57 protein-coding genes (2 of these 57 only partly in view) are annotated in these 56,399 nt (G+C 50.2%); 24 read left to right on the top strand and 33 right to left on the bottom strand.

Features of this window, described 5'->3' with window-relative positions; translation table 11 throughout:
• Window positions 1–65: the 5' portion of an AsmA family protein gene (locus tag SK36_RS21230; RefSeq protein ID WP_045448846.1), read on the bottom strand. The gene continues 1,645 nt to the left of window position 1, outside the view; 65 of the gene's 1,710 nt are visible here — the first part of the coding sequence; its start codon is at window positions 63–65; the stop codon falls past the left edge of the window.
• Window positions 66–186: 121 nt separating this feature from the next.
• Window positions 187–1,578, bottom strand: coding sequence for a xanthine/proton symporter XanP (gene xanP, locus SK36_RS21225; protein WP_045448845.1), 1,392 nt, complete (start codon window positions 1,576–1,578; stop codon window positions 187–189).
• Between the two features lie 225 nt (window positions 1,579–1,803).
• On the opposite strand from xanP, the gene gltS reads away from it, so the two are divergent.
• Window positions 1,804–3,009 (top strand): sodium/glutamate symporter, encoded by a 1,206-nt coding sequence (gene gltS, locus SK36_RS21220; protein ID WP_045448843.1) that lies wholly within the window; start codon window positions 1,804–1,806, stop codon window positions 3,007–3,009.
• Between the two features lie 48 nt (window positions 3,010–3,057).
• On the opposite strand, the gene recG is transcribed toward gltS, so the two are convergent.
• The 5 genes from recG to gmk are packed head-to-tail and all read right to left on the bottom strand — an operon-like array spanning window position 3,058 to window position 8,922.
• Entirely contained in the window at window positions 3,058–5,139 is a 2,082-nt protein-coding gene (recG, locus tag SK36_RS21215; protein WP_048223124.1) for an ATP-dependent DNA helicase RecG, read from the bottom strand.
• Window positions 5,140–5,144: 5 nt separating this feature from the next.
• Window positions 5,145–5,834 (bottom strand): tRNA (guanosine(18)-2'-O)-methyltransferase TrmH, encoded by a 690-nt coding sequence (trmH, locus tag SK36_RS21210; protein ID WP_045448840.1) that lies wholly within the window; start codon window positions 5,832–5,834, stop codon window positions 5,145–5,147.
• Between the two features lie 4 nt (window positions 5,835–5,838).
• A complete protein-coding gene (spoT, locus tag SK36_RS21205) occupies window positions 5,839–7,950 on the bottom strand; it encodes a bifunctional GTP diphosphokinase/guanosine-3',5'-bis pyrophosphate 3'-pyrophosphohydrolase (RefSeq protein ID WP_048223122.1) in 2,112 nt (703 codons plus the stop codon).
• 18 nt (window positions 7,951–7,968) lie between these two features.
• Window positions 7,969–8,244, bottom strand: coding sequence for a DNA-directed RNA polymerase subunit omega (gene rpoZ, locus SK36_RS21200; RefSeq protein ID WP_000135058.1), 276 nt, complete (start codon window positions 8,242–8,244; stop codon window positions 7,969–7,971).
• 54 nt (window positions 8,245–8,298) lie between these two features.
• Window positions 8,299–8,922 carry a guanylate kinase gene (gene gmk / locus SK36_RS21195; RefSeq protein ID WP_048223121.1) on the bottom strand — a complete coding sequence of 208 codons (624 nt, stop codon included), beginning with the start codon at window positions 8,920–8,922 and terminating at the stop codon, window positions 8,299–8,301.
• A 261-nt stretch (window positions 8,923–9,183) separates the two neighbouring features.
• On the opposite strand from gmk, the gene ligB reads away from it, so the two are divergent.
• Window positions 9,184–10,863 carry an NAD-dependent DNA ligase LigB gene (gene ligB / locus SK36_RS21190; RefSeq protein WP_048223120.1) on the top strand — a complete coding sequence of 560 codons (1,680 nt, stop codon included), beginning with the start codon at window positions 9,184–9,186 and terminating at the stop codon, window positions 10,861–10,863.
• Here ligB and SK36_RS21185 read toward each other — a convergent pair.
• Both SK36_RS21185 and SK36_RS21180 read right to left on the bottom strand, forming a co-directional pair.
• Entirely contained in the window at window positions 10,860–11,477 is a 618-nt protein-coding gene (locus tag SK36_RS21185) for a trimeric intracellular cation channel family protein (protein WP_003024049.1), read from the bottom strand. The two genes, ligB and SK36_RS21185, sit on opposite strands and share 4 nt — an antisense overlap.
• A gap of 255 nt (window positions 11,478–11,732) precedes the next feature.
• Window positions 11,733–12,596 (bottom strand): YicC/YloC family endoribonuclease, encoded by an 864-nt coding sequence (locus SK36_RS21180; protein WP_045448832.1) that lies wholly within the window; start codon window positions 12,594–12,596, stop codon window positions 11,733–11,735.
• A 125-nt stretch (window positions 12,597–12,721) separates the two neighbouring features.
• Here SK36_RS21180 and rph point away from each other — a divergent pair, with 125 nt between their 5' ends.
• Both rph and pyrE read left to right on the top strand, forming a co-directional pair.
• Window positions 12,722–13,438: a ribonuclease PH gene (gene rph / locus SK36_RS21175; protein WP_003024054.1), complete on the top strand. Its 717-nt coding sequence runs from the start codon at window positions 12,722–12,724 to the stop codon at window positions 13,436–13,438.
• Window positions 13,439–13,515: 77 nt separating this feature from the next.
• Entirely contained in the window at window positions 13,516–14,157 is a 642-nt protein-coding gene (gene pyrE / locus SK36_RS21170; RefSeq protein WP_045448830.1) for an orotate phosphoribosyltransferase, read from the top strand.
• Window positions 14,158–14,233: 76 nt separating this feature from the next.
• Here pyrE and slmA read toward each other — a convergent pair whose 3' ends face one another.
• The 3 genes from slmA to coaBC form a co-directional block, all read right to left on the bottom strand.
• Complete coding sequence (gene slmA / locus SK36_RS21165) at window positions 14,234–14,830, bottom strand: nucleoid occlusion factor SlmA (RefSeq protein WP_045448829.1); 597 nt, start codon at window positions 14,828–14,830, stop codon at window positions 14,234–14,236.
• A gap of 116 nt (window positions 14,831–14,946) precedes the next feature.
• Window positions 14,947–15,405: a dUTP diphosphatase gene (gene dut / locus SK36_RS21160; protein WP_045448827.1), complete on the bottom strand. Its 459-nt coding sequence runs from the start codon at window positions 15,403–15,405 to the stop codon at window positions 14,947–14,949.
• On the bottom strand, window positions 15,383–16,603 hold the full coding sequence (gene coaBC, locus SK36_RS21155) for a bifunctional phosphopantothenoylcysteine decarboxylase/phosphopantothenate--cysteine ligase CoaBC (protein ID WP_136345383.1): 1,221 nt from the start codon (window positions 16,601–16,603) through the stop codon (window positions 15,383–15,385). The genes dut and coaBC overlap by 23 nt, the downstream gene beginning before the upstream one ends.
• A 169-nt stretch (window positions 16,604–16,772) precedes the next feature.
• Between coaBC and radC the strand changes: the two genes are divergently transcribed.
• The 4 genes from radC to mutM all read left to right on the top strand — a co-directional run bounded on the left by radC (window position 16,773) and on the right by mutM (window position 19,046).
• Entirely contained in the window at window positions 16,773–17,438 is a 666-nt protein-coding gene (gene radC / locus SK36_RS21150; protein WP_045448824.1) for a RadC family protein, read from the top strand.
• A gap of 275 nt (window positions 17,439–17,713) precedes the next feature.
• Entirely contained in the window at window positions 17,714–17,950 is a 237-nt protein-coding gene (rpmB, locus tag SK36_RS21145) for a 50S ribosomal protein L28 (RefSeq protein WP_003024071.1), read from the top strand.
• 20 nt (window positions 17,951–17,970) lie between these two features.
• Complete coding sequence (gene rpmG / locus SK36_RS21140; RefSeq protein WP_003024094.1) at window positions 17,971–18,138, top strand: 50S ribosomal protein L33; 168 nt, start codon at window positions 17,971–17,973, stop codon at window positions 18,136–18,138.
• Between the two features lie 98 nt (window positions 18,139–18,236).
• Window positions 18,237–19,046, top strand: coding sequence for a bifunctional DNA-formamidopyrimidine glycosylase/DNA-(apurinic or apyrimidinic site) lyase (gene mutM, locus SK36_RS21135; RefSeq protein WP_048223118.1), 810 nt, complete (start codon window positions 18,237–18,239; stop codon window positions 19,044–19,046).
• Between the two features lie 28 nt (window positions 19,047–19,074).
• On the opposite strand, the gene coaD is transcribed toward mutM, so the two are convergent.
• Together coaD and waaA are read right to left on the bottom strand one after the other, a co-directional pair.
• Window positions 19,075–19,554 carry a pantetheine-phosphate adenylyltransferase gene (coaD, locus tag SK36_RS21130; RefSeq protein WP_045448820.1) on the bottom strand — a complete coding sequence of 160 codons (480 nt, stop codon included), beginning with the start codon at window positions 19,552–19,554 and terminating at the stop codon, window positions 19,075–19,077.
• An 8-nt stretch (window positions 19,555–19,562) separates the two neighbouring features.
• Window positions 19,563–20,840, bottom strand: a complete 1,278-nt coding sequence (gene waaA / locus SK36_RS21125; protein WP_048223116.1) for a lipid IV(A) 3-deoxy-D-manno-octulosonic acid transferase — start codon at window positions 20,838–20,840, stop codon at window positions 19,563–19,565.
• A gap of 423 nt (window positions 20,841–21,263) precedes the next feature.
• Here waaA and SK36_RS21120 point away from each other — a divergent pair, with 423 nt between their 5' ends.
• The 4 genes from SK36_RS21120 to SK36_RS21105 are packed head-to-tail and all read left to right on the top strand — an operon-like array spanning window position 21,264 to window position 25,270.
• A complete protein-coding gene (locus tag SK36_RS21120; protein WP_045448817.1) occupies window positions 21,264–22,379 on the top strand; it encodes a glycosyltransferase family 4 protein in 1,116 nt (371 codons plus the stop codon).
• Between the two features lie 2 nt (window positions 22,380–22,381).
• The gene (rfaP, locus tag SK36_RS21115) at window positions 22,382–23,179 is read left to right on the top strand and encodes a lipopolysaccharide core heptose(I) kinase RfaP (RefSeq protein ID WP_045448815.1); all 798 of its coding nucleotides are present in this window, start codon (window positions 22,382–22,384) and stop codon (window positions 23,177–23,179) included.
• Between the two features lie 30 nt (window positions 23,180–23,209).
• Complete coding sequence (locus SK36_RS21110; RefSeq protein WP_045448814.1) at window positions 23,210–24,229, top strand: glycosyltransferase family 8 protein; 1,020 nt, start codon at window positions 23,210–23,212, stop codon at window positions 24,227–24,229.
• A gap of 48 nt (window positions 24,230–24,277) precedes the next feature.
• Entirely contained in the window at window positions 24,278–25,270 is a 993-nt protein-coding gene (locus SK36_RS21105) for a glycosyltransferase family 8 protein (RefSeq protein WP_045448812.1), read from the top strand.
• Window positions 25,271–25,295: 25 nt separating this feature from the next.
• On the opposite strand, the gene SK36_RS21100 is transcribed toward SK36_RS21105, so the two are convergent.
• The 7 genes from SK36_RS21100 to rfaD are packed head-to-tail and all read right to left on the bottom strand — an operon-like array spanning window position 25,296 to window position 32,557.
• Complete coding sequence (locus tag SK36_RS21100; protein WP_045448810.1) at window positions 25,296–26,240, bottom strand: glycosyltransferase family 8 protein; 945 nt, start codon at window positions 26,238–26,240, stop codon at window positions 25,296–25,298.
• Complete coding sequence (gene rfaQ / locus SK36_RS21095) at window positions 26,241–27,296, bottom strand: lipopolysaccharide core heptosyltransferase RfaQ (protein WP_048223112.1); 1,056 nt, start codon at window positions 27,294–27,296, stop codon at window positions 26,241–26,243.
• Window positions 27,289–28,311, bottom strand: a complete 1,023-nt coding sequence (locus tag SK36_RS21090; RefSeq protein WP_048223110.1) for a glycosyltransferase family 2 protein — start codon at window positions 28,309–28,311, stop codon at window positions 27,289–27,291. The genes rfaQ and SK36_RS21090 overlap by 8 nt, the downstream gene beginning before the upstream one ends.
• Window positions 28,304–29,587, bottom strand: a complete 1,284-nt coding sequence (locus SK36_RS21085; protein WP_190284571.1) for an O-antigen ligase family protein — start codon at window positions 29,585–29,587, stop codon at window positions 28,304–28,306. Before SK36_RS21085 ends, SK36_RS21090 begins: the two co-directional genes overlap by 8 nt.
• Before the next feature lie 16 nt (window positions 29,588–29,603).
• A complete protein-coding gene (gene rfaC / locus SK36_RS21080) occupies window positions 29,604–30,572 on the bottom strand; it encodes a lipopolysaccharide heptosyltransferase RfaC (RefSeq protein WP_045448804.1) in 969 nt (322 codons plus the stop codon).
• A 3-nt stretch (window positions 30,573–30,575) separates the two neighbouring features.
• Window positions 30,576–31,622: an ADP-heptose--LPS heptosyltransferase RfaF gene (gene rfaF / locus SK36_RS21075; RefSeq protein WP_045448802.1), complete on the bottom strand. Its 1,047-nt coding sequence runs from the start codon at window positions 31,620–31,622 to the stop codon at window positions 30,576–30,578.
• Window positions 31,623–31,624: 2 nt separating this feature from the next.
• Entirely contained in the window at window positions 31,625–32,557 is a 933-nt protein-coding gene (rfaD, locus tag SK36_RS21070) for an ADP-glyceromanno-heptose 6-epimerase (protein ID WP_003827312.1), read from the bottom strand.
• Between the two features lie 215 nt (window positions 32,558–32,772).
• On the opposite strand from rfaD, the gene kbl reads away from it, so the two are divergent.
• From kbl to SK36_RS21055, 3 genes are all read left to right on the top strand, one after another.
• Complete coding sequence (gene kbl, locus SK36_RS21065) at window positions 32,773–33,969, top strand: glycine C-acetyltransferase (protein WP_045448800.1); 1,197 nt, start codon at window positions 32,773–32,775, stop codon at window positions 33,967–33,969.
• Window positions 33,970–33,978: 9 nt separating this feature from the next.
• Window positions 33,979–35,004, top strand: a complete 1,026-nt coding sequence (gene tdh / locus SK36_RS21060; protein WP_048223107.1) for an L-threonine 3-dehydrogenase — start codon at window positions 33,979–33,981, stop codon at window positions 35,002–35,004.
• A 193-nt stretch (window positions 35,005–35,197) separates the two neighbouring features.
• Window positions 35,198–36,235 carry a glycosyltransferase gene (locus SK36_RS21055; RefSeq protein ID WP_045448796.1) on the top strand — a complete coding sequence of 346 codons (1,038 nt, stop codon included), beginning with the start codon at window positions 35,198–35,200 and terminating at the stop codon, window positions 36,233–36,235.
• Here SK36_RS21055 and SK36_RS21050 read toward each other — a convergent pair whose 3' ends face one another.
• The 3 genes from SK36_RS21050 to gpmM are packed head-to-tail and all read right to left on the bottom strand — an operon-like array spanning window position 36,236 to window position 40,009.
• Window positions 36,236–37,168, bottom strand: a complete 933-nt coding sequence (locus SK36_RS21050; protein ID WP_048223104.1) for a divergent polysaccharide deacetylase family protein — start codon at window positions 37,166–37,168, stop codon at window positions 36,236–36,238.
• A 3-nt stretch (window positions 37,169–37,171) separates the two neighbouring features.
• Window positions 37,172–38,431 carry a murein hydrolase activator EnvC gene (envC, locus tag SK36_RS21045; RefSeq protein WP_231593101.1) on the bottom strand — a complete coding sequence of 420 codons (1,260 nt, stop codon included), beginning with the start codon at window positions 38,429–38,431 and terminating at the stop codon, window positions 37,172–37,174.
• A gap of 33 nt (window positions 38,432–38,464) precedes the next feature.
• Complete coding sequence (gene gpmM / locus SK36_RS21040) at window positions 38,465–40,009, bottom strand: 2,3-bisphosphoglycerate-independent phosphoglycerate mutase (RefSeq protein WP_048223099.1); 1,545 nt, start codon at window positions 40,007–40,009, stop codon at window positions 38,465–38,467.
• Window positions 40,010–40,255: 246 nt separating this feature from the next.
• Here gpmM and SK36_RS21035 point away from each other — a divergent pair, with 246 nt between their 5' ends.
• The 5 genes from SK36_RS21035 (at window position 40,256) to cysE (ending at window position 43,401) form a co-directional block, all read left to right on the top strand.
• On the top strand, window positions 40,256–40,687 hold the full coding sequence (locus SK36_RS21035) for a rhodanese-like domain-containing protein (protein WP_045448788.1): 432 nt from the start codon (window positions 40,256–40,258) through the stop codon (window positions 40,685–40,687).
• Window positions 40,688–40,715: 28 nt separating this feature from the next.
• Window positions 40,716–40,967, top strand: coding sequence for a glutaredoxin 3 (grxC, locus tag SK36_RS21030; protein WP_003024152.1), 252 nt, complete (start codon window positions 40,716–40,718; stop codon window positions 40,965–40,967).
• A gap of 47 nt (window positions 40,968–41,014) precedes the next feature.
• Window positions 41,015–41,482, top strand: coding sequence for a protein-export chaperone SecB (gene secB / locus SK36_RS21025; protein WP_003024155.1), 468 nt, complete (start codon window positions 41,015–41,017; stop codon window positions 41,480–41,482).
• Complete coding sequence (gpsA, locus tag SK36_RS21020) at window positions 41,482–42,501, top strand: NAD(P)H-dependent glycerol-3-phosphate dehydrogenase (protein WP_045448786.1); 1,020 nt, start codon at window positions 41,482–41,484, stop codon at window positions 42,499–42,501. The genes secB and gpsA overlap by 1 nt, the downstream gene beginning before the upstream one ends.
• A 78-nt stretch (window positions 42,502–42,579) precedes the next feature.
• Window positions 42,580–43,401, top strand: coding sequence for a serine O-acetyltransferase (cysE, locus tag SK36_RS21015; RefSeq protein ID WP_045448784.1), 822 nt, complete (start codon window positions 42,580–42,582; stop codon window positions 43,399–43,401).
• Between the two features lie 164 nt (window positions 43,402–43,565).
• Here cysE and trmL read toward each other — a convergent pair whose 3' ends face one another.
• The 5 genes from trmL to SK36_RS20990 form a co-directional block, all read right to left on the bottom strand.
• Entirely contained in the window at window positions 43,566–44,039 is a 474-nt protein-coding gene (gene trmL, locus SK36_RS21010) for a tRNA (uridine(34)/cytosine(34)/5-carboxymethylaminomethyluridine(34)-2'-O)-methyltransferase TrmL (RefSeq protein WP_045448782.1), read from the bottom strand.
• Between the two features lie 39 nt (window positions 44,040–44,078).
• On the bottom strand, window positions 44,079–45,266 hold the full coding sequence (lldD, locus tag SK36_RS21005; protein ID WP_048223096.1) for an FMN-dependent L-lactate dehydrogenase LldD: 1,188 nt from the start codon (window positions 45,264–45,266) through the stop codon (window positions 44,079–44,081).
• Complete coding sequence (lldR, locus tag SK36_RS21000; RefSeq protein WP_045448779.1) at window positions 45,263–46,039, bottom strand: transcriptional regulator LldR; 777 nt, start codon at window positions 46,037–46,039, stop codon at window positions 45,263–45,265. The genes lldD and lldR overlap by 4 nt, the downstream gene beginning before the upstream one ends.
• On the bottom strand, window positions 46,036–47,691 hold the full coding sequence (gene lldP / locus SK36_RS20995; protein WP_048223094.1) for an L-lactate permease: 1,656 nt from the start codon (window positions 47,689–47,691) through the stop codon (window positions 46,036–46,038). Before lldP ends, lldR begins: the two co-directional genes overlap by 4 nt.
• A 259-nt stretch (window positions 47,692–47,950) precedes the next feature.
• The gene (locus tag SK36_RS20990; RefSeq protein WP_048223092.1) at window positions 47,951–48,313 is read right to left on the bottom strand and encodes a YibL family ribosome-associated protein; all 363 of its coding nucleotides are present in this window, start codon (window positions 48,311–48,313) and stop codon (window positions 47,951–47,953) included.
• Window positions 48,314–48,604: 291 nt separating this feature from the next.
• Here SK36_RS20990 and SK36_RS20985 point away from each other — a divergent pair, with 291 nt between their 5' ends.
• Complete coding sequence (locus SK36_RS20985) at window positions 48,605–48,811, top strand: hypothetical protein (protein ID WP_045448774.1); 207 nt, start codon at window positions 48,605–48,607, stop codon at window positions 48,809–48,811.
• 11 nt (window positions 48,812–48,822) lie between these two features.
• Here SK36_RS20985 and mtlR read toward each other — a convergent pair whose 3' ends face one another.
• The 3 genes from mtlR to mtlA all read right to left on the bottom strand — a co-directional run bounded on the left by mtlR (window position 48,823) and on the right by mtlA (window position 52,615).
• Window positions 48,823–49,413 (bottom strand): mannitol operon repressor MtlR, encoded by a 591-nt coding sequence (mtlR, locus tag SK36_RS20980; protein WP_045448772.1) that lies wholly within the window; start codon window positions 49,411–49,413, stop codon window positions 48,823–48,825.
• Window positions 49,410–50,558, bottom strand: a complete 1,149-nt coding sequence (mtlD, locus tag SK36_RS20975; protein WP_048223089.1) for a mannitol-1-phosphate 5-dehydrogenase — start codon at window positions 50,556–50,558, stop codon at window positions 49,410–49,412. Before mtlD ends, mtlR begins: the two co-directional genes overlap by 4 nt.
• Before the next feature lie 143 nt (window positions 50,559–50,701).
• Window positions 50,702–52,615, bottom strand: a complete 1,914-nt coding sequence (gene mtlA, locus SK36_RS20970) for a PTS mannitol transporter subunit IICBA (protein WP_048223087.1) — start codon at window positions 52,613–52,615, stop codon at window positions 50,702–50,704.
• Window positions 52,616–53,146: 531 nt separating this feature from the next.
• Here mtlA and SK36_RS20965 point away from each other — a divergent pair.
• Together SK36_RS20965 and SK36_RS20960 are read left to right on the top strand one after the other, a co-directional pair.
• The gene (locus SK36_RS20965; protein WP_045448768.1) at window positions 53,147–53,509 is read left to right on the top strand and encodes a DUF3302 domain-containing protein; all 363 of its coding nucleotides are present in this window, start codon (window positions 53,147–53,149) and stop codon (window positions 53,507–53,509) included.
• Between the two features lie 2 nt (window positions 53,510–53,511).
• Entirely contained in the window at window positions 53,512–54,648 is a 1,137-nt protein-coding gene (locus tag SK36_RS20960) for an HlyD family secretion protein (protein ID WP_045448766.1), read from the top strand.
• A gap of 4 nt (window positions 54,649–54,652) precedes the next feature.
• Here SK36_RS20960 and SK36_RS20955 read toward each other — a convergent pair whose 3' ends face one another.
• On the bottom strand, window positions 54,653–55,870 hold the full coding sequence (locus tag SK36_RS20955) for an anaerobic sulfatase maturase (protein WP_048223084.1): 1,218 nt from the start codon (window positions 55,868–55,870) through the stop codon (window positions 54,653–54,655).
• A 156-nt stretch (window positions 55,871–56,026) separates the two neighbouring features.
• Here SK36_RS20955 and SK36_RS20950 point away from each other — a divergent pair, with 156 nt between their 5' ends.
• On the top strand, window positions 56,027–56,399 hold the start of the coding sequence (locus tag SK36_RS20950; protein WP_045448763.1) for a PTS transporter subunit EIIC. It continues 1,166 nt past the right edge of the window; 373 of the gene's 1,539 nt are visible here — the first part of the coding sequence; it begins with the start codon at window positions 56,027–56,029; the stop codon falls past the right edge of the window.

Here is a 56,399-nt window from a genome sequence, read left to right as displayed (position 1 = left end):
AGGCCGAGGATCACCACTGCAAAAGCGATCAGCACGTAAAGAAGCAGCTTTCCAATAAATTTCATGGTCTTCCATCCCGCGAAGTGCACATAGTCAAGTTATGCACGATTTATGCGCAATGCTCAAGGCGGGAATGGTGAAAGAGCGTTACAGCGGCGTTGATTCTGAATCAACGCCGCACTTCGCTTAGGCTTTCTCTGGCGGGAAAATCAGGTTCAGGACGATAGCGGTAATACCGCCAGCGGCAATGCCGGAGGAGAGTAAGTTTTTCACCCAGTCAGGAGCAAACTGCAGGATCAGCGGCTGCTGGGAGACGCCAAGACCGACCGCCAGCGACAACGCGATAATCAGAATGGCGCGGCGATTCAACGGCTCGCGTGAAACAATGCGTACCCCGGATGCTGCGATGGTACCAAACATGACCAGCGTAGCGCCGCCCAAAACGGGTTCTGGAATGTGCTGCACAAAACCACTTACCGCCGGGAACAGGCCCAGTGCGATCAGCATCAGCGCGACTACAAAGCCGACATAGCGGCTGGCGACGCCGGTTAACTGGATGACCCCGTTGTTCTGCCCGAAGCAGGAGTTCGGGAAGGTGTTGAATACGGCGGAGACAAATGAGTTCAGACCGTTAGCCAGTACGCCACCTTTCAGACGCTTCATATACAGCGGGCCGGAGACGGGTTGTTCGGAGACATCGGACGTGGCCGTAATATCACCGATGGTTTCCAGCGAAGTGATCATAAAGACCAGCATCAGCGGCAGCAGTAGGTTCCAGTCGATACCCAGACCATAGTACAGCGGTGTTGGCACCATGATGAGGTCCTGGCTTACCGGTGCGGTATTTTGCGGCAGCATGTCCATAAACCAGGCCAGCAGGTAGCCCGCGGCCATCGCAATCACCAGTGACGCAACGCGCAGGTATGGGTTGCGCTGGCGATTCAGAATGATAATGAGTGCCAGTACGACACCTGCCAGCATCAAATTCTTCGGTGCGCCAAAGGTGTTATCACTCATCGCCGCGTAGCCGCCACCAATCGATGTCAGGCCGACCTGAATCAGCGACAAGCCGATGATCATCACCACCACGCCTGAGACCAGCGGGGTAATAATACGGCGCGCCAGATGCAGTACACGAGAGATAACCATTTCAGTGCAGCTTGCCAGCATTAAAGTGCCAAACAGCGCAGCCATCATAGTAGGGACATCGGCACCACCGGTTTTCAGCGCCGTGCCGCCCATAATCAGCGGCGCAACAAAGTTAAAGCTGGTGCCCTGAATGGATAACAGCCCCGAGCCAACTGGCCCCCAGGCTTTAATCTGAATGATGGAAGCTACGCCGGATGCGAACAGCGACATACTGATAATGTGTTGAGTATCCTGAGCCGGTAAACCGAGCGCCTGGCAGATGAGCAGGGCAGGCGTGATAACCGCGACGAACATCGCCAGCAGGTGCTGACAGGCGGCAAACAGGGTCTGGGCTAGCGGAGGGCGATCTTCAAGACGGTAAATCAGTTCACTGTTGTGAGTCTGCGCAACCGGTTGCGCATTTGCTGACTCTACGGCGTTAACGGACATCAGAGGCAATCCCATGGTGGAAAAGCGGTGATTTTATCTGACCAGGGCGTAAAAGCAAACGTTTGCCAGTAACTATTGCTAATATTTAAAACGGATAAACAAACATTTTTATATAACTTTTCATCATTTTCTGCTTAAAATCCACCCCGATAACTCATTAAGAGCTAAAAATCGATCTGGAATGCATCGTGCGTGACTGTGCTAAACGCACTAATGGAGCTGTATATGTTTTACCTCGATACTTTATCAACACTGGTTGCTGCAACCCTGGTGTTGCTGCTGGGGCGCAAGCTCGTCCAGTCTGTTCCCTTCCTGAAGAAATACACCATTCCCGAACCTGTAGCGGGTGGATTGCTGGTGGCGATCGCGCTGTTGGTACTGAAAAAAAGTATGGGCTGGGAAGTCAATTTTGATATGACGCTGCGCGATCCGCTGATGCTGGCGTTCTTTGCGACTATCGGCCTGAACGCCAATATCGCCAGCCTGCGAGCCGGTGGGCGCGTGGTGGGAATATTTCTGATTGTGGTGGTAGGTTTGCTATTGATGCAGAACGCCATTGGTATTGGGATGGCAAGTCTGCTCGGCCTTGACCCGCTGATGGGGCTGATTGCCGGTTCGATAACGCTCTCTGGCGGCCACGGCACAGGAGCTGCGTGGAGCAAACTGTTTATTGAACGCTATGGTTTCACCAATGCCACCGAAGTGGCGATGGCGTGCGCAACGTTTGGCCTGGTGTTGGGCGGACTGATTGGTGGTCCGGTGGCGCGCTATCTGGTAAAGCACTCCACGACGCCGGACGGTATGCCGGACGATCAGGCGGTTCCGACCGCGTTTGAAAAACCGGATGTCGGGCGCATAATCACCTCTCTGGTGCTGATTGAAACCATCGCGCTGATTGCTATCTGTCTGACGGTCGGAAAAATCGTTGCGCAATTGCTGGTGGGAACGGTACTGGAACTTCCGACTTTTGTTTGCGTGCTGTTTGTGGGGGTGATCCTCAGCAATGGCCTGGCGTTAATGGGCTTTTATCGGGTATTTGAGCGTGCGGTTTCGGTGTTGGGTAACGTTAGCCTGTCGCTATTCCTCGCGATGGCGTTGATGAGCCTGAAACTGTGGGAGCTGGCTTCACTGGCACTGCCGATGCTGGCTATCCTCGTTGTACAAACCATTTTCATGGCGCTGTACGCTGTATTCGTGACCTGGCGCATGATGGGTAAGAACTATGATGCAGCGGTGCTGGCGGCAGGACACTGTGGTTTTGGCCTTGGCGCGACGCCGACGGCGATTGCTAATATGCAGGCGATTACTGAGCGTTTTGGTCCGTCGCATATGGCATTTTTGGTGGTGCCAATGGTGGGGGCGTTCTTTATCGATATTGTCAACGCGCTGGTGATTAAGCTGTATCTACTGTTGCCGATTTTTGCGCAATAAAGGCTGTGCGGCGGTGTGATAACCGCCGCCGCTATTGATCTTGATCTGTTATGCGTTGGAGTAGCGCTCTGTTTCCGGCATCCAGCGCTCTATCAGCGCCATCGCCTGTTGTGGATAACGTTCATGAATGTGACGGGCAATGCGCTGAACTTCCGGAATAATCGCCTGATCGCGCAGCAAATCCGCCACTTTGAATTCTGCAGTTCCGGTCTGACGCGTTCCTAACAATTCGCCCGGGCCGCGGATCTCCAAATCTTTTTGCGCAATAACGAATCCGTCGTTGCTGTCCCGCAACACTTGCAGACGCTTCTGAGCAGTTTTTGAAAGCGGCGATTTGTAGAGCAGCACACAGTGAGAGGCCACCGCGCCACGGCCTACGCGGCCACGAAGCTGGTGCAACTGGGCCAGGCCTAAGCGCTCCGGGTTTTCGATAATCATCAGGCTGGCGTTTGGCACGTCCACGCCAACTTCAATCACCGTGGTGGCGACCAGCAGATGCAGTTCACCCTGTTTGAAGGCGGCCATCACCGATTGTTTCTCTGCAGGTTTCATTCGCCCATGTACCAGGCCAATATTGAGTTCTGGCAGGCCGAGTTTAAGTTCTTCCCACGTGGCTTCCGCAGCCTGTGCTTCCAGTAAATCAGACTCTTCAATGAGCGTGCAGACCCAGTATGCCTGACGCCCTTCGTGAGTGCAGGCGTTACGCACGCGGTCAATAATGTCGCTGCGACGGGTATCCGGGATGGCGACAGTAGTGACTGGTGTACGGCCCGGAGGCAGTTCGTCAATCACCGAGGTATCGAGATCGGCATAGGCGGTCATTGCCAGCGTACGGGGGATCGGGGTAGCGGTCATGATCAACTGGTGCGGGTGAAAACCCTGCTGTTGACCTTTTTCCCACAGCGCCAGACGCTGGTGAACGCCAAAGCGGTGTTGTTCGTCGATGATAACCAGCGCCAGACCGTTGAACTGCACCTGCTCCTGGAAAATCGCATGAGTGCCGACAATCATCTGCACCTGTCCGCTGGCGATAGCTTCCTGTTGCGCAAGACGCGCTTTACCTTTCTGCTTACCCGCCAGCCAGCCCACCTCAACACCCAATGGCGCAAACCAGTTACGGAAGTTATTCGCGTGCTGTTCGGCCAGAAGTTCGGTTGGTGCCATGAGCGCTACCTGCTTGCCATGTGCGATAGCCCTTAGCGCCGCGAGTGCGGCGACAAGAGTTTTACCGGAACCGACATCGCCCTGAACCAGACGCATCATCGGGACATCCAGCGCCATGTCGCGTTCGATCTCAGCCACTACGCGAGCCTGTGCGCCGGTAGGTTTAAATGGCAGCGCGGCCAGTAGCTGGTTTTTCAGGGTATCATTGGCACTGAGAGGCTGAGCATGAAAGCGCTGAGCGCCTGCGCGTAATGCCAGCATGCTGAGGTTATGCGCTAGTAGCTCTTCAAGGATCAGACGTCGCTGCGCCGGGTGTTGCCCCGTTTCAAGGTCGCTGAGCTGTAGTGATGGCGGCGGGCGGTGCAGCGTGCGTAAAGCTTCTGGCAGGCTCATCAAACCCTGTAATAAATCTGGCGGCAGCAGTTCGGCAATGGCACAGGTATCAAGCAAATCCAGAGCCTGATCGGTCAGTTTGCGCAGTGTTGCCTGTTTTACACCTTCAGTGGTCGGATAAACAGGCGTGAGTGTTTCCTGGAGTTCCGGTGTGCTGAGATCTCCCTGCACGCGATATTCCGGGTGGATCATCTCTGCGCCGTATTTCCCGCGCCTGGCTTCGCCATAGGCCAGCACCCGTCTTCCTGTCGCAAGGCTGTTTTTCATTGCTGCGCTGAAGTTGAAAAAGCGCATTGTCAGAATGCCGGAGCCATCGCTTATCTGGCAGGTCATCATTCGGCGGCCGCCAAAGGTGATGTTGCAGTTCAGCACTTCGCCTTCTACGGTCGCATATACGCCAGGCAGCAGTTCGCCAATTGGATACAGATGCGTGCGGTCTTCGTAGCGCAGGGGAAGGTGTAAGAGAAGATCCTGCACGGTGTGCAGGCCGATTTTCGCCAGTTTACTGCTTTGCGCTGCGCCAACGCCCGTCAGAGAGTTGAGTGGAATAGCATCCAGTAAACGGCCTTTCATCGCGTTTATCTCGCAGATTGCATAGTGGCCCACCACGTTGCATCGGCTTCAATTTCGCCCTGCGAATTGACGTGGGGATAGGGAAGACCTTTGCGCTTAGCAACGTTTGCCAGCACCGGATAGCCGCCTTCAAACAGCAACCGCTGCTGTTCATCTTCCGGCAGCATGCTGTTCTCTCGCAGGTACATCCCGGCGTTTTGTCGCTGGCGCTGTGCTTCGTACAGAATAAGCGCGGAGGCGACTGAGACATTCAGCGACTGTACCATGCCGGTCATAGGAATGATGATGTCCTGATCCGCCAGAGCCAGCGCTTCCTGAGTAATACCGGTTTTCTCCTGACCCATCAGGATGCAGGTAGGACGCGTGTAATCAATCTCGCGGAAATCGACGGCTTTATCAGAGAGGTGCGTCGCCAGAACCTGCATGCCCTGGCTTTTTAAATGCGTTACCGCATCGCCAATCGTGCGGTGGGTCTTAACCTGTACCCAACTGTTGCTGCCTGCAGCAGAAGAGGCCATGGTGCGCATACGGCTCCCTGGCCAGACAGCGTGAACTTCATGTACGCCGACTGCATCTGCGGTTCGAATGATCGCAGAAACGTTATGAGGTTTATGGACCTGCTCCATGCAGACGGTCAGATCAGGCTGACGCCTGGCGAGCATCTCGCAGATTCGAGCATAACGTTGTTTATTCATAAAACTAGTTTCGGTTACGGGTGACTTTTATCACGTCCGGCATAACACGGATTTTGCGCATGATATTTGCCAGGTGCACACGATCGCGTGCGGTCAGGCGAATAAAGGCGCTGTAGACGCGACCATCTTTCTCTTCGGTATTCAGACTCTGAATATTAGAGGTGGTTGTGTTGATTGCCGCCGTCAGGTTAGCCAGTGCACCCTGGTGGTTAAACATGTCCACCTTAATTTCGGTGATGAATTCCTGCTCTGTCTCTTTATCCCATTCCACCGCCATAAACTTCTCTGGCTCTTTCTGGTAGCCACGGATGTTACGGCAGGATTCATGGTGGATAACCAGACCTTTACCCGGGCTGACGTGGGCAATGATCGGATCGCCAGGAATCGGGCGACAGCATTTCGCGAAGGTAATCAGCACGCCATCTGCGCCTTTAATTGGCAGATGCCCATGACCGGATTGTGCGGGAGCGTTCGCCGGTACTTCACCTTGCTGAAGGTTTTTTGCCACCACAACGCTCATGGCGTTCCCCAGTCCGATTTCCGCTAACAGATCGTCAAGCGTGGCGAGCTTCATACGCTCAAGCTCACGCTGGATACTTTCTTGCGGGATCTCAGCCAGCTTACGGCTACCGCCTAAGGCATGGTTGAGCAGACGACGCCCAAGACTGACGGAATCATCGCGTTTGAGGTTTTTCAGCAACTGGCGAATTTTGGCGCGTGCTTTCGAACTGACAACAAAGTTGAGCCATGCCGCATTGGGACGTGCGCCCGGTGCAGTGATGATTTCAACGGTCTGACCGCTAAAGAGTGGCTGTGAAAGCGGGTATGGCTGCCTGTCGACGCGCGCGCCGACGCAGGCATGGCCGATATCGGTGTGTACCGCGTAAGCGAAGTCGACAGGCGTTGCACCGGCAGGCAGTTCAACAATGCGCCCTTCCGGCGTGAAAACATAAATCTCATCCGGGAAGAGATCAGATTTGACGCTTTCAATAAATTCAAATGAGCTACCGGCGCTCTGCTGCAGTTCCAACAAGCTCTGCATCCAGCGCTGGGCGCGGATTTGTGCCGTTGTGCTGGTTTCACCGTGCTCTTTGTACGCCCAGTGTGCAGCAACCCCCATCTCCGCCATTTGGTCCATGTCTTCAGTACGAATTTGTACTTCGACTGGAACACCGTGCGGGCCGATCATTGAGGTGTGTAAAGACTGATATCCGTTCGCTTTCGGAATCGCAATATAATCTTTTACTCGGCCAGGACGAGGTTTATACAGGCTGTGCATCTGCCCGAGTACGCGATAGCAGGTATCAGAGTCATGGACGATAACGCGGAATGCGTAGATATCCATGATTGAGTGAAAACGCTGCTCTTTGAGTACCATCTTGCAGTAGATAGAGTACAGGTGTTTCTCGCGACCACTTACGCGGCACGGAATGCCTGCCTCCTGTAAACGTCCTTCGATTTCAGAGAGGATTTTTTGAATCATCTCTTTGCGGTTGCCGCGAGCGGCTTTAACCACTTCTTTAATCACGCGGTAGCGGTTCGGGTATAGCGCCTCAAAACCCAGCTCTTCCAGCTCGGTTTTAATGTGATGAATACCTAAACGGTGTGCCAGCGGACTGTAGATTTCGAGGGTTTCACGGGCGATGCGGCGACGCTTATCCGGGCGTAATGAGCCCAGCGTGCGCATATTGTGGGTACGGTCGGCAAGTTTGATGAGAATGACGCGGATATCCTGCACCATCGCCATAATCATCTTGCGAAAGTTTTCGGCCTGCGCCTCTTTCTTATCGCGAAACTTAAGCTTATCAAGCTTTGATACCCCTTCTACCAGCTCAGCAACGCTTTTACCAAAAAGCTGTTCCATGTCCTGGTAGGTGGCAGGAGTATCTTCAATCACGTCATGTAGCAGCGCGGCCATTAGCGTTTCATAGTCGAGTTTCATCTCGGCCAGAATGCAGGCCACCGCAACCGGGTGCGTGATATAGGGTTCACCGCTTGAACGTGTCTGGCCCTCGTGAGCGTCACGTGCAACGAGATACGCCTGCCGAAGACGCTTAATCTGGTCTTCCGGCAGGTAGTTTTGAATCAGTTGATTCAGGCTTTCAAACAGATACAAGGGCGACCCGCTTTGTGATTAACGACGACCTTCAGCAATAGCGGTAACGGCTTGTAATTCAGCGGCTTCCTGCTCTTGCTGTTCCTGGCGCTCACGCACGTCAAGGATCTGGTTGTTGATCAGACCTTCTTCGATTTCGCGCAGCGCGATTACAGTAGTTTTATCGTTTTCTTCCGGTACGAGCGGATCCTTTCCGCCTACCTGCATCTGACGAGCGCGACGCGCGGCGACCAGTACCAGGTCAAAACGGTTACCAATTTTCTCTACAGCGTCCTGAACAGTTACGCGTGCCATACTTAAAATGCTCCACAGGTGAAGAAATGACTGGGCATGATACTGAATGTGAGTTCAGTCTGCCAACAGTTTGCTGATTAAAGCGTCATGACGCTGCTTTTGGCGGCTCATGCGCAGACGTTCGGCGCGAATGATAGTTTTCAAATCGCCTAGGGCAGTATCGAAATCATCATTCACAATAAGATAATCATATTCGGCGTAATGGCTCATTTCTGCAACAGCTTGCGCCATACGTTTTGCGATGACTTCTTCGCTATCCTGACCACGACCGCGCAGGCGGCGGTCCAGCTCGATCTTAGAGGGCGGCAAAATAAAAATACTGCGCGCATGCGGCATTTTTTCACGAATTTGCTGCGCACCTTGCCAGTCGATATCTAAAAAGACATCTACACCCGATGCCAGCACTTGCTCAATTGCCTCACGCGAGGTGCCATAATAATTGCCAAATACCTCAGCGTGTTCCAGGAACGCATCTCTGCCAATCATGCTTCTGAATTCATCATGGTTTACGAAGTAATAGTGTTCACCATGCACCTCCCCGGGACGCGGTGCACGGGTAGTGTGCGAAACAGAAACCTGGGTGTCATACAACGGTTGGGTCTTTAATAAAGCCTGAATCAGGCTGGATTTACCCGCGCCACTGGGGGCAGAAACAATATAAAGCGTGCCTTGAGCCATGAGTATCTTATGTATGTGATTGTCGAAAGAGAGCCTACATACGGGCTTATTATACACGTAGCCGCTATACGACGTAGCCCTTGTCACACTTTTTGCGCATGATTATTGCGTTTTGTATACCTTTTTCCTGTTTTACCGGGGATTTGCTGCAATAAACAAAAATGTCTGGAAAGCGGTTCGCAGGATGATCTTTTGCCACTCTGTTTCGCTGACGCTTCGCGCTATACCTGCCGGGCAACGTAATGTTTAGCGGAGGTGGTGATGAGGTTATGGAAATGCGTAGCGCTGGTTTTACTGGTATGGCATTTTCCGGCATGGACAGTATGTCCTGTCTGGTCGCCTGCCCGGGCAAACGCGGAAATATCACGGCTACAGCAGCAAATGGCTCAATGGAATGACAGCTACTGGAAACAAGGCATCAGTGCTGTAGATGATAGTGTCTATGACCAGCTTGATGCGCAATTGGCCCAATGGCACCGCTGTTTTAGCGATGATTCACATGCAGACCAGTCAGTTCCACCCATTAGTGGAACGATATCGCACCCAGTCCCCCACACGGGGGTACGTAAGCTTGCAGATAAGCGATCTGTACAACAATGGATGCGTACTCGTGGCGATCTCTGGGTACAGCCGAAGGTGGACGGAGTGGCGGTTACGCTGGTCTATCGGGATGGTAATCTGGTCAGGGCAATTAGTCGCGGTAATGGGCTGAAAGGAGAAGACTGGACGAACAAAGTTCGCCAGATCCCTTCCGTGCCAAAAATGACCAAAGGCCAGCTGGCTAACAGTACGTTGCAGGGTGAGATTTTTTTGCCGCAGGACGGTCATATCCAACAAAAGAGTGGCGGAATGAATGCCCGCTCTAAGGTGGCTGGGATGATGATGCGCAAGGATAATCCAGAGTTGTTGCGATCTTTAGCCATTTTTATCTGGGCCTGGCCCGATGGTCCGGTGAACATGCCGGACAGACTGCGACAGCTTGCTGATGCAGGTTTCAGTCTGACCCGGCAATTTACCCAGCCTGTTAAAAATGCCGATGAGGTTGAGCGTGCCCGTACACACTGGTGGACCTCGGGATTGCCTTTTGTGACCGATGGTGTTGTGGTACGAACGGGAAAGGAGCCAGAAGCACGAAACTGGTTACCTGGCCAGGGAGACTGGCTGGTGGCCTGGAAATATCCTCCGGTTGCTCGGGTGTCCGAGGTGACGGGGATTCAATTCTCTGTCGGCAAGAGTGGGCAAATTGCCGTAGTCGCCTTGTTGGCTCCGGTTATGCTGGATGATAAACGAGTGCAGCGCGTCAATATTGGCTCTGTTCGCCGGTGGAATGAATGGGATATCGCACCTGGCGATCATCTCCTTGTCAGTCTGGCCGGACAGGGGATTCCCCGCATAGACGATGTGGTCTGGCGCAGTACCCAGCGGACTAAACCCGCTCCTCCAAAAGGTCATTTCAATTCATTAACCTGTTTTTATGCAACACGGGAATGCCAGCAACAATTTGTTGCCAGGCTGGTCTGGCTGAGTGCAAAAGAGGCGTTGAATTTTGACGGTATCGGTGAGGCAGGGTGGCGGGAACTCCATCATGCACATCGCTTTGAGCATATCTTTTCCTGGCTCGCCTTAACCCAGGAACAGCTACAGTCCACGCTTGGAGTCCGTAAAGGCGAGAAGTTGTGGCATCAGTTTAACCTGTCGCGTCAGCATCCTTTTACTCGCTGGATAGTTGCTATGGGAATACCGTTAACACAGGTGACACTGGATGCCAGTCGTGACCGATCATGGCGGCAACTACAGGAACGCGATGAAAAAAGCTGGCGGCAGCTTCCGTCGATGGGGGAGCGCCGTACCCGACAGTTAATTCAGTGGCTGGAGAATCAGAAAGTAAAAGCGCTGAGCAACTGGTTAGCAGCTCAGCGTATTACGGGCTTTACGCCTTAATGACCTTCATGGCGATAATAAAATACCGGCAGCCCTAACTTCAGGCGCAGCGCCAATAATCGGGCGGTAAAACCAAATAGCAGGGTAGAGATAACCACTACATCGTGGCTGGAGACATAATGTTGCAGCACAATGTAAAGCACGGCGGCGGCAAATGACACACCGGCATACAGCTCTTTCTGGAACACTAACGGAATGCGTTTGCAGAACATGTCTCGTAGGACGCCACCAAAGACACCGGTGGTGACGGCGGCGACAACGGCAATAATCGGTCCGTGCCCCATATCGAGCGCTACCTGAGCGCCAATAATAGAGAAAACTACGAGACCCAGAGCATCCAGTACCAGGAATATTTTGCGCAGGTAGGGCATGACGGGAGCAATAATCGTGGTCAGTACAGCGGCGGTTGCCACGATAATGACGTACTCAGGGTGTTTGACCCAGCCGAGCGGATAGTGACCGAGAAGAATATCGCGTACGGACCCGCCGCCAATGGCAGTCGCGGTGGCAATGATAATTACGCCAAATGTATCCATACGACGACGGCCTGCCGCAAGCGCACCTGTCATAGCTTCAGCAGTAATACCAATTAAATATAAAACGTGTAGCAGCATGCCTTCCCCCTGATTTGCTGGGGCTAAGGTTAACGATTTGTGCGCAATGTCACGATTGAGATTTTCTAAGGCGAAGTGATTTTAATAAAAATAGCTAATGCGAATTTATTGGAAATGCCAGAGATAACGGACTTTTGATCGTTAATTAGGATAATAATTGATGAGAAAATATAATCCAATTAGAGCAAAGAATAGCTGACAAAAGAGAATTACACGTAGCGCCACCGTTTATCGACACGCTACGTGTAAGGGAACTTACTCGATATTCTGAATCTGTTCGCGCATTTGCTCGATCAATACTTTCAGTTCAATCGCGGAGTTAGTGACTTCAGCATTGATGGATTTAGATGCCAGAGTGTTCGACTCACGGTTAAATTCCTGCATCATGAAGTCCAGACGGCGGCCGACCGCTTCTTTTTTCTTCAGGATGTTGTAGGTTTCTTTAACGTGGGCTTCGAGACGATCCAATTCTTCTGCCACATCAATACGCTGTGCCATCAGCACTAACTCTTGTTCAAGGCGGTTATTTTCCAGCTGCACCTGTGCATCTTCCAGCTTGGCAACCAGACGATCGCGCTGCCATTGCAGAATTTCCGGCATGTGCGCACGGACCTTCGCCACTTCGGTGCTGACGCCTTCCAGACGCTGTTCGATCAATGTTTTCAGCGCCTGGCCTTCGGTTTCACGCGCGACAATAAAGTCATCCAGCGTACCGTCAAGTGCGGCAAGGATTTCGGCGGCAATAGCGTCCAGATCTTGCTCCTGGGCAGCCATTACACCCGGCCAACGCAGGATATCAACCGGATTAATTTCACCTTCATCGCTCTGCATTTTGACCCAGTTTGCGGCGGTAACGAGCTGTTTAGCGAGCTTCTCATTCAGAATCAGCTCACCTTGCGCGCTGGCGTCAGGCTCAAAACGCAGTGTGCATTCGATTTTACCGCGCGTCAGACGTGAGCGGATACGTTCGCGTACAACAGGTTCAAGGCTACGGAACTGCTCCGGCAGGCGAAAATAGGTTTCCAGATAACGCTGGTTTACCGAGCGCATTTCCCAGGTGGCGCTACCCCATTCACCCTTGATTTCACGCCGGGCGTAGGCGGTCATGCTGCGGATCATAGACGTTCCTGTTTTTAAAGATGAGATGGGAGGATTATAGCCATCCACGTCTTGTCAGGATAGGAATAACCGTCGGAAGTCCGTATAATGCGCAGCCACATTCGTTTCAAGTCGGAGATTTTATCATGCGTCCAGCCGGTCGTAGTGCCAATCAGGTGCGTCCTGTCACCCTGACCCGTAATTATACAAAACACGCTGAAGGCTCCGTACTGGTCGAATTTGGTGATACTAAAGTGCTGTGCACTGCCTCTATTGATGAAGGCGTTCCACGTTTTCTGAAAGGCCAGGGCCAGGGCTGGATCACCGCCGAATACGGCATGCTGCCTCGCGCCACTCATACCCGTAACGCACGTGAAGCGGCGAAGGGTAAACAAGGTGGCCGTACCATGGAAATACAGCGTCTGATTGCACGTGCGCTGCGTGCAGCCGTTGACCTGAAGACTCTCGGCGAATTTACTATTACCCTGGATTGCGATGTTATTCAGGCAGATGGTGGCACGCGAACCGCATCGATTACAGGTGCTTGTGTTGCGCTGGCTGACGCGCTAAACAAGCTGGTGGCGAGCGGTAAACTGAAAACCAACCCAATGAAAGGGATGGTCGCTGCGGTCTCAGTAGGTATTGTTAATGGCGAAGCGCTCTGTGACCTGGAGTATGTTGAAGACTCTGCGGCAGAAACCGATATGAACGTGGTGATGACTGAAGATGGTCGCATTATCGAAGTGCAGGGTACTGCAGAAGGTGAACCGTTCAGCCATGAAGAACTACTCACCCTACTGGCGTTGGCCAGAGGGGGGATCGAATCCATTGTAGCGACGCAGAAGGCGGCGTTAGAAAATTGATTTTAAGGGCGACGTAGTCGCCCTTTTTTTTGTCTGCAGATTTCGTAAATGATGAAAGTGAAAAGAGGAGCGAATCCATGAAACCATATCAGCGCCAGTTTATTGAGTTTGCGCTTGGCAAGCAGGTACTAAAGTTTGGCGAGTTTACGCTGAAATCCGGGCGCAAGAGCCCCTATTTCTTCAACGCCGGGCTGTTTAATACCGGGCGCGATCTGGCACTGTTAGGTCGTTTTTATGCTGAAGCGCTTGTGGATTCCGGTATTGATTTTGATCTGCTGTTTGGCCCCGCATACAAAGGGATTCCTATTGCCACTACCACGGCCGTTGCGCTGGCGGAACACCACGATAAAGATTTGCCGTACTGCTTTAACCGTAAAGAGGCGAAAACCCACGGCGAAGGTGGAAACCTGGTAGGCAGTGCACTACAGGGCCGAGTGATGTTGGTGGATGATGTGATCACCGCCGGTACAGCGATTCGCGAGTCGATGGAGATAATCCAGGCCAATGGTGCGACGCTGGCTGGGGTACTGATTTCTCTTGATCGCCAGGAACGTGGTCGTGGTGAGATTTCTGCAATCCAGGAAGTAGAGCGTGACTATGGCTGCAAGGTGATTTCAATAATTACCCTGAAAGACCTGATTGCGTATCTGGAAGAGAAGCCTGAAATGGCGGAACACCTGGCCGCTGTGCGGGCGTATCGCGAAGAGTTTGGGGTTTAATCGCCGGCGGTGCTGCGCTTACCTGGCCTACAAAGCAGTAGGCCGGATAAGGCAACGCCGCAGTCTGGCTAAGACGTTATTGCAGTTGAGCAACCAGTAGCGGCCAGCGGGTGTCAAAATCGTCCGTTGGACGGTATTTAAATTCGCTACGCACGAAGCGAGACAGCATACCTTCGCAGAAAGCCAGTAACTGGCTGGCCAGCAGCGTTTCATCCACAGCGTAACCTTCGCCCTCACGCATTCTTTTTTCTCGCAGAACCTGGCGCAATTGCGCCTCAATGCGCTCAAAAAGCTGGTTAATACGACCTTGCAGGCGGTCTTGCTCAAACATGAGCGCGTGTCCGGTCAGAATACGCGTCAGGCCGGGATTTCGTTCACCAAAACCTAAAATCAGCAGTACGATCAGACGCAGACGTGCGCTTGTGTCTTTTTCATCTTTTAAAATCAAATTGATACGGGTAATCAGACTATCTTCGATAAACTCAATCAGGCTATCGAACATGCGGGTCTTGCTGGGAAAATGGCGATACAATGCCGCTTCGGAAACGCCAACAGAGGCCGCCAGTTTTGCTGTCGTGATGCGTTGGCTTCCATCGCTGGATTCAAGCATCAGCGCCAGAGACTGAAGTATTTCTTCGCGACGATTCCTTTTCGCAGTTTGCTTTTCTACCATGTTACAAAATACCCCTGAAAATAAGCACTTGCCAGGCAGGCATCCACACAGCGACCGCAAACTGCTGTTTGCGGTTTGTTATTGCGTTATTGCGCTGTGGGATACTTCTCTACGGGTTACTTGCGCCCGGAATGGCCGAAGCCACCTTCGCCACGATCGGTGGCTTCAAACTCTTCCACCAGATTAAATTCAGCCTGCACGACTGGTACAAAGATCATTTGTGCAATGCGTTCACCAGGCTCAATAGTGAAGCTATCCTGGCCACGGTTCCAGATGGACACCATCAGTTGTCCCTGGTAGTCGGAGTCAATCAGACCGACCAGATTGCCCAGCACAATGCCGTGCTTATGACCCAGTCCGGAGCGCGGTAACATCACTGCCGCCAGCGAGGGATCGGCGATATGAATGGCTAATCCGGTCGGTACCAGTGTCGTTGCACCAGGTGCCAGCTCTACGGCGTCATCCAGACAGGCGCGCAGGTCAAGTCCAGCAGAACCAGAAGTTGCGTACGTCGGGAGTGGGAATTGTTGCCCTACGCGCGGGTCCAGAATCTTAACGTCGATTTTTTTCATCATAACGGGTCACGATCTCGTCGAGTAATAATTGGCCCAGGAGTTCTTTGCGCTCAAGCGGTAAGACTTTATCTCCATCCTGCCAGAAAAGGTGTAATGCATTGCTGTCGCTGTTAAACCCTTGAGTAGACAGTGAAACATCGTTTGCACAGATCATATCAAGGTTTTTACGAATACGTTTTTGCCGGGCGTATTCTTCCACATTATTCGTTTCTGCGGCAAATCCAACGACAAAAGGACGATTAGCATCCAGTGCGGCAACGCCAGCGATAATATCCGGGTTTTTGACCATTTTTACTGTTAATTCATCACCCTGCGTGGCCTGCTTTTTGATTTTTTCACTGGCGACGGTTTCTGCCCGGTAATCAGCAACTGCGGCGCAGCCGATAAAAATATGCTGCTGTTGTGCCGTAGATTGTACGGCGGCCTCCATTTCCAGCGCTGTCATCACATCTATGCGCTGTACAAAGGGGGGGGTTGATAGCGTAACGGGACCCGATACCAGCGTGACGTTTGCACCACGCTTTGCCGCTGCTGCTGCGATGGCAAATCCCATTTTCCCTGAACTGTGGTTGGAAATATAACGTACAGGATCAAGTGGTTCACGTGTCGGGCCAGCCGTAATCATGATGTTGAGATGTTGCAGATCGTTGACAGATGAAAAATGTTCAGCAGCCATATCGACAATCGTTAACGGATCCAGCATGCGCCCAGGGCCGACATCGCCACATGCCTGGCTGCCGCTGTCTGGCCCCCAGATGAGTAATCCACGTGAGGCGAGAATCCCCAGATTGTGTTGCGTAGCAGCGGCACGGTACATCTGTTGGTTCATGGCGGGCAGAACGGCAACAGGCGCTGGCGTTGCCAGACAGATCGTTGAAACCAGATCGTTAGCCATGCCTGCGGCGACGCGTGCAATCAGATCTGCCGTAGCGGGGGCAAGAATAACTAAATCTGCCCATTTTCCCAGTTCAATATGGCCCATCGCGGCTTCTGCTGCGGGGTCAAGCAGGCTATCGGAAACGGGATAGCCCGAAACCGCCTGTAAGCTCAGGGGAGTAATAAACGCTTTTGCCGCCTCGGTCATTGCCACGCGGACGTCTGCGCCACGCTCCCGTAAACGACGCACCAGCTCAGGGGTTTTGTATGCAGCAATGCCGCCACTGACGCCAAGTACGATTTTTTTACCGGCCAGGCTCATCATGATCTTTCCTGTTGGGTTACACCAGAAGGCGGATATTTTATCACAATCCACCATTTGTCGTGCTTTTGACCGCGATCCACTTTGCGAGGCGCTACGAAGAAGTGAGAACTGAGCGTCGATTCGTTGTTGGCGTTATGCCACCATGCTGACGCCAAAGGAGGGAGGCATGAAAAATACAGGATGTTTGATGCCCCGGGAAAAGATGATGAAGCTGGGAGTCCGTTCTCTTACGGATGTTGAGCTACTGGCGCTCTTTTTACGCACCGGATTACGCGGTACTGATGTACTCACGCTGGCGAAAGAAATGCTTCAGCATTTTGATTCGCTTTATGGCCTTTTGTCTGCAGATTACATGGAGTTTAGCCACGTCCAGGGTATTGGCGTGGCGAAGTATGCACAACTCAAGGGGATTGCCGAACTGGCGAGACGCTACTACAACGTGCGGGTGATTGAGGAAAGGGCGCTACTTAGCCCGGAAATGACGAGAGAATTTCTGCAAAGTCAGCTTGCGGAAGAGGAGCGGGAGATCTTTCTGGTGATCTTTATGGATGCTCAGCATCGCGTAATTAAACACAGCAAACTTTTTTCCGGTACGCTTAGCCACGTAGAGGTGCATCCGCGAGAAATTGTCCGTGAGGCGATAAAAATGAATGCGTCAGCGGTGATCCTTGCACATAATCACCCTTCGGGGTGTGCAGAGCCGAGCAAAGCAGATAAACTCATCACCGAGCGTGTGGTGAAATGCTGTCAGTTCATGGATATCCGGGTGATTGATCATCTTGTAATTGGGCGTGGAGAGTACGTTTCTTTTGCGGAACGTGGTTGGATTTAGCGCACTTTACGCGATCCATCGGGATCTTTGTCTGTTCGGGACTTGAGCACATCGCTGACTCAGCGTATACTACGCCACCTTTGAGAATCTCGGGTTTGGCATTTGGGCCTGGCAATCGAGAGTTCGCGAATACATGAGATCATTCATTCGGCGTCCAATGATGATGCAGTATGAACGATTAAGTGTATTGAACTGCGATAACCGGGCTGAGAAGCCTGACGAGGCGCCAATACCCCATACGAAGCTCGAGCTAATTTGATTTTTGGAGAATAGACATGTCCCGAGTCTGCCAAGTTACTGGCAAGCGTCCGGTGACCGGTAACAACCGTTCCCACGCACTGAACGCGACTAAACGCCGTTTCCTGCCTAACCTGCACTCTCACCGTTTTTGGGTTGAGAGCGAGAAGCGTTTTGTCACCCTGCGTGTATCTGCTAAAGGTATGCGTGTAATTGATAAGAAAGGCATCGAAACAGTTCTGTCTGAACTGCGTGCCCGTGGCGAAAAGTACTAAGTACTAAGAGGAAATAAATCATGGCTAAAGGTATTCGTGAGAAAATCAAGCTGGTTTCTTCTGCTGGTACTGGTCACTTCTATACCACTACGAAGAACAAACGTACTAAGCCGGAAAAACTGGAACTGAAAAAATTCGATCCAGTTGTCCGTCAGCACGTTCTGTACAAAGAAGCTAAAATCAAATAATTTTAGTTTCGATGTCACGAAAAACCTCGCCTCGGCGGGGTTTTTTGTTTTCTGGCCGTCCCCATATTAATAAAACCTGATATACAGCCGGAGATGCTATGCCTGAATTACCTGAAGTCGAAACCAGTCGCCGTGGTATTGAACCTCATCTGGTAGGGGCAATGATTCTGCATGCCAATGTTCGGAATGGTCGTTTGCGCTGGCCGGTATCAGAGGAAATTTATCGTCTTAGTGATAAACCCGTCATTAGCGTACAGCGCCGTGCGAAATATCTGTTGCTGGAGCTACCGGATGGCTGGATTATCATTCATCTGGGCATGTCAGGCAGCCTGCGTATCCTCCCTGAAGAGCTTCCGGCAGAAAAACATGACCATGTCGATTTAGTGATGAGTAATGGCAAAGTCCTGCGTTACACCGATCCTCGTCGTTTTGGTGCCTGGCTGTGGACAAAAGAGCTGGAAGGACACAATGTTCTCGCACATCTTGGTCCCGAGCCTCTGAGCGATGATTTCAACGCCGATTATCTCCAGCACAAATGTGCGAAGAAGAAAACGGCGATTAAACCCTGGCTGATGGATAACAAGTTGGTGGTGGGCGTGGGTAATATCTATGCCAGTGAGTCGCTCTTTGCGGCTGGCATCCATCCTGACCGTCTGGCATCGTCACTGTCGAAAGCCGAGTGTGAATTGCTGGTGCGCGTTATCAAAGCGGTTTTACTGCGCTCTATCGAGCAGGGCGGGACGACGCTGAAGGATTTCCTGCAAAGCGACGGTAAGCCGGGCTATTTTGCACAAGAATTGCAAGTCTATGGGCGTGAAGGTGAGCCCTGCCGCGCATGTGGTGCGCCCGTTGTCGCCACTAAACATGCCCAGCGGACGACGTTCTATTGTCGCCGCTGTCAGAAATAAAGTTAATCAGCAGGCTGAATAACGCATTTTACTTTAGCTTGTCCATTAACGCCTGATGAACGTTCTCTGGTAAAAAGTGGGTCACGTCACCCTGATGGCGGGCGACCTCTTTAACCAGCGATGATGAGATAAATGACCACTCTTTGGAAGGCATCAAAAAGACGCTCTCCAGCTGGGGCATCAGATGGCGGTTCATGTGCGCCAACTGCATTTCATATTCAAAATCCGCGACCGCACGCAGACCGCGTATCAGAATGTTAGCCTGATTATCGCGGGCGAAGTTTGCCATCAGATCGCTAAATCCCAGAACTTCCACATTGCCAAGATGTGCCGTTGCCTGCTGTGCCAGTTCAACGCGCTCTTCAAGCGTAAACATCGGCTTTTTACTGGGGCTTGCGGCAATCGCCAGGATAACGTGATCAAACATGTGCGTTGCGCGCGTCACGATATCAATGTGGCCATTAGTAATTGGATCAAAGGTTCCTGGATAAATCGCCCGTTTTTGCATGACAACCCTCAATGCGTTTTGGGTGGCAGGTAAGGTTCCAGCAGCTGCAGCAGACGTTGTAGCGCGCCCTGGTTTTGATACAGAACTTCAACCGCATGACGACCATAAAAACTACGATAATCTGCATCTGTCAGTAAAGAAGAGATCTCTTTAACCAGTGTGGTGGCGTCGGTAACGGTGATCAATCCGCTTGCCTGCTCCAGTCGCGCGCAAATATCTTTAAAATTAAAGGTATGTGGCCCCATCAGTACCGGAATGGCATGCGCTGCGGCCTCTAATGGGTTGTGACCTCCACGTTCCACCAGTGAGCCACCGACAAAAGCAAGGTCGGCAATGCCGTACAGAAGCATCAGCTCGCCCATAGTATCGCCGATAACGACCTGGGTAGCTGAAGACGGGACTTCACCCGAGGACCGTGTGGTATAGCTTAGCCCAGCCTGGCGTACGAGGTTAATAGCATCCGGGAATCGTTCTGGATGTCTGGGAACCAGAATCAGTAAAAGGTTCGGAAACTGATTTAATAGCGCCTGATGAGCAGCAATGATGATGCTTTCTTCACCATCGTGCGTGCTGGTTGCAATCCATACCGGGCGATGTGGTGCCCACTGGCGGCGCAATGTAATCGCTTTGGCAGCCAGTTGCGGAGTGACGGAAATATCAAACTTAAGACTGCCAGTAACCGTTACCTGATTGTTTCTTGCGCCAAGGGTAATAAAGCGTGCGCCATCTTCTTCATTTTGTGCAGCAATCAGCGTAATGCGACGTAGTAGCCTGCTAACAAATTTACCCAGTTTCGCATAGCCGGCAGCTGAGCGGGCAGAAAGACGTGCGTTGGCAATGACCAGAGGAATATGACGCTTATGCAGTGCAGCAATCAGATTTGGCCATAGCTCAGTCTCCATTATTAACACCAGCTTGGGGTCAACTTTGTTCAGGAAGCGGTTCAGTGCGTCTGGTAAATCGTAAGGGAGATAGACGTGTTGAACGTCAGTACCGAAAGCAGACTGTACGCGCTCGGAACCTGTTGGCGTCATGGTCGTTACCGTGATCGGTAGATCGGGATAACGATGTCGCAGAGCGCGAACTAAAGGGATCGCCGCCAGCGTTTCGCCTACAGAAACGGAATGAAGCATGATGCCGCCAGGTTTCAGTGGGCGGCGATAAAATCCATAGCGTTCACCCCAGCGTTTACGATAGGCCGGAGCCTTACGTCCGCGCACCCAAAGCCGTATCCAGATCAGGGGCTGAATAAGGTAGAAAAGGGCGGTGTAAAGCAATTCGAGCATAATAGTAGCTGACTTATGAATGTGCTGGGGATTCTATGTATTTAACTATGGCTTTACCATCATTTTTATCCAGGTTGTATCAAAAGGATTGAATTGGCAATGCCTTGTTTTAGCTGCGACTGTATCAAAAAGGCACATATTCCCATTTGTAAGGCTTAGCGTCTTGTGCGGTACGACTTTTTTGGTGAATTGCGTTTCTTATTATCTGATTGTTTTTAATTGATAAATTTTTTATATGGTTAAAAAATATTCATTTCGGATTGAGTGATAATAAATGGTATACTGCTGCATAATTTCAGGTAGCTAGCAGCCATCAACGCTTCGGAGCCATGGGAGGCAATCTTTGGATAGCGCAAGCAGAGATTACAGTACTCTTATGCATCAGGTTTGGTGTGGCTGGCGACGCGATGCGGATATTAATGGATGATCATTGCTTTTTGTTTGTACAAGTATTTTCCCTATGGCGGGTTACAACGTGATTTCCTGCGGGTTGCGCTTACGGTTGCTGCACGTGGCCACCGTGTTCAGGTTTTTACCCAGAGCTGGCAGGGGGAGCGTCCTGAGGGGCTTGAAATTATACTCGTCCCAGTAACATCCAGAACTAACCATGGAAAAAATGAGCAATATTATCAGTGGGTTCAGCAATATTTAAGCCAGCACCCAGTTGATCGGATCGTAGGGTTTAATAAAATGCCGGGGTTGGATGTTTATTATGCAGCTGACGTCTGTTATGCCGAAAAAGTTGCCCGGGAAAAAGGTTTTTTTTACAAGCTGACGCAGCGATATCGGCATTATTCTTCATTTGAAAAAGCCGTATTTCAGCAAGGATCCCGCACCGCGTTATTGATGTTAACCAACAAGCAAATTGGCGATTTCAAACATCATTATCGAACAGAGAACCAGCGTTTTCATATTCTTCCCCCTGGGATTTACCCTGATCGGAAATATAGCCAGCAACCTGAAAACAGCAGGCAGAATGTCAGGAATAAAAATGGTATACAACGCGATCAGTTTTTTCTCCTGCAAGTGGGATCAGATTTTAAGCGCAAAGGTGTATCGAGAACATTGCAGGCGTTGGCGTCTTTACCAGAGTCAATACGCCAGCGGACGCGATTGATGGTAGTAGGCCAGGATAAAGCCGATCGCTACCGTGCTCAGGCCCGCCAATTGGGTATTGAAGAGCTCGTACAATTTTTCTCGGGGCGAGATGATATTGCTGAATTGATGTCCGCTGCTGATTTATTGCTCCATCCTGCCGTTCAGGAAGCCGCTGGTATTGTATTGTTAGAGGCTGTGGTTGCAGGTTTGCCTGTATTAACCACGGAAGTATGCGGATATGCCGATTACATCAATGCCGCCCAATGTGGAGTGGTAATTTCTGAACCGTTCGAGCAGACAAATCTGAATACAGCACTTTTCGATGCGCTGCAAAATAATGAGAAGAGAAATAGCTGGGCAGGCCATGCCCGGCATTTTGCTGATACAGAGGATCTCTACAGCCTGGCGGACAGGGCTGCAGATATCATTTTAGGTCATTGAGAATGATTGAACTAAAAGAACCGTTTGCCACGCAATGGCAAGGAAAAGATCCGTTCGCGGAAGTGTCTAAGCTGGATGGTGAAGTCTTCCGCGCTCTGGAAACACGGCGTACCCTGCGTTTTGAGATGATGGGTAAGGGGTATTTTCTTAAATATCATCACGGAACCACGCTAAAAGAAGTGGTGAAGAACCTCATTTCTCTCCGCATGCCTGTTCTTGGCGCAGATCGAGAATGGTTAGCTATTCACCGTTTGAAAGAGCTGAATGTTGATACAATGAACGGTGTTGCATTTGGTCAGAAAGGACTTAACCCGTTAGAGCGAACGTCATTTATCATCACTGAAGACCTGTCTCCTGCAATCAGCCTTGAAGATTTTTGCGCCAGATGGGGTGTCGAGCGCCCTGATTTTGTCTTAAAACAGGCCATTATTACCCGTGTAGCAGAGATGGTCGGAAAAATGCATCGTGGTGGGGTGAACCATCGGGACTGTTATATCTGTCACTTTCTGCTTCAACAGCCGATGCCAACAGAAATCGCGGATATTAAACTTTCTGTAATTGACCTGCATCGTGCACAAATACGTCAGCATGTACCGCGCCGTTGGCGTGACAAGGATTTAATTGGGCTCTATTTCTCCTCACTGGAGATCGGATTGACATCCAGGGATATCTATCGTTTCTTACGTGTATATTTCGCAATGCCATTGCGTGAAATTCTCCGCCACGAAGCCAGATTGTTTCAACAAGCTGTCACAAAAGCGCAAAAAATAAGACAAAGAACAATAAGAAAAGCGCTATAAAATGCATAAAAAGTTTGAGGCCATTTTATTATGAACATTGATTTTCAAAAAGTAATTATTCAAAAGCATGTTATTGACAGCTCTACGCACGATAAAGATAAGAAATTAAATATTGCGTATGGCGTCGATCGCAATTTTTTATTTGGATCCGGGATTTCAATGACATCAGTATTAGTTAATAATCCTGATATCGATATCAATTTTTATATAGCAACAGACTATATTGATAATGACTATCTGGAAAGCATAAATCGACTGACCCAAATGTATAGTACGACGGTGACGATTCTTGTTTTCGATAACGCTGCATTTCGTAAGCTACCGAGCACGAAAGCTTGGACTTATGCAATGTACTATCGTTATTTTGCCTTTGAATATTTAAGCGCAGAATTAAGCTCCGTACTGTATCTTGATGCTGATGTTATATGCAAAGGTTCTTTGCGAGAGTTTACTGAGGTTAATTTCTGTGGGGAATATGCTGCTGTTATCAATGATATAGATGAAGTGCGTATCAAATCAGGTAACCGGCTCGGTATACCAGCGCTGAGTAATGGTTATTTTAATTCTGGTGTTGTATATGCGAATTTAGATGTTTGGCGAGAACAACAGCTCCTGACTAAGGCGTTTTCTATTTTAGAGGAGCGCCAGAAGGAACTCCTTTATTTTGATCAGGATGTTCTGAATATATTGTTCGTGGATAATGTCATTTTTCTGAGAAGAGATTTTAACTGTATCTACGGTGTGGATCAGGAACTGCAGAATAAAAATGATGAAATCTATCAAGATTATATTACTGATGATACGGTGTTGATTCATTATGTTGGTGTTACTAAACCATGGCATAAATGGGCTAAATACCCAGTAGCTAAATACTTCATTGAAGCTTATGAAAAATCGGCATGGGCGGAAAAGTCTTTACTTAACGCAAATACAGCAAAACTGTATAAACGTAAATCGCGGCATGAGAGAGTACAGCGAAAATATATCCGATCAGTTCTTAGTCATGTGATGTATATAAAGACTAAGTTACATAGTCCTAAAGTGCACTGAAAACACTAACTGTAATTTATTGATAATAAGATTAAATAGGTGTAGCGAATGAACTTTGATTGTCATCGATCCATAAAAAAGATACTTGAATTTAATCAGGCACCCACTGAACAAAAAACAGAATTTAACATTGCCTGGGGTGTTGATAAAAATTTTATGTTTGGTGCTGCGATCTCGATGACATCAGTACTGTTACATAATAGAGGTTTAAATATACATTTCCATCTCTTTACAGATTATCTGGACGACGATTATCAACAAAGAATTATAAAACTAGCAAAACAATTTTCCACAAATATCTCAATTTATGTTATGGATGCCGAAGGTTTAAAAGTATTGCCGAGCGGCCATGCCTGGTCCCATGCAATGTACTTTAGATTTGTTGCATTCGAATATTTGGGCGAAAAAATAGATTCTCTGTTATATATCGATGCCGATGTGATGTGTAAAGGTTCGCTCATTGAACTTAGTCAAATTGATATTAATCAGCATGTTGCCGCTGTAGTTACCGATGTGGATGATAGTCCCGCCAGAGATGTTACAGAAAACAGTGAATATTTTAATTCTGGAGTTATCTACGCAAATCTTAAAAAGTGGAAAGAACAGAATTTTATTAATGCTGCTTTTGATATTCTGTTAGATAAAAGAAATAAACTATCTTTCCCTGACCAGGATGTTTTAAATATTATTTTTTTAAATAAAGTTATTTTTTTACCGAGAAAATTTAACGCCATTTATGGTATTAAACAAGAATTGAAAAGCAAAGATCTTTCTCGATATAAAAAATATATTACGGATGATACAATCCTTATTCATTATGTTGGCGTAACTAAACCATGGAATTCTTGGGCTAACTACCCCTCTGCACAGTATTTTGTTGAGGCATGGAAGGCATCACCATGGGCTGATGTTCCCCTGTTACCAGCCAGAACGCCAAAACAATATAAAAAGAAATCTCGGCATGAGCGATTACAGGGTAAATTTTTCGCCTCGCTGATAAGTTATGCAGGTTATTTAATACAAAAATTAAAGCAAAAATAAAAAAAACTCCCGTGAGGGAGTTTTTTTATTGCAATTTAGTTTTGAGATATTTCATATACCATTTTATTGCGGTGAAATAATTCCCTTTTTTGGCTTCCTGGCGAGAGTAAACCCTATAATCGGTAGGTCTCATACGTGGTGCATATGAGCGCAATTCTGTATTTCGCCATGGCGTGAAATGATGATAGAAAAGATAGAGTTGCTGTGAAAGCCCTGTATGTTCCTTATACCATGGTTTTCTTCCGCCGGTAAAATGGACAATTCGAGGGAGGAACTCTGAGTTGTAGAAAAAAGACTCCCTTTGTTCATCGTTGAACCAATTGAATAAAAAATTCCATCGGTTATCAATAAACGCAACGTTGCCATCCATAGCAATGTTTAATGCATCCTGGTCGAAATAAGGTAATGATTTCCCTTGTTCAAATAGGACAGTATTTGCTTTATGCTCAATATCATATTTGATCCAATTGGCTACATTAATGTACAGGAACCCGGCATTAAAATAGTGATCAGTGCGCAAACCTAAACGTTTTGCATTTTTATTATCATGAATATCGAGCGAGTCATGGCTAACAGCACAGATGACATCACTAATATCAATGTTATTAATCTCATTGAGCTTATCAAAGCACAAAGTATCGGCATCTAAATAGATAAAATGCTCTACCTTATCTTTTAGTAAGCGCGGCACGGCCAAACGCATATAAGTCGAGCGGTTAAGATGTTTGATTGCAAAGTCGTTATTATATTTTTCAATTTCTTCTTTATCGATCTTTACAACCTGAATTTTTTCGCTGGTTGAACGTAATTTATCAATATCCTCATCATTGACATCATAGACAAAGACGAAAAATGAAAGAGATTGTCCTGGATTGTTCATTATGACCGACATAATGGACACTGCTACATATTCCAGATAATTAGCATCTGTACAGTAAGCAATATTAATGACGTTATTTTTGTTATCCATTTATTCTTTCTCATTACCTTTGTCAGTATCACTATCATGAAGTACCGTATCGATAGCGTCAATCACAGCTTGTTCTGGTATCCATGTTAAATATTTTTTTGACCTGTCGAGCTCCTTTCTGGAAGGCATAGGGTGATAATCACCAGCCCAAATCACAATCGCTTTATCTGACCATGGCTTCCATTGTTGATATTTGGTCGCACCAAATAAACATACCTGTGGTGTTCCTAATGCCGCTGCCATATGCATGGGTGCCGAATCGACACCAATATAGAGAATGGCATGGTCGATTAATGCGGCTAACTGCAGGAAAGTGGTGTGACCAGCCAGTGTCAGGTCAGGAGATAATTTACACAGTGCAGCAATGCGTTGGACCTGCTGCTGCTCACTTAATGCTGGTCCGCAGGTAAGATAAATATGTAGGCCAAGTTGATGCAGATGATCTATAACGTGTGCAAATTTATCATCATCCCAGCATTTAAACTCTTGTCTTGCAGTCGGTTGAATAACAACATATTTTTGCGTAGGTAATGCCGGGAGTTGAGATACCAAATATTGATAGTCATTCTGACGATAGCGAAGACTCATTTTTTTCTTTAGTTCTGTTTCGCTAAAGCCAATGCCTTTGAGGATTGATAAATTTTGTTCGACAATATGTGTGCCAGTCAGTGGTGTAACTCGTGAAAATAGTCTGTTCCATTGTTTCTTGTCGCGTTCAAACGCAACAGATGGACGGTGTAACGAAGCGATAAGTACACCAATCGGCCATTGTTCGGTTAAATTAATGATAAGATCGTACTGGTTCTTTTTTAGTTGCTGACGTATTGATATGTAATTTTTTACGCTTGTCAGTGGACCTTTCTTTTTCTCAATGAGATAGAAATCGTTGATACCTTCATTAGCGGCTAAGATTGATTTGGTATCTTTATAAAGAAGAAGATCAATTTTAGCGTGCGGATACCGAGTCTGAATACTGTTAATTACAGGTGTGATTAACAGTACATCACCATAAAATTTTAGCTTGCAAATGAGAACTCTTTCTACTTTATCAAACATTTTTAGCTCCCTTTCCAAAAAACAAATTTTTGCAAGCTGTTATTATTTTATATCTCAATTCAGAAATGGAACGATCAATATGTGGATATTTCATTTTATAAATAATTTTTTTCTTAACGACTCTGGTGTCACAGTTAGCCAGTGCATTCTGAATATTATTAATCATATCCTCGTCATAGCGATAATACCCTCTCTTCTTGCGTAAAATTTTGCGCCCTTCTAAAAAACAATTAATAATCATTAATGAAGCAACAGCTCGCTTTTCATCATTTTTACTTATGTAGTTGCTCATTTTTTTCATGGCAAAGAAGATATTATCAGCATCACTATCGATAATATTCTCGGTGATACTTTTATCATTTACCCGGTAATAGTATAACTTGCTATCAATTTTTAAAATACGATGACATTTGAAATACTGAAAAGGGCAGAAAATAACATCTTCGTAGCGGCGATGTTCTTCAAATCGATCTTCGCCGATAATGTCGCGATGAAAGATCTTTGTCATGAGATGCCATTGCCCGGCACGGAATGTTGGTAACAGGGGCGCGTAGTTGTCGTCAGTTAAAATAATTTCATGCTGGGCTATAGTGCTCTCACTATCTGATGGAGCCTGATACAACTTATTGATATCACGAGTTAAATTGAATTCGACAATATCATATTTTTCTTCTCGTAATTTAGGGAGAAGAACAGAAAAATAATTTGGGCTGATGATATCATCGCTGTCTACAAAGCCAATATATTTCCCTGTAGCATGCGCAAGCCCAACGTTGCGGGTGATCGCAACACCTTGATTTTCCTTATTGATGTATTTAATGTTATTGCAGTTTTTTTCGCGATAAAACGCATTGATACGTTCATCAGTCAAATCTGTAGAGCCATCATTAATAATTATTAACTCAACATCTTCAGTAATACTCTGATGTATAGACGTCAGCGTAGCTGTAATAAACTCAGCATTATTGTATACAGGTATAATAATGCTTAGTAAATAACCTGAAGCGTTAATCATGGCATCTTTCTCTCGTTGGACCCGGTACCAGCATTACTGCTACGCATAACGTCAGAACGCTGCTCAAGGCTTCGCCTTTAGCGTATAATAATAAATCACTTAAGCCATAGATAGCTATAGCGCCTGATATGGCGAATAGTAAAGGACTACGTTGCGTGTAACCTATTAAAAACATAGCACTATACAGCAAGATTAGCACAACAACCCCTGGGATGCCTTTAAGTGAAAACGTATCAATGACTTCATTATGCAGGTGGATGTCAACATACGCGAGTGCCCCTTGCAGTGAGACATTTTGTAAAGCGGATACTTTGATTTCAGCATCACGTTGTTCAAGTGATTGTCCCAAATAGTGTGCTTTGCCGGCATCAATTCCTACTCGTTGCATCGCAAATCGCGCGCCAATGGAAGTATTACTATTACTCTGGCTATAAGAATGCAGATCAACCATCATATTCTGGTAGCGATTTTCAATAACCGATTTCAGGGGGATCGCTGCCAGCCCGACTAATACCGCGAAGGCCAGCAGTGCCCTTAATAATATAGTGCGGTTATGGCGATAGTGTATGAAAAAAAGACCGATACTCAGGAGCGGATAGATCAGAATAGCTGCCCGGGTTTGTGTGGTGATGATAACGGCCAATGATATTAAGAAATGTAGCAGGTAAAGTGAGACGGTATGTTTTAAACGCAGGTTGAGAATCGCCTGTGATGCTAATAACGCGATAAACGTCAGGCCGTAGGCCGCTCCGGTTGGGTGCTCAAAACCGAGTGCAACACGGTAGGTCGAAAGATCGGGGGCACCGGCAAGCTGATAGCCAGCGTAAAAATACAGGCCAATCGCTGTAATAATCACCCAGATGCTGACAATGTGGTTTTTTATTGCGCGTGATGGTTGTGATGTCAATGCGGCAATAACCAGTGCGGCAAAAATCATGACCTTGCCGCCGTTCTGGTATGAACGATAAGCGCCGGTAAAAGCAGAACCGGGTTGCTTAAAGATTTCCACCCAAATGATTTGGACTAAACCGAAGAGCAGCAACATAAATGGTAAAAATAGATTTTGTTTGTGGCTAAGCACATGCTTAATATTTTTACCAATCAATGGTAGAGACAGGATCGCACAGACAATAAATACCTTTAGCGCTTCATCTGGGTTGACCAATACCATCGCAAGGGTTGCAAGGATCCCAGCATAAAATAGTACGTATATAAAATCATATGGATTATTTCTTATGCTGCAGATAAGGCGAGAAAACATGTGTTGGCGAAGCATGATTCGTCTCTTAAAATTAAAGCAAATTAATATCAAGTAGCAATACTTTGATAGCGCTGGCATCCAGATCCTGTAACTTTCCGGAATGGCTCTTCTGCGCGTATTGATTCTTCCCATATCCCCCAATCAACCCAGGGTCCGTCGGGCCATACAGCGTAATATTCGGTCGATCCAGTGCGGCAGTTAAATGGCTTAATCCGGTATCAACTGAGACGACAAATTTAGCGCCTGCTAATACCCGGGCCACATCCTCCAGGCTCATTCGCGGTAGAACCTCTACGTAATCAAATCCCTCAGCCAGTCTCCTGGCCCGCGCTTCTTCATGAGGAGCACCCCAGGGGAGCTTAATGCGTATGCCTGCATTATTTAAAAGGCCAATCAGCTCCCGCCAGTTCGCTTCTGGCCAGTGCTTATCATCACGCGTAGTGGCATGCAAGAAGACCGCATACTGTCCCGCATCGGCATTAAGTTCATTCAGAAAATGCTGCGCGATAGCGTAATCACCTTGTGACTGTGGTTTGGCATATCCCAGACTTTTTGCGAACAGTTCTCGGGTTCGTTCAACGGCATGCTGCTGTTTGGCAATATGATGTTTGCGGTTATAAAAAAGACTCGCCAGGGGCTCGCGTGCCGTGCTCCAGTCCATACCATGCTTGATGCCACGCGCCAGACGCGTGACCAGCGCGGCGCTTTTTACCAGGCCTTGTGCATCAATTATCACGTCATACTGCTGCAAACGAACTGCATCGCGAAAGGCTTTACGCTCCGCTTTAATCGGTGCGGAAAACCAGGCCTTGCGCCAGCGGCGAATCGCCACCGGAATTACGCGGTCAACGGCCGAATGCCAGGCGGGGATTTGGGCGAACCCTTCTTCCACTACCCAATCAAATTGAATATCCGGAATGGCCTGCTGCGCATCCGTTAATGCGGGCAACGTATGCAGTACATCGCCCATTGACGATGTTTTAACGATCAGAACCCGCATCCGTCAGACTTCCTCTTGTAACAACAGGTCATTGAGTTCTTCCAGTACACGCTGGGGAGTGATGTCAATCAGGCTCTGGTGATAACCTTCTGCTGCATCCCCTTTACGAACCTTGTGATAACCCGTAATCAGACGAATGACCCGCGCTTTGTGAGACAACGGCGGGGTAAAGTCAGGACTACTTGGGCCATACAATGCTACCAGAGGTCGGTTCAACGCCGCGGCAACGTGCATTAAGCCGGAGTCATTGGTGACAACAGCTTTACAGGCGGCAAGCAGAATAACGGCCTGTTCCAGCTGCGTTTCGCCAGCCAGGTTACGACACCACGCCTGCTGTTCGGTGTTCAGCGTTGCCAGAATCTCATTGCCGGCCTCATGATCTTTGGCCGAGCCAAACAGCACAATCTGATGGCCTTCGTCGATCAGTTGCTTCGCCAGTTCAGCATAGTGATAGTGAGGCCAGCGTTTCGCCGGACCAAATTCTGCGCCAGGGCAAAAACCGATGATTGGGCGTTCAGCAGAGAGGGAGAACTGGTTACAGGTCAGTGATTTTTCGCCTTCACTGACTTGCAGTTGTGGCCATAACAGCGGTTGCGGTAAATCTTTGGCGGAAAGCATCACGCCTTTATCGTAGGCCAGCGCCACATAGCGTTCGACCATCAGCGGCCAGGCCTCTTTATCCAGCACGCGCGCATCGTTGAGTAAGCCGTAGCGCATCTCGCCACGCCAGCCTGTACGATGGGGAATGCCTGCAAAGAACGGCACCAGAGCGGATTTAAAAGAGTTTGGTAGCACGTAAGCACGGTCATAGCGTTTCTCACGCATACTGTGACCGAGTTTACGGCGTTCGCCGATCTCCAGCGCACCGTGTCCCAGCGGCATGGCGATGGCTTCGTTGACTTCAGGCATACGCGACAGCAGCGGACGGCACCATGCAGGTGCCATCACGTCGATTATCGCCTGGGGATAGCGCGCCTTGAGCGTGCGATAGAGACTTTGCGACATCATCATGTCGCCCACCCATGACGGGCCTATCACCAAAATTTTCATACTTACGCGTCGCGGTTCAGCCAGGCCATATATTCCGTTACGCCTTCGGCAACGGTCTTAAACGGTTTGTCATAGCCCGCAGCACGCAGGTTAGTCAGATCCGCCTGGGTAAATGCCTGGTAACGGCCTTTCAGTTTTTCCGGGAACGGAATGTACTCAATACTGCCTTTTTTGTGGTACGCCAGCGTAGCGTCCGCGACGGCCTGGAAAGATTCTGCCCGACCAGTACCGAGGTTGAAGATTCCGGAAACGCCATTTTCCAGGAACCACAGGTTTACCGCTGCAACATCGCCGACATAGACGAAATCACGTTTGAAGTTTTCACTGCCTTCAAACAGCTTTGGTGTTTCGCCATTGTTGAGCTGGGTGTTGAGATGGAAAGCCACACTTGCCATGCTGCCTTTATGGCCTTCACGCGGTCCGTAGACATTGAAATAACGGAAGCCAACGATCTGGGAGTTTGCTTCAGGCAGGATCTGACGCACATATTCGTCGAACAGGAATTTTGAGTAGCCGTAGACGTTCAGCGGTTTCTCATATTCGCGGGATTCGATGAAGTCAGAAGTACGACCGCCGTAGGTGGCGGCAGAAGAGGCGTACAGGAACGGAATTTCGCGTTCCAGGCAGTAGTGCAGCAGCTCTTTAGAGTATTGATAGTTATTGTCCATCATGTACTTGCCGTCCCACTCGGTGGTGGAGGAGCATGCGCCTTCGTGGAAAATCGCCTCAATATCGCCGAAATCTTCTCCGGCCATAATCTGGATCAGGAAGTCTTCCTTGTCCATGTAGTCAGCAATATTCAGATCCACCAGGTTCACAAACTTGGTGCCGTCTTTCAGGTTGTCCACCACCAGAATATCGGTGATGCCTTTATCATTCAGGGACTTAACGATGTTGCTGCCGATAAAGCCCGCGCCGCCGGTAACGATGATCATAACTGTAACCTTCGAATTATGGAGTCAGAGACAATCTCAGACACGAATGTCTCTAATCATATCACTACATGGCTCTGGCTTCAGCCATTCACAGATAAGCTGTGCGGGTACACGTGATTTATGCTTCATTTTAAAGAAGTGATGATGCGTCATCTCGTATCAACGTATAGCTTTGGGTAATATGTGCTGAAATTTGCCCAGTCTGGAGAATTGCAATGCGTGGGAATTTTTACAAGCAGTTAACGAACGATCTGGAAACCGCACGTGCGGAAGGATTGTTTAAAGAAGAGCGCATTATTACGTCTGCCCAGCAGGCGGATATCACCGTGGCAGACGGAAGCCACGTTATTAACTTTTGTGCGAACAATTACCTGGGACTGGCTAACCACCCGGAACTGATTGCGGCAGCAAAAGCGGGTATGGATTCTCACGGCTTTGGTATGGCGTCGGTGCGCTTTATTTGCGGAACCCAGGACAGCCATAAGCAACTGGAGCAAAAACTGGCTACATTCCTGGGGATGGAAGACGCCATTCTTTACTCTTCCTGTTTCGACGCCAACGGCGGCCTGTTCGAAACGCTGCTGGGTGCAGAAGATGCGATTATCTCCGATGCCCTGAACCACGCATCAATCATCGACGGCGTTCGTCTGTGTAAAGCGAAGCGTTTCCGTTACGCCAATAACGATATGCAGGAGCTGGAAGCTCGCCTGAAAGAAGCTCGTGAAGCGGGGGCTCGCCATGTGCTAATCGCCACCGACGGCGTCTTCTCCATGGATGGCGTGATTGCAAACCTGAAAGGCGTCTGCGATCTGGCAGACAAATACGATGCGCTGGTGATGGTTGATGATTCCCACGCGGTTGGCTTTGTCGGCGAAAACGGTCGCGGTTCTCATGAGTATTGTGACGTGATGGGGCGTGTGGACATCATCACCGGGACGCTGGGTAAAGCACTGGGTGGCGCATCTGGTGGTTATACTGCGGCACGTAAAGAAGTGGTGGAGTGGCTGCGTCAGCGTTCGCGCCCGTATCTGTTCTCTAACTCTCTGGCCCCGGCAATTGTTGCTGCTTCCATCAAAGTGCTGGAGATGGTCGAGGCAGGTAGCGAACTGCGTGGTCGTCTGTGGGCGAACGCACGTCAGTTCCGTGAACAAATGTCAGCTGCTGGCTTTACGCTGGCCGGTGCCGATCACGCCATTATCCCGGTAATGCTGGGTGATGCTGTGGTAGCACAGGACTTTGCCCGCGAGCTGCAAAAAGAGGGGATTTACGTTACTGGATTCTTCTATCCGGTGGTTCCGAAAGGCCAGGCGCGTATCCGTACCCAGATGTCTGCGGCGCATACTCCTGAGCAGATTACGCGTGCTGTCGACGCGTTCACACGCATTGGTAAACAACTGGGCGTTATTGCCTGAGGATGTGAAATGAAAGCGTTATCCAAACTGAAAGCGGAAGAGGGCATTTGGATGACTGACGTTCCTGAACCGGAAGTCGGTCATAACGATTTGCTGATTAAAATCCGTAAAACAGCCATCTGCGGGACTGACGTTCACATTTATAACTGGGATGAATGGTCGCAAAAAACCATCCCGGTTCCGATGGTAGTAGGGCATGAATATGTCGGCGAAGTTGTCGGTATCGGCCAGGAAGTTAAAGGTTTTAAAATCGGCGATCGTGTTTCCGGTGAAGGTCACATTACCTGTGGACATTGTCGTAACTGTCGCGGTGGGCGTACTCACCTGTGCCGGAATACGACTGGTGTCGGCGTGAACCGTCCTGGCTGCTTTGCAGAATATCTGGTGATCCCGGCGTTTAACGCGTTTAAAATCCCGGATAATATTTCCGATGATTTAGCATCTATCTTCGATCCGTTCGGCAATGCCGTGCATACGGCTCTGTCATTCGATCTGGTGGGTGAAGACGTGCTGGTCTCTGGTGCTGGCCCTATCGGTATTATGGCCGCAGCGGTAGCGAAGCATGTTGGCGCACGCCACGTGGTGATTACGGATGTTAATGAGTATCGCCTGGATCTGGCGCGCAAAATGGGTATCACTCGCGCGGTCAATGTATCGAAAGAAAATCTGACCGATGTGATGGTCGAACTGGGGATGACTGAAGGGTTTGATGTGGGTCTGGAGATGTCCGGTGCGCCGCCAGCGTTTCGCGCCATGCTAGACACCATGAACCATGGTGGCCGTATTGCCATGCTGGGGATCCCACCGTCAGACATGTCAGTCGACTGGACAAAGGTTATCTTTAAGGGACTGTTTATTAAAGGTATCTACGGTCGCGAAATGTTTGAAACCTGGTACAAAATGGCGGCCCTGATCCAGTCTGGCCTGGACTTGTCGCCAATCATCACGCATCGATTCTCTATCGATGAGTTCCAGCAGGGCTTTGACGCAATGCGTTCAGGTCAGTCAGGGAAAGTGATCCTGAGCTGGGATTAACCATATCCATTCAATGGATTCTGTGCGTTGTCCCCGGATATTTATTATCGTTAAATCTCCGGGGATTTTTTTGTTTGCACGATCCCACATGTCCGGCGCATTTTCCGTCAAAGATATGACTCATTATCTCTGATCATTTGCCGCTTAATATGTTTAAAATTGCCGTTAATTATACTGTCTGACAGGATTTTATATGACCTATACCCCTGGTCTCCTGAGCGTCATTATGCCGCTTTACAACACGGGTGAACCGTTCATTGCGTGTATGGATTCGCTGATTGCGCAAACCTGGAAAAATCTGGAAATCATTATTGTTAATGATGGCTCTACGGATAACTCGGCGGAGCTCGCTCAGACTTATGCGGATCGTTATCCGCACGTTCATCTGTTACACCAGCGTAATGGGGGCGTTTCGGCGGCGCGAAATACCGGCATGAAGATTGCGAAAGGTGAATACATCGCTTACGTTGACGGCGATGATATTGCCTATCCGGAAATGTACGAAACGCTGATGACTATGGCGCTGAAGGACAATCTGGATGTTGCGCAGTGCAACGCGGACTGGTGTATTGCGGAAACAGGCCATACCTGGGCATCTATTCCAACCGATCGTATTCGCTCTACCGAGGTGATGACCGGGCCGGATTGGTTGCGAAAAGCGTTAGCCAGTCGCCGCTGGCGACATGTGGTCTGGATGGGCGTTTACCGCCATCAAACCATCCGTGACGCTGGGCTGACTTTTCTTTCCGGCCTCCACCATCAGGATATTATCTGGACTACGGAGTTTATGTTTAACGCTAAACGTGCGCGCTACACGGAAGTTCCGCTGTATAAATACTTCCTGCACGGCGCTTCTGTTAGCCGTTTGAAACGTACGGGATTGAAAAACCTGGCCTATCAGCGTCATTACATAAAAATTACCCGTCTGTTGGATAAGATGAATCATGATTACGCCGGACGGATCCCGATTTATCCAGAGTTCAAACAGCAGGTGATTTACGAAGCGCTGCGTGTTTGTCATTGCATACGTAAAGAGCCTGACGAAAAGATTCGTCAGCGCATGATTGCCGAGGTTTTCGCCTCTGGTATGTTTAAGCGCATGGTGAGTAATATTTGCAGCGTCAAACTGGGTTATCAGGTGCTTCTGTGGGCCATCCGGTTTAGCAAGTGGCGCGATACATCACTGACTCCGCGCCGACTGGCCCATTTAACGCTCAATCTGAAAGACTGATTACTGCCAGCCCTGCCACTGCAGTCTCATATACTGCACCAGCGTGCTTTGGGTGATGCTTTCTCCAAGCACGTTAAAGAAATGGCTGGCGTAAACCGGCTCTAACGGTTTTTTCGGCTTGCACAGTTTTACTCCGCGGAAAGGATTTCGCGGTGCATCAGGCGCGCCGTTTTTCGGTGTCGTCAGATTTGGCGTGGAGGTGTCCACCTGCGGTTCATTGAGCAGGCTGCTCGGGCGCACCAGCGTAATATCAGCTGGCAGGCTATAAACCATCTGCTGCAGGACACGTACTGTAGAAGGGTGAGGGTGCCCAATGGCAATAGCGGAACCGTTGCGGCGGGCAAGATCGACTGCGCGATTAAACTGACGGCGAATGTCCGCCTCGTTTTGTGTGTCGTCGAGGAAGACTTTGCGTTTGATGACCTTCACACCCGTTCCTGCAGCCGCACGCATGGCCTGGCTATTGCCGATGGTCATGCTGTCCAGGAAGTAGAGATCGTAGCGCTCCAGCGCCTGCATTACTTTCTGCATCCCAAACAGGCTGGAAGTCATCGCGCTGCCCATATGGTTGTTGAGTCCGACGGCATACGGCACTTTGTTCACCGCGTCGCGAATTATCCGCTCAATCTCGTCGCTGCTCATCTCCGGACGCAAAGTATCTTTTTCCAGCGGCTGCTTGCTCAGCGGCGCCATTGGCAAGTGGATCAAGACTTCGTGGCCACTGTTATGCGCTTTGGTCGCCATCTCACGTGCATGTGGGGCGTTAGGTAATACGGCGACGGAGATCGCTGACGGCATCGCCAGTACCTGATTTTCAGTGTGCGGGCGATAACCGAAATCATCAATGACGATAGCGAGTTTGCCAGCAAAAACAGGGGTTGCGAATGCCAGCAGGCTGGCGAGTGAGAACAATATGCGATGAAACTGAGGCAAAACTTATCTTCCCAACCACGGCTGTGGATTGACCGCCTGACCCTGGCGACGAATTTCGAAATAGAGTGCAGGTCTGCCCTGACCACCACTGCTACCCACCAGGGCAATCGGCTGCCCGGCGCGAACCTGCGTACCCACGCTGACCAGTGCGCTTTGGTTATAACCGTACAGGCTCATATCGCCTTTACCATGTTCAACCACGACGACGAGACCGTAGCCTTGTAGCCAGTCCGCCAGAATAACGCGGCCATCAGCAATGGCTTTTACTTCGGTACCTTCGGAAGCGCCGATAACCATCCCTTTCCAACGTAGCTCACCTTGCAGTTGTTCGCCATAGCGATGCAAAGTCGGGCCGCGTACAGGCCAGAATGCCTGACCGCGTGGTGAACCCAAACCGCCGGTACGAGACATCAGTGATTTTTCACTTTCGGTCGGCTTGTACGTAGAGCCTTTGCGTGACGCTTCCTGCTGCTTATCGCGTACAGCCTGCGCCTCACGAGCTTCACGTTCAGCGCGTGCTTTGGCGGCGGCTTCAGCCCGGGCAAGACTGTTGCGCAGACGGGATTCGTTGGCACGCAACTCGCTTAACTGCTGTTGACCCTGTTGGATGGATGACTCCAGCCCTGCGAGCGTTTTTTTGCGCTCATTACGGGCCTGTTCCAGCTTAGCCTGCTGAGCGCGCTGCTCGTACAACAGCGTCTGTTGTTCACTCTGCTTATCTTCCAGTTCGGCTTTCTGCGCATCGACTTCTTCGCGAGTTTGCTTCAACTGGGCGATTGTTTCCTGCCGCGCCTGGTTCAGATAACCAAAATAGGCCTGTAGACGTTGTCCACGCTGGCTCTCTTCACCGCTGAGGATTAACTGGATACCGGTATGCTCACCCTGACGAAACGCGGCATCCAGTTGGGCCGCAAGGCTGCGCTCCTGCGCTGCGCGTTGTTTTTCCAGTTTTGCTATTGAGGCATTCATCTCCGCGATTTGTGCATTCAACTGCGCCAGCGAATTTTGCGTTTCGCGTAATTGACGCGCGGCAACGGCGATAGCCTGTTCCTGGACTTTAAGCTGGGCGAGGAGGGTGGAGCGCTGCTGCTGCTGTTGGCGTACCGCGCGTTCTTTTGCCGCGATATCGGCCTGAATAGATTTGAGTTGATCGCGTTCGTCCGCATGGGCGGAAAAGGCGCACAACAATACGCCAGCGCTAAGCGCGCTGGCGTAGAACAAGGGCCTGACTGAAAACTTTCGCAATTTCACGGCCCATGTGATGGTATTAATCGCCTTTCCCCTCATGGGGAGGGATTATTCCACGATGAACAGCGGCTTACCAGTCATCTCTTGCGGGATTTCCATACCCATCAGCGTCAGCATGGTCGGGGCGATATCGGAAAGTTTACCGCCTTCGACTGCTTTGACGTTTTTGTCGCCCACATAAATCAGCGGAACTGGCAGGTTGGTATGTGCGGTATGTGCTTGACCGGTAGACGGATCGCGCATTTGCTCAGCGTTACCGTGGTCTGCGGTAATCAGCAACTGGCCGCCAACGGATTCAACCGCTTTGGCTACCTGCTCAACGCAGTGATCCAGCGCTTCCACTGCTTTAACTGCCGCTTCCATCACCCCGGTGTGGCCGACCATATCGCCGTTCGGGTAGTTACAGATGATGGTGTCGTATTTACCGCTCTCAATCGCGGCAACCAGCTTCTCGGTCAGTTCTGCGGAGCTCATTTCTGGCTGCAGATCGTAGGTAGCAACTTTCGGGGAGTTGATCAGGATGCGTTCTTCGCCTTTGAACGGCTCTTCTACGCCGCCGTTGAAGAAGAAGGTGACGTGTGCATATTTTTCGGTTTCGGAAATACGCAGCTGCGTTTTGTCGTGTTTCGCCATCCACTCGCCAAGAGTGTTAGCCAGAGATGCTGGTGGATAGGCAACGGCAGTTTTGATGTCAGCCGCGTATTCGGTCAGCATCACAAAGTTGAGGTTAACGACTTTCTTACGTGCGAAACCATCGAAGTCAGTGTTAACAAACGCACGGGTAATTTCACGCGCACGGTCAGCACGGAAGTTCATGAAAATCAGCGTATCGCCGTCTTCCATTGCGGCATCAGCCTGGCCTTCAGCACGGATCACGGTCGCTTTCACGAATTCGTCGTTTTCATCGCGGGCATAAGCAGCTTGCAGGCCAGCTACCGCAGTATCAGCCTGGAATTCACCCTGTGCCAGCGTCATCAGGTCATACGCTTGTTCAACGCGATCCCAACGGTTGTCGCGGTCCATTGCGTAGTAACGACCAATGATGGACGCTACGCGGCCTTTGCCCAGTGCAGCAAATTTCTCTTCGAATTTTTGCAGGGATTTTTCAGCGCTGCGCGGTGGGGTATCGCGGCCATCGAGGAAGGCGTGCAGATAGATTTTTTCTGCGCCGCGTTCTGCAGCCAGTTCAACCATCGCCATGATGTGAGCTTCGTGGCTGTGTACGCCACCAGCAGACAGCAGACCCATGATGTGTACTGCTTTTCCGCTATTTTTTGCCTGGTCAACCGCATCGGTCAGCACCGGGTTAGCGAAGAAGGTACGTTCTTTGATTTCAACATCCAGACGAGTCAGGTCCTGATACACGATACGGCCCGCGCCCAGGTTGACGTGGCCCACTTCGGAGTTGCCCATCTGGCGATCAGGCAGCCCGACTTCCAGACCAGACGCATCAATCAGGGTATGCGGACGTTTTGCCCACAGAGCATCCATCACCGGGGTTTTGGCATTAAAGATGGCATTATCCTGGCTGTCTTCACGATAGCCATAGCCATCCAGAATCACCAGTACCATAGGTTTTTTAGAAACCGACATTGCGACAACCTCACACTCAATAGACAAAAGTAATTGCGTAATTTTACTACAGCTGAATCGATAAAATAGCCCCAGAAGATCAAATAATGGGGTAGAGCGGTCCGGGGAGTGCTCTGATTTACGTTTTTTTTTCGGTAGCGCTCCGCAAAAATGCAATCCAATGCACGCTCTGGCTGTATTTGCGCCAACGCGCAGGTATACTCTTTCCCTGTTTTTTAATCACTAAGTCGGGAGTTGTTACCCCCCATGCAAGAAATTATGCAATTTGTTAGTCGCCACCCTGTATTGAGTATCGCCTGGATTGCGTTACTGGCGGCTGTATTATTTACTACGTTTAAAAGCCTGACCTCGAAAGTGAAGGTAATCACACGTGGTGAAGCTACGCGTCTTATCAATAAAGAAGATGCGGTTATTGTGGACTTACGTCAGCGCGATGACTTCCGCAAAGGTCATATCGCAGGCTCCACGAACCTGCTGCCAAGCGAAATCAAAGCCAATAATTTTGGTGAGCTTGAAAAACACAAGGCCAAACCGGTCATTGTGGTTGATGGTTCCGGCATGCAGTGTCAGGAATCTGCAACCGCACTGATCAAAGCTGGTTTTGAGCAGGTATCTGTACTGAAAGACGGCGTAGCAGGCTGGAGTGGTGAAAACCTGCCACTGGTTCGCGGCAAATAGCACCGTAAGGTAATATCGGAGAGAAGTCATGGCCAATATCGAGATCTATACCAAAGCAACCTGCCCGTTTTGCCACCGCGCAAAAGCGCTGTTGAACAGCAAGGGTGTGAGTTTCCAGGAACTTCCGATTGACGGTGATGCCGTGAAACGTGAAGAGATGATCAAGCGCAGTGGCCGTACGACGGTTCCGCAGATTTTTATTGATGCACAGCACATTGGCGGTTGTGACGACTTGTATGCGTTGGATGCGCGTGGTGGACTGGATCCCCTGCTGCGTTAAGGCGTACAGAAAGTATTTAAAGGACAACACTAAAGGGTTTTCTAAACATGTCAGAACAAAACAACACTGAAATGGCTTTCCAGATCCAACGTATTTATACCAAGGATGTATCTTTCGAAGCGCCAAATGCACCGCATGTTTTCCAGAAAGATTGGCAGCCAGAGGTTAAACTTGATCTTGATACTGCATCTACCCAACTGGCAGATGATGTGTATGAAGTTGTGCTGCGTGTCACCGTAACGGCTTCTCTGGGTGAAGAAACTGCGTTCCTGTGCGAAGTTCAGCAGGGCGGTATCTTCTCCATCAGTGGTATTGAAGGGACTCAGATGGCGCATTGCCTGGGTGCATACTGCCCGAACATTCTGTTCCCATATGCCCGCGAATGCATCACCAGCCTGGTTTCACGCGGTACGTTCCCGCAACTGAACCTTGCGCCGGTCAACTTCGATGCGCTGTTCATGAACTATTTACAGCAGCAGGCTGGTGAAGGTACTGAAGAACATCAGGATGCCTGATGAACCAAAGTAATGCTTCAATGACTGTGATTGGTGCCGGCTCGTACGGCACCGCTCTTGCCATCACCCTGGCAAGAAATGGCCATCAGGTTGTTCTGTGGGGCCATGATCCCAAACATATCGCGACTCTTGAGCACGATCGTTGCAACGTCGCGTTCCTCCCTGATGTGCCTTTTCCTGAAACGCTGCGCCTGGAAAGTGATTTAGCCACGGCGCTGGCAGCCAGCCGTAATATTCTTGTAGTGGTGCCGAGCCATGTCTTTGGCGAAGTGCTGCGACAGATCAAACCGCTGATGCGCTCTGATGCGCGCCTGGTTTGGGCGACAAAAGGTCTGGAAGCGGAAACGGGACGCCTGTTACAGGACGTCGCGCGTGAAGCGCTGGGGGATGCTATCCCGCTGGCGGTCATTTCCGGCCCAACGTTTGCTAAAGAGCTGGCGGCGGGTATGCCTACCGCGATTTCTCTGGCTTCGACGGACGATACCTTTGCTGACGATCTGCAGCAATTGCTGCACTGTGGCAAAAGCTTCCGTGTCTACAGCAACCCGGATTTCATTGGTGTTCAGCTTGGCGGCGCGGTGAAAAACGTGATTGCGATTGGCGCGGGGATGTCTGATGGTATCGGTTTTGGCGCCAATGCGCGTACGGCATTGATTACCCGTGGTCTCACCGAGATGTCGCGCCTTGGCGTGGCGCTGGGGGCCGATCCTGCCACCTTCATGGGAATGGCAGGTTTAGGCGATCTGGTGCTGACCTGTACCGATAACCAGTCACGTAACCGTCGTTTCGGCATGATGCTTGGTCAGGGTATGGATGTGCAGGGCGCGCAGGACAAGATTGGCCAGGTGGTTGAAGGTTACCGTAATACGAAAGAAGTTCGTGAATTGGCGCACCGTTTTGGTGTCGAAATGCCAATAACCGAGGAAATTTATCAAGTATTGTATTGCGGAAAAAACGCGCGCGAGGCAGCATTGACGTTATTAGGTCGTGCACGCAAGGACGAGCGTAGTAACCACTAGCTATCAGGATCTGTTTTACTATAACGGCCCGACCCGCATAGAACGGGTCGGTCGTTTTGCTACCTTCTGGAGTATGCAATGCCGTGTGAAGAACTGGATATTGTCTGGAAAAATATTAAAGCGGAAGCCCGGGCACTGGCTGACTGTGAGCCAATGCTGGCCAGTTTTTACCACGCAACGCTGCTCAAGCATGAAAACCTCGGCAGTGCGCTGAGTTATATGCTGGCGAACAAACTTGCTTCTCCAATAATGCCTGCGATTGCTATCCGCGAAGTCGTGGAAGAAGCTTACGCGGCTGATCCAGAAATGATTGCTTCAGCGGCCTGCGATATTCAGGCTGTGCGCACTCGTGACCCGGCCGTTGATAAATACTCAACCCCACTTCTGTACCTGAAGGGCTTTCATGCGTTGCAGGCCTACCGCATCGGTCACTGGTTGTGGCATCAGGGGCGACAGGCGCTGGCGATCTTCCTGCAAAATCAGGTGTCAGTCACTTTCCAGGTCGATATTCACCCGGCGGCAAAAATTGGCCGCGGGATTATGCTCGATCACGCTACCGGTATTGTGGTCGGTGAAACTGCGGTAATTGAAAACGATGTTTCCATCCTGCAATCCGTGACGCTTGGCGGGACGGGTAAAGCGGGGGGCGATCGCCATCCGAAAATTCGTGAAGGCGTTATGATTGGCGCGGGAGCGAAAATTCTCGGCAACATAGAGGTTGGACGCGGTGCGAAGATTGGCGCAGGCTCTGTCGTCTTACAGCCTGTACCGCCACACACCACCGCCGCAGGCGTTCCAGCACGGATTGTCGGCAAACCCGACAGTGATAAGCCATCTATGGATATGGATCAGCATTTCAATGGCATACACCATACGTTCGAGTACGGCGACGGCATCTGATTTCGAGCTCATCTTGAACCCGGGCTGTGCTCGCCATCCTCACGTACTGCGTGTACGCTCCGGTGGCTGCGCGCAGTCCGTGTCCAACCTGACTGCGCCGATAACGCTCGAAAAATAAATGGCAAATTCGTGTAGGATAAGGCGCCAGTCGCCATCCTTCAAAATCAACTTCGCAATATTGCTCCAGGATAGCCCAACTGGCGCCAGGCCTCATACACCACCACCGATACCGCATTTGACAGGTTCATACTGCGACTGTCCGGCATCATTGGAATACGGATTTTTTGTTCGGCTGGCAGGGCGTCCAGAATTGTCGCTGGCAGGCCGCGTGTTTCCGGGCCAAACATCAGATAATCACCATCCTGATAGCTCACAGCACTATGTGCTGGGGTGCCTTTGGTGGTGAGGGCGAACATGCGCTGCGGTTTTTCGGCTTCGATAAACGCGGCGTAATCGTGATGGCGAACCACCGCCGTAAACTCATGATAATCCAGCCCTGCGCGGCGCAGGCGTTTATCGTCCCACGTAAAACCCATCGGCTCAATGATATGCAGACGAAACCCGGTGTTAGCGCACAGGCGGATGATATTGCCGGTATTCGGCGGAATTTCTGGTTCGAATAAAACGATGTTAAGCATGCTGCCCCCTTAATTGCGGGGGGCAGCATAGCATTTTCACTACGCCGCGTCCCCATGGGGAAGCGGTGCCAGCGCCATCGGTAGTTTACTAAGTTCTTGCACCAGTGAGTCCTTGCTGATTTCACCGATCGACTTCGCGCCGGTCAACGTCATCGCCACCTTCATCTCTTTCTCAATCAGATTCAGCAGATTCGCCACACCCGCCTGGCCATGGGTTGCCAGAGCGTACAGATACGCGCGACCCAGTAGAACGCTGTCGGCCCCCAGTGCGATCATACGCACGACGTCCAGACCGTTACGAATGCCGCTATCTGCCAGAATCGCGATATCGCCTTTTACTGCGTCGGCAATGGCGGGCAGCGCGCGTGCAGAAGACAGCACGCCATCAAGCTGGCGGCCGCCGTGGTTAGAGACGACGATGCCATCCGCGCCAAAGCGCACGGCGTCGCGGGCGTCCTCCGCATCGAGGATCCCTTTGATCACCATCGGGCCATCCCAGAATTCACGGATCCACTCCAGGTCTTTCCAGGAAATGGAAGGGTCGAAGTTATTCGCCAGCCAGCCGATATAATCTTCAAGGCCAGTTGGTTTACCTAAATAGGCTGAGATATTGCCTAAATCGTGCGGACGGCCGTTCAGGCCGACATCCCACGCCCACTGTGGATGAGTTACTGCCTGCCAGTAGCGGCGCATTGCTGCATTCGGGCCGCTCATACCAGAATGGGCATCACGATAACGTGCGCCGGGCGTAGGCATATCAACGGTAAAGACCAACGTGGAGCAGCCTGCTGCTTTGGCGCGCTCCAGGGCGTTACGCATAAAACCGCGGTCGCGCAGGACGTACAGCTGGAACCACATTGGACGCTTAATGGTCGGGGCGACTTCTTCAATTGGGCAAACGGAAACCGTCGAAAGGGTAAACGGAATACCCTTGGCATCAGCGGCGGCGGCGGCCTGAACTTCACCCCGGCGTGCATACATGCCACACAAACCAACCGGCGCTAAAGCGACCGGCATCGACAGTTTTTCGTTGAACAGGGTAGTTTCCAGACTGAGGTCTGCCATGTTCTTCAGCACGCGCTGGCGGAGTGCCACCTCTGATAAATCTGCCACGTTACGACGCAGGGTATGCTCCGCATACGCACCACCGTCAATGTAGTGGAACAAGAAAGGGGGCAGAATGCGTTGGGCTGCGGCGCGATAATCGCTGGCTGCTGAAATAATCATGTGTTGTTCTCCCTGCTAATCTCATTATGGTCACCGGGCAGGCGTGTGATACGCGCCTGGCGGGCCTGATCTTCATCAAATCGTTTAATCGTGGTGTGGACAAAACTGAGGTGCGCCATCATCGCTTTGCGTGCCCCGTCGGCATCCCCGGCGACAATGGCATCCAGTACCGCCAGATGTTGTTCCGTAAGTTTTGAAAATACGGGGGGGACGAGGTACATACGCTGACGACTCTGTTTCACCGAAGACTGTAGGACGTCGAAGAAACCGCGCATGGTTTGTAACAGCACCACGTTGTGCGAGGCTTCAGCAATGGCGAGATGAAAGCGAACGTCTGCCTGTGAAGCGAGATCCGGATCTTCACTTTGCGTTGCTTCAAAACAGAGCCGGATTTTCTCTTTATCAGCGACCGTGGCACGCATTGCGGCGTGCCAGGCGGTGCTGGCCTCGATGGCGTGACGGGCTTCCAGAATATCGAAACTGTAATCGGGATCGTCCGCCATCAGACTTTTCAGGGGCTGAACAATATTTTGCTCAGACCAGGCTTCATGCTGCCAGCGGACAAACGTCCCGCCGCCACGACGGCTGAGCAGTACGCCTTCGCTCACCAGTTTTGCCAGTGCTTCGCGCAGTGAGTTGCGCGACACACCCAGCTGTACGGCCAGTTGGCGCTCGGCGGGCAATTTCATGCCCGCTTCCAGTCTTTGCTCTTCAATCAGCGCCCGCACACGAGAAGCAACCTCGTCTGACAAGCGTCTGGGCATCACAATCATGGAATCATCCAGGTTAAGACATAAGCCTGAAGGGTGGTAATAACACCCACCATACAGGTGAAAATCAGGCTGTGTTTCACGGTAAAGCGGAACAGGTCAGACTCTTTCCCCACCAGTCCCACAGCTGCACAGGCAATGGCGATAGATTGTGGAGAAATCATTTTTCCGGTTACGCCGCCGGTGGTATTTGCTGCCACCATCAGAACATCTGAGACACCAATTTGCTGGGCTGCTGTTGCCTGCAGGGCCGCGAACAGCGCGTTTGACGATGTATCCGAACCTGTCAGGAATACTCCCAGCCAGCCAAGGAACGGTGAGAAGAAGGTGAAAGCGCTGCCTGTGTGCGCCAGCGCTAATGCCAGCGTTGAAGAAAGCCCGGAGTAGTTAGAGATAAACGCAAATGCCAGCACCATACCGATGGAGTAGATTGGCAGCGCCAGATCTTTCAGCGTACTGCCGAAGGTTTGCAGAGCGGCGGACGGCTTCATTTTCAGCCAGACGATAGACAACAAGGCGGCAAACAGAATGGCGGTGCCGGTTGCCGAGAACCAGTCAAACTTGTACACCGCCGCATAGGCCGTTGCTTCATGCACCACGGGCGGCATGCGGGCAACCAGCTTGTCGAGGAACGGAACCGGAATATTGACTACCCAGTGGTACATCGCGCCACCTGGTGCAAATAACGCTTTAAACGGCGGTACGCTCCAGAGGGTTACTGTTGCCGTCAGGAACAAGAACGGCGACCAGGCGCGGACAACTTGTCCGGCAGTATAGTTGGTGCGGGCCAGCGTCTGATCGACCTGTGAAGCACCCATATCGCCAAAGCGGAAGATGCGCACAGGTTGCCAGCGTTTCAGGAACAGCGTCAGACAGACCAGCGATACCAGAGAGGAGATGATATCCGGCAGTTCCGGCCCGATGAAGTTAGAGCTGAGGTACTGAGCGATGGCAAAGGAACCGCCCGCGACCATGACCGCAGGCCAGGTTTCTTTCACCCCGCGCCATCCATCCATAATCGCCATAATCCAGAAGAGCACGATAATTGTCAGGAATGGCAGCTGACGGCCTACCATCTGGCCGATCTCAAAACTGTCCAGTCCGGTAACCTGACCCGCGACCAGAATCGGAATGCCCATCGCACCAAAAGCGACTGGTGCCGTGTTCACAATCAGGCATAAACCTGCTGCATACAAAGGGTTAAAGCCCAGACCTACCAGTAGCGCGGCGGTTATTGCGACCGGAGCGCCAAATCCTGCGGCTCCTTCGAGGAATGCACCAAATGAGAAACCGACAATCAGCATTTGCAGGCGCTGGTCAGGTGTAATCGACAGTATTGAGGAGCGGATGATGTCGAACTGCCCGGTCTTGACCGAGATTTTATAGACAAATACCGCCGCGATGATTATCCAGGCTATCGGCCACAGGCCATAAAAGAAGCCGTACACCACCGAAGCCAGGGCGTGATCGACTGGCATTTTGTAGAACAGCAGGGCAACCGACAGGGAAATCACCACCGTCCACGATGCAGCGACATAACCTTTCAGCTTGAGCTTAATCAGCGCGAAGAAAAAGAAAAGGATCGGGAGTGATGCGATCAAGCTTGAGAGCCAGATGTTACCGGCTGGGTCGTAGTTCTGTTGCCAGAGATTCATTGCAGGTCTCCTGAGGGCCTCCGACATAATGGGATGAGTCTGTGCTCATCTGCTGGTCACATTATGTGTAAAAGTGGCCCTGCCAATATTGTTGTGTAGGGATAATGACAATGAATGGTTAATCAAATGTTATTTATTGACAACGGTATTGTAGGCTAATTTTAATGAAATGTGAGGTGGTTTTCGGAACTGGCTGGAATTGGTAGGGCCAATTTGCAGGAAAGGAAGGCCGGGCAAGCGGATGTTGCCCGGTTTGTTATCAAAACTCGGTCTTTGAAAAGCCTGTCATCTCTTTCAGGCCCATTTCACGGCCCAGTTCTGTCATCGGGTGTACGACGATCAGACCGCGCACGCTTTTCTTCAGCTTGCCCATGTCTGCCTGTTCTTTTTTGGTGATAGCACGGCGAAACGGGAGTTTCGTCAGCTTTTGCGCTTCTTTGCTCAGCTTCTGACCGTGCACTTCACGCAGACGTGCGATCTCGGCTTCCAGCGTTTCTTTCTCTTTTTCCAGCTCGGCGTATTTGTCGGCGGCTTCAACCAGCGAGAGATCAGCCTGCTGGTGGCGGATGGCATCCAGGCGATCGCTCAGGCGTTTAATTTCGTTTTTTTCGACTTCTTTCATAGGATAGCTTCTGATAAAAATAGGATGAATATCCTATAGTATGCGCGCAGAGCGGGATTATTCTCAACTAATCGAAGATAAATAATCAAATGCCGCAAGTATTTTATCGCTAACAATAATACTAGTTGTTTGATTGGTAATGGATTTTAAGTAATAAGATCAATGATGGCGCTTTTGTTGGCGGGTTTATCGCGAAGCACGTTTTCCTCAATACAATCTTTTCTCTGATCCTAAACTTAAATCAACGGCCACACAGGCTGGATGCGGATAATACATGGAGGATTGGTCATTATGGCGAAACTAGGCGAGAACGTTTCAATTCTTATTGATAAGACCATCGATTTTATGGCGTCAAGCCAGGCTTTTCGCGAGTATCTGAATAAAACACCGCCGCGCAATGTTGTTCCTTCTGAAGTCCCGCAGGAAAATGTGCAGCTGTATTTGCAGCGTCTGGAGTACTATCGCCAGCTGTACCGGCCACAGCAGGATGAAAAGTAAATCGACATCGCTTATTTCTGAAAAGCTTTTTTTAAGCTGATTTTAGAAATCAGCTCGGTCAGGGAAAGTACCATGGTTGAGCGTACCATCTGCTGGTAGCGCTGGATTTGCATTGCGTACAAACCCGAGTCTGAGGTATCAAACTGTGGCGGTGGAGGAAGTGCTGTTACGCAGTGAAGTTCACCAAACGGTCCGAGGATTTCGTCATCGGTGAATGCATATTCATTGCCGTCGTGATTCAACTCTTCACGTAGAGCCATGAGCAGTTCTGCATCCTCATACTCCGGGCGGCTGAGTACGCCCAGGCCGTAGATAAGCTTCAACCTGACGGAAAGATCGCCCAGCGGACCGTCGCCGTCGAGTAACGGTTCTACTGCGTATTTCACCGCATAGTCGTCTTTGCGAAATACCTGGAGCACCAGAATATTCACCGCCTCGGTGAGTAATTCTACGGCGGTGATGAGGAAGCTGCGTACGGTTTTGCCAGCATTCAGACGCTCAAGCACACGATTTTCAAAGGCCTGCGTTTGTTCCATTATTGCCTGCATATCTGACAATCTGTTATTCGGGCGCAGGCTGAGCTGCGCCAGATTCTCTATCATTTGGTCGCGATGTATGCGTTAACCGCCTCCGCCACCACATCACTGTTGGCATCCAGCCCGGACACTTGCGCCAGTGCGGCCTGTGGCCCTTTTTCGTCAATTAATGCCGCCAGTTCCTGCGCCTGTGGGTCCTCTTCACTGCGATAGTGCATCGCCGCAGCAATACCCTTGACCAGATTAACGTGCGGCAGAGCGTACTCCATTGTGCCCAGCAGCGGCTTAATCAGACGATCGCCAGCGCTCAGTTTACGCAGTGGCTGACGGCCAACACGTTCAACGTCATCTTTCAGATACGGGTTTTCAAAACGACCGAGGATTTTCTGAATGTATGCCGCATGTTTTGCTGCATCAAAGCCATAGCGTTTGATCAGCACCGCGCCGCTCTCTTCCATCGCACCTTTTACCACTGCGCGGATTTTCTCGTCGAGAATCGCGTCACGAATGGTCTGATGGCCGGTCAATTTTCCGAGGTACGCGGTTATAGCATGCCCGGTGTTCAGCGTGAAGAGTTTACGTTCGACAAATGCCATCAGGTTATCAGTTAATTCCATTCCCGGGATATTAGGCAGTTCGCCTTTGAACTGCGTTTTGTCGACAATCCACTCACTGAAGGTTTCCACGGTGACTTCCAGCGGATCGTTGGTTGCGGAAGCGGAAGGCGGAACAATACGGTCTACGGCGGAATCGACAAAGCCGACGTGCTCTTCAACCCAGGCTTTATCGGCATCTGCCAGCGCATTCATCACATGACCTTTCAACTGCGTGGTTCCGCGCACCATGTTTTCACAGGCAATGATATTCAGCGGGGTGGTAATACCCTGGGCTTTACGTTTGACCAGGCCTTTGGCGATGGCCGGAGCGATACGCTCAAGTACCACCGGACCCACGGCGGTAGTCACTAAATCAACGTGGGCAATCAGTTCCACGACATCATCGCCGATGCTGCTAACGGCGTTGACGCCGGAAACAGTATCGACCTGCTCGTTTTCACCGACGACATGAACCTGATAGCTATGACGGGCATTCAGGGCATCGAGGACCACCTGATTTACATCCGCAAACGTCAGTTGTATCCCCGCGTCAGCCAGCAGTTTACCGATAAAGCCACGACCGATATTACCTGCGCCAAAATGTAATGCTTTCATAGTATTAACCTTCATTAATGTTTTTACCCAAGAGGGCTGGGGTGAGGGACAGCGATACGTTCCCCCTCACCCCAACCTTCTCCCGCCATCGGAGAGAGTGGGACGCAGGCCCGATAAGCGCTAGCGCCATCGGGCCATGGGACTTACTTACGACCAGCCAGCAGTGCCAGAACTTCATCCACGCTGGTGGTATGCGCCAGACGTTCGATCACGGATTCATCATCCAGCGCGTTGGTCAGGCTGGTAATGACCTGAATATGCTCGTTGTTACGTGCGGCGATACCAATCACCAGACGGGCAATGTCGTCTTCTTCTTCACCGAAGCGGACGCCTTCCGGATACTGGCAGAACACCACCCCGGTTTTCAGCACGCGGTCTTTGGCTTCAACCGTACCGTGCGGTACAGCGATGGACTCACCCAGGTAGGTTGGGGTCAGTTTTTCGCGGTCCAGCATCGCTTCAACATACTCAGGTTCAACGTAGCCGCCTTTTACCAGTTGCTCACCGGCAAAGCGAATAGCTTCTTCTTTGTTGGTGGCTTTACGGCCAAGGAAGATATTCTCCGCACCCAGTTTGAACAGGTTGTTATCGCCCTCATCAAAGCTGTCTTTCAGATGACCACGTACTTTCTCTTCGTTGACGTTGTGGCGCTGTGCCGCCACCAGACGCTCGGTCAGGCTGCTGTACAGACCGCTGTCGAGGAAGTTGGTCAGTGAAATGTGCTGTGCCTGCGGAACCTGGCGCATAGCGCGTTCGGTCAGGTCACGGTGGGTAATGACCAGATCCACATCCGGCGGCAGGTTGTTAATTGCACTGTTGGTGACGGAAATCTGCGACAGACCCGCATCCTGTACTTTCTTACGCAGTACGCCGGCACCCATCGCGCTGGACCCCATACCGGCATCACAGGCTACGATGATTTTACGCACGTGGCTCAGGTCGTTGGTGACATCGCCAGCAGACAGCGGAGATGCGCCTTTAGATTCCGCTTTCATGTCCTGCATGCGGCGAGTTGCTGCATCAATGTCGTCATCTTCTTTCACTTTGCTGGTTTTCAGCAGAATAGCTGAGACCACAAAGGAGACCGCCATTGCCGCACAGATTGCAGCGATGTTGGCAAAGTATGCGCCCTTCGGCGTCATTGCCAGCACGGCCAGGATAGAACCAGGAGATGCCGGAGAAACCAGACCGCCACCCAGGATAGTCAGGGTAAAGACGCCAGTCATACCGCCGAGGATAACAGCCAGAATCAGACGCGGGTTCATCAGTACATACGGGAAGTAAATTTCGTGGATACCGCCCAGGAAGTGGATGATAGCCGCACCGCCAGCAGACTGTTTAGCGCTGCCACGACCAAAGAACATGTACGCCAGCAGGACGCCCATACCCGGACCCGGGTTTGCTTCAATCAGGAAGAAGATGGATTTGCCCATCTCATGGGACTGCTGAATACCCAGCGGTGAGAAAATACCGTGGTTGATGGCGTTGTTCAGGAACAGGATTTTCGCCGGTTCAACAAAAATAGACGCCAGTGGCAGCATGTCATGGACAACCATGAAGTTAACGCCTGCCGCCAGAATTTTGGACAGTGCTTCAACCAATGGGCCAATGCCGAGGAATGCCAGAATGGCGAGGATCATACCGATGATGCCAGCGGAGAAGTTATTCACCAGCATCTCAAAACCGGACTTGATCTTACCGTCTACCCAGCCGTCGAAGTGTTTGATTGCCCAGCCGCCCAACGGGCCCGCGATCATTGCACCGAGGAACATCGGCATATCCGCACCGACGATAACACCCATAGTGGTGATAGCACCGACCACGCCGCCACGATCGCCGCCAACCAGTTTACCGCCGGTGTAACCAATCAGCAGCGGCAGGAGATAGGTGATCATTGGACCGACGAGCTTCGCCAGCGTTTCGTTCGGCAACCACCCTGTCGGAATGAATAATGCGGTGATAATACCCCACGCGATAAACGCGCCGATATTTGGCATCACCATGTTGCTGAGGAATCGACCAAAGCTTTGCACTTTGATCTTAAAATCGGATGACATAAAAACACCCCTTCTTATGTTTGCTATCGCGCAGGCTGAAAGCCCGAGGTTTGTTAATGTAGCGGCAGGAGGTAGCCGGACCCTGTAGATACTGCGAAATCTGGCACTGAATCGTTCAACTGTCCAGTCGACGGGCTTTTATGTGATTCGCGTCACGTAAATATAGGGTGTGTGGTATTAGTTAATGTGACTATGATCACAAAATACCAGTACATAAAAACATCGATGCGCAAGAATTCGCTAAAAAAGGCGGTTAAATGTGAATTAGTTCACGTTTTTCATTTCTCTGTTTGTTGAGTTTTTGTGATCTGGATCGCAAGATATTTTCATTTGAATAAATCCAAATGTGATCTATAGCTGATTCTTCTCTGGCCTGTTTTTCCGCAAAATAGAGCAATTTCTCACCAGAAAAAATATTTTATTTGTGATATGGCGGAAATGCCTATCTGCAGTTATGTTCAAAATATCAGCCAGGGTGCGTACGGCTGCCAGCACATACAAAATTCTAATTAGCGTGAATCCGAGGCAGCTATGTTTCTAAACTATTTTGCATTGGGCGTGCTGATCTTCGTTTTTCTGGTTCTGTTCTACGGAATCATCGCTATCCATGATATCCCCTATAACATGGCGAAAAAGCGCAATCATCCACATGCCGACGCTATTCATACCGCAGGGTGGGTGAGTCTGTTTACGCTGCATGTCATCTGGCCATTCCTGTGGATATGGGCCACGCTCTACCAGCCTGAACGGGGTTGGGGAATGCAGTCACACATCACGCCGGCCGGAAAGGAGCCAGATCCTGAGATTGCCGCATTGTCAGCGCGCATCACTCTGCTGGAAAAAAAGCTGGCAGAGGCGAATAAAACCGATGACTCCACCTTTCCGGAGATTTGATCATGGATCTGTTGATTGTTTTGACCTACGTCGCGTTCGCGTGGGCGATATTTAAGATATTTCGAATTCCGGTCAATCAGTGGACATTAGCTACCGCAGCATTGGGTGGGGTGTTTATTGTCGCGGGACTTATCTTATTAATGAACTATAACCACCCGTACACATTTACCGCGCAGAAAGCCGTTATCTCAATTCCCATTACGCCGCAGGTCACTGGGATTGTTAGCGAGGTAACAGACAAAAATAACCAGTTGATTAAAAAAGGCGAGGTGCTCTTTAAGCTCGATCCTGTCCGTTATCAGGCACGCGTCGACAGATTACAGGCTGACCTGGTGACGGCAACGCATAATATTGAGACTTTGAAAGCGCAATTAGCCGAAGCGCAGGCCAATACCACCCAGGTTTCTGCAGAACGTGACCGTCTGTACAAAGATTACCAACGTTATCTGAAAGGTAGCCAGGCGCGAGTGAATCCGTTCTCTGAAAGCGATATCGACAACGCCCGGCAAAACTTTCTGGCTCAGGATGCCTTAGTCAAAGGCTCTGTCGCTGAACAGGCACAAATTCAAAGTCAGTTAGACAGTATGGTCAACGGTGAGCAGTCGCAGATTGTTAGCCTGCGGGCTCAACTGACAGAAGCGAAATACAATCTGGATCAGACCGTTATTCGTGCGCCCAGTAATGGTTACGTGACGCAGGTGCTTATCCGACCTGGCACCTATGCTGCCGCGCTGCCGCTGCGACCGGTAATGGTGTTTATTCCCGAACAAAAACGGCAAATAGTGGCGCAATTCCGCCAAAACTCACTGCTACGTCTTGAACCGGGCGATGAGGCGGAGGTGGTGTTTAATGCTCTGCCTGGCCAGGTATTCTCTGGCAAGCTAACCAGCATTTTGCCGGTTGTTCCTGGTGGCTCTTATCAGGCACAAGGCGCGTTACAGTCTTTAACGGTTGTGCCGGGCACCGATGGCGTACTGGCGACAATTGAGCTGGAGCCAAATGCTGAAGTAGACGCTTTACCGGATGGTATTTATGCCCAGGTGGCGGTCTATTCCGACCACTTCGCGCATGTCTCCGTGATGCGTAAAGTTTTGCTACGCATGACCAGCTGGATGCATTACCTCTATTTGGATCATTGAGTGATTACGTTGTCTTGTTGCTGAGAGTTGCAGCTATATCCATTACCGCTGCAGGTGGTTGCTGGCGTCGTATTTGCGCCGCCATAAACTGCATATACGGGTCCATATGGCTGAACATGGCTTGATAGCCCTCACACAAATGGTTATGCCAGCGTTTACCTGAAGGATGAATCCGATGTTTTGGGCAACCCCCATGGCAGGCAAAACGCCATTCACAGCGTTCACATTGGGCAGCAACTTGTGCTTTTGCCATTCCAAATTTGTGCTGTTGCTTACTGTTCACCATTTTTTCTAAATTATCGCGTCGCAGATTGCCCAGTCGGTGTTCAGGGTAAACGTAGTGATCGCAACTGTAGACATCACCATTTTGCTCCACGACCAGACCGAATCCGCAGGTCGATTGCATCACGCACAATGAAGGTTTTTCACCCAGCCAGGCGGCTAGTGCGCTGTCAAATAACTGGATAAAGACGCGTCCGACATCTCTTCGTACCCAGGTATCGAAAACCTGGATAATAAATCGTCCCCATTGCTCACCTGAAACGGACCACGAAGTGACAGCACGCTGAGCCATTGATTGTGGATACAGTAGTTCACCGTAGCGTTGTGCAAGGGGTAACTGTTCTACTGCCGGAATGAATTGAATAAAAGTCGCCCCTAAATCGCGGCTCAAAAAATTATAGATTTCAACAGGATATTCAGCTGTGACGTTGTTGACTACGCACAGTACATTCACTTCCACGCCATATTGAGTCAGCACACGCATAGCGTTAATCACCTTCTCAAATACTGAGTCCTGGCTGCGTGTTTTGCGGTAGCGGTCATGTAAGTACGCGGGTCCATCGATAGACAACCCAACAAGAAAACGGTTTTGGGCCATAAAGTTAGCCCATACTTCATTAATGAGTACACCGTTTGTCTGGATACTGTTGCGGATGGTCTTGCCGCAGGCGTGTTTCTGCTGAAGCTCAACGACACGCTGATAAAAGGGTAGCCCTGCCAGAGTGGGCTCCCCTCCTTGCCAGGTAAACTCAATTTCGTTACCCGGATGAGCATTGATGTACTGTTTGATGTACTGCTCCAGCGTCTTCTCATCCATATGGCGCTGCTGGTGAGCAGGTTTCAATGTCCCGTGTTCCTTCCCCAGATAAAAACAGTAGTCACAAGCAATATTGCACTGATAACTAACAGGTTTTGCCATTAAATGAAATGGACGTTTCATGGCGCTCTCCCTCAAGGCGTTAGAAAGTTTTTGGTGATCAAGGTCACTATTCCAACGTCTTATGTTGACAAAGTGAACGAATGATCGGAACAATAATTTCATTAAAGCATGTTAATCGTGAAATTAAAACTTCATTCGCCAGTATCAGGGATTCGTATGAGCAGATTATTTTCTGGAGCACAGAATCTGGGTAAGTCGTTTATGTTGCCAATTGCCATTCTTCCCGCTGCGGGGTTGTTACTGGGATTTGGCGGCGTATTTACCAACCCAGTGACCATTTCGACCTACCCTTTCCTCAACAATGAGATTGTGCAGGCTATTTTTACCGTTATGCGACTTTGCGGTAGTGTCGTGTTTGATAACTTATCACTGCTATTTTCCGTCGGTATTGCCGTGGGACTGGCGCGCAGTGACAAAGGCACTGCGGGTCTGGCAGCAGTCCTTTGCTTTCTGGTGATGAATAAAGCAATCAATGCGCTGTTGTTGCTGACGGGAACATTGGCGACAGAAAATCTCGCCGCTGCCGGGC

It is taken from the genome of Citrobacter sp. MGH106, assembly GCF_001037495.1.
GTDB classification, from domain to species: Bacteria; Pseudomonadota; Gammaproteobacteria; order Enterobacterales; family Enterobacteriaceae; genus Citrobacter; species Citrobacter murliniae.
The sequence above is the reverse complement of the archived record's forward strand: the minus strand, read 5'-3'. Positions and strand labels throughout refer to the sequence as shown.

What these genes read in the sequence shown, in the direction of transcription:
- xanP (WP_045448845.1), bottom strand. Translation starts at nt 1,578, where the DNA reads ATGTCCGTTAACGCCGTAGAGTCAGCAAATGCGCAACCGGTTGCGCAG.
- gltS (WP_045448843.1), top strand. Translation starts at nt 1,804, where the DNA reads ATGTTTTACCTCGATACTTTATCAACACTGGTTGCTGCAACCCTGGTG.
- recG (WP_048223124.1), bottom strand. Translation starts at nt 5,139, where the DNA reads ATGAAAGGCCGTTTACTGGATGCTATTCCACTCAACTCTCTGACGGGC.
- trmH (WP_045448840.1), bottom strand. Translation starts at nt 5,834, where the DNA reads ATGAATAAACAACGTTATGCTCGAATCTGCGAGATGCTCGCCAGGCGT.
- rpoZ (WP_000135058.1), bottom strand. Translation starts at nt 8,244, where the DNA reads ATGGCACGCGTAACTGTTCAGGACGCTGTAGAGAAAATTGGTAACCGT.
- gmk (WP_048223121.1), bottom strand. Translation starts at nt 8,922, where the DNA reads ATGGCTCAAGGCACGCTTTATATTGTTTCTGCCCCCAGTGGCGCGGGT.
- ligB (WP_048223120.1), top strand. Translation starts at nt 9,184, where the DNA reads ATGAGGTTATGGAAATGCGTAGCGCTGGTTTTACTGGTATGGCATTTT.
- SK36_RS21185 (WP_003024049.1), bottom strand. Translation starts at nt 11,477, where the DNA reads ATGCTGCTACACGTTTTATATTTAATTGGTATTACTGCTGAAGCTATG.
- SK36_RS21180 (WP_045448832.1), bottom strand. Translation starts at nt 12,596, where the DNA reads ATGATCCGCAGCATGACCGCCTACGCCCGGCGTGAAATCAAGGGTGAA.
- rph (WP_003024054.1), top strand. Translation starts at nt 12,722, where the DNA reads ATGCGTCCAGCCGGTCGTAGTGCCAATCAGGTGCGTCCTGTCACCCTG.
- pyrE (WP_045448830.1), top strand. Translation starts at nt 13,516, where the DNA reads ATGAAACCATATCAGCGCCAGTTTATTGAGTTTGCGCTTGGCAAGCAG.
- slmA (WP_045448829.1), bottom strand. Translation starts at nt 14,830, where the DNA reads ATGGTAGAAAAGCAAACTGCGAAAAGGAATCGTCGCGAAGAAATACTT.
- dut (WP_045448827.1), bottom strand. Translation starts at nt 15,405, where the DNA reads ATGATGAAAAAAATCGACGTTAAGATTCTGGACCCGCGCGTAGGGCAA.
- coaBC (WP_136345383.1), bottom strand. Translation starts at nt 16,603, where the DNA reads ATGAGCCTGGCCGGTAAAAAAATCGTACTTGGCGTCAGTGGCGGCATT.
- radC (WP_045448824.1), top strand. Translation starts at nt 16,773, where the DNA reads ATGAAAAATACAGGATGTTTGATGCCCCGGGAAAAGATGATGAAGCTG.
- rpmB (WP_003024071.1), top strand. Translation starts at nt 17,714, where the DNA reads ATGTCCCGAGTCTGCCAAGTTACTGGCAAGCGTCCGGTGACCGGTAAC.
- rpmG (WP_003024094.1), top strand. Translation starts at nt 17,971, where the DNA reads ATGGCTAAAGGTATTCGTGAGAAAATCAAGCTGGTTTCTTCTGCTGGT.
- mutM (WP_048223118.1), top strand. Translation starts at nt 18,237, where the DNA reads ATGCCTGAATTACCTGAAGTCGAAACCAGTCGCCGTGGTATTGAACCT.
- coaD (WP_045448820.1), bottom strand. Translation starts at nt 19,554, where the DNA reads ATGCAAAAACGGGCGATTTATCCAGGAACCTTTGATCCAATTACTAAT.
- waaA (WP_048223116.1), bottom strand. Translation starts at nt 20,840, where the DNA reads ATGCTCGAATTGCTTTACACCGCCCTTTTCTACCTTATTCAGCCCCTG.
- SK36_RS21120 (WP_045448817.1), top strand. Translation starts at nt 21,264, where the DNA reads ATGATCATTGCTTTTTGTTTGTACAAGTATTTTCCCTATGGCGGGTTA.
- rfaP (WP_045448815.1), top strand. Translation starts at nt 22,382, where the DNA reads ATGATTGAACTAAAAGAACCGTTTGCCACGCAATGGCAAGGAAAAGAT.
- SK36_RS21110 (WP_045448814.1), top strand. Translation starts at nt 23,210, where the DNA reads ATGAACATTGATTTTCAAAAAGTAATTATTCAAAAGCATGTTATTGAC.
- SK36_RS21105 (WP_045448812.1), top strand. Translation starts at nt 24,278, where the DNA reads ATGAACTTTGATTGTCATCGATCCATAAAAAAGATACTTGAATTTAAT.
- SK36_RS21100 (WP_045448810.1), bottom strand. Translation starts at nt 26,240, where the DNA reads ATGGATAACAAAAATAACGTCATTAATATTGCTTACTGTACAGATGCT.
- rfaQ (WP_048223112.1), bottom strand. Translation starts at nt 27,296, where the DNA reads ATGTTTGATAAAGTAGAAAGAGTTCTCATTTGCAAGCTAAAATTTTAT.
- SK36_RS21090 (WP_048223110.1), bottom strand. Translation starts at nt 28,311, where the DNA reads ATGATTAACGCTTCAGGTTATTTACTAAGCATTATTATACCTGTATAC.
- SK36_RS21085 (WP_190284571.1), bottom strand. Translation starts at nt 29,587, where the DNA reads ATGCTTCGCCAACACATGTTTTCTCGCCTTATCTGCAGCATAAGAAAT.
- rfaC (WP_045448804.1), bottom strand. Translation starts at nt 30,572, where the DNA reads ATGCGGGTTCTGATCGTTAAAACATCGTCAATGGGCGATGTACTGCAT.
- rfaF (WP_045448802.1), bottom strand. Translation starts at nt 31,622, where the DNA reads ATGAAAATTTTGGTGATAGGCCCGTCATGGGTGGGCGACATGATGATG.
- rfaD (WP_003827312.1), bottom strand. Translation starts at nt 32,557, where the DNA reads ATGATCATCGTTACCGGCGGCGCGGGCTTTATCGGCAGCAACATCGTT.
- kbl (WP_045448800.1), top strand. Translation starts at nt 32,773, where the DNA reads ATGCGTGGGAATTTTTACAAGCAGTTAACGAACGATCTGGAAACCGCA.
- tdh (WP_048223107.1), top strand. Translation starts at nt 33,979, where the DNA reads ATGAAAGCGTTATCCAAACTGAAAGCGGAAGAGGGCATTTGGATGACT.
- SK36_RS21055 (WP_045448796.1), top strand. Translation starts at nt 35,198, where the DNA reads ATGACCTATACCCCTGGTCTCCTGAGCGTCATTATGCCGCTTTACAAC.
- gpmM (WP_048223099.1), bottom strand. Translation starts at nt 40,009, where the DNA reads ATGTCGGTTTCTAAAAAACCTATGGTACTGGTGATTCTGGATGGCTAT.
- SK36_RS21035 (WP_045448788.1), top strand. Translation starts at nt 40,256, where the DNA reads ATGCAAGAAATTATGCAATTTGTTAGTCGCCACCCTGTATTGAGTATC.
- grxC (WP_003024152.1), top strand. Translation starts at nt 40,716, where the DNA reads ATGGCCAATATCGAGATCTATACCAAAGCAACCTGCCCGTTTTGCCAC.
- secB (WP_003024155.1), top strand. Translation starts at nt 41,015, where the DNA reads ATGTCAGAACAAAACAACACTGAAATGGCTTTCCAGATCCAACGTATT.
- gpsA (WP_045448786.1), top strand. Translation starts at nt 41,482, where the DNA reads ATGAACCAAAGTAATGCTTCAATGACTGTGATTGGTGCCGGCTCGTAC.
- cysE (WP_045448784.1), top strand. Translation starts at nt 42,580, where the DNA reads ATGCCGTGTGAAGAACTGGATATTGTCTGGAAAAATATTAAAGCGGAA.
- trmL (WP_045448782.1), bottom strand. Translation starts at nt 44,039, where the DNA reads ATGCTTAACATCGTTTTATTCGAACCAGAAATTCCGCCGAATACCGGC.
- lldD (WP_048223096.1), bottom strand. Translation starts at nt 45,266, where the DNA reads ATGATTATTTCAGCAGCCAGCGATTATCGCGCCGCAGCCCAACGCATT.
- lldR (WP_045448779.1), bottom strand. Translation starts at nt 46,039, where the DNA reads ATGATTGTGATGCCCAGACGCTTGTCAGACGAGGTTGCTTCTCGTGTG.
- lldP (WP_048223094.1), bottom strand. Translation starts at nt 47,691, where the DNA reads ATGAATCTCTGGCAACAGAACTACGACCCAGCCGGTAACATCTGGCTC.
- SK36_RS20990 (WP_048223092.1), bottom strand. Translation starts at nt 48,313, where the DNA reads ATGAAAGAAGTCGAAAAAAACGAAATTAAACGCCTGAGCGATCGCCTG.
- SK36_RS20985 (WP_045448774.1), top strand. Translation starts at nt 48,605, where the DNA reads ATGGCGAAACTAGGCGAGAACGTTTCAATTCTTATTGATAAGACCATC.
- mtlR (WP_045448772.1), bottom strand. Translation starts at nt 49,413, where the DNA reads ATGATAGAGAATCTGGCGCAGCTCAGCCTGCGCCCGAATAACAGATTG.
- mtlD (WP_048223089.1), bottom strand. Translation starts at nt 50,558, where the DNA reads ATGAAAGCATTACATTTTGGCGCAGGTAATATCGGTCGTGGCTTTATC.
- mtlA (WP_048223087.1), bottom strand. Translation starts at nt 52,615, where the DNA reads ATGTCATCCGATTTTAAGATCAAAGTGCAAAGCTTTGGTCGATTCCTC.
- SK36_RS20965 (WP_045448768.1), top strand. Translation starts at nt 53,147, where the DNA reads ATGTTTCTAAACTATTTTGCATTGGGCGTGCTGATCTTCGTTTTTCTG.
- SK36_RS20960 (WP_045448766.1), top strand. Translation starts at nt 53,512, where the DNA reads ATGGATCTGTTGATTGTTTTGACCTACGTCGCGTTCGCGTGGGCGATA.
- SK36_RS20955 (WP_048223084.1), bottom strand. Translation starts at nt 55,870, where the DNA reads ATGAAACGTCCATTTCATTTAATGGCAAAACCTGTTAGTTATCAGTGC.